General features: G+C 67.3%; 44 protein-coding genes, 1 tRNA gene and 2 pseudogenes. 24 read left to right on the forward strand and 23 right to left on the reverse strand.

Going from position 1 to position 48,641, the window contains the following annotated elements; translation table 11 throughout:
• From K8625_RS42535 to K8625_RS42550, 4 genes are all read left to right on the forward strand, one after another.
• The coding region (locus K8625_RS42535; protein ID WP_223785977.1) for a hypothetical protein at positions 1-105 on the forward strand (105 nt) is incomplete at its 5' end.
• Positions 106-257: 152 nt separating this feature from the next.
• On the forward strand, positions 258-2,594 hold the full coding sequence (locus K8625_RS42540) for a DUF1588 domain-containing protein (RefSeq protein ID WP_223785956.1): 2,337 nt from the start codon (positions 258-260) through the stop codon (positions 2,592-2,594).
• Between the two features lie 5 nt (positions 2,595-2,599).
• Entirely contained in the window at positions 2,600-4,000 is a 1,401-nt protein-coding gene (locus tag K8625_RS42545) for a DUF1552 domain-containing protein (RefSeq protein WP_223785957.1), read from the forward strand.
• A 301-nt stretch (positions 4,001-4,301) separates the two neighbouring features.
• The gene (locus tag K8625_RS42550; RefSeq protein WP_223750512.1) at positions 4,302-5,603 is read left to right on the forward strand and encodes a DUF2254 domain-containing protein; all 1,302 of its coding nucleotides are present in this window, start codon (positions 4,302-4,304) and stop codon (positions 5,601-5,603) included.
• 144 nt (positions 5,604-5,747) lie between these two features.
• Here K8625_RS42550 and K8625_RS42555 read toward each other — a convergent pair whose 3' ends face one another.
• Entirely contained in the window at positions 5,748-7,679 is a 1,932-nt protein-coding gene (locus K8625_RS42555; protein WP_223785958.1) for a hypothetical protein, read from the reverse strand.
• Positions 7,680-8,014: 335 nt separating this feature from the next.
• Here K8625_RS42555 and K8625_RS42565 point away from each other — a divergent pair, with 335 nt between their 5' ends.
• Positions 8,015-8,665 carry a TetR/AcrR family transcriptional regulator gene (locus K8625_RS42565; RefSeq protein WP_223750514.1) on the forward strand — a complete coding sequence of 217 codons (651 nt, stop codon included), beginning with the start codon at positions 8,015-8,017 and terminating at the stop codon, positions 8,663-8,665.
• Positions 8,666-8,695: 30 nt separating this feature from the next.
• Here the strand turns inward: K8625_RS42565 and K8625_RS42570 are convergent, their stop codons facing one another.
• Positions 8,696-9,025: a hypothetical protein gene (locus K8625_RS42570; RefSeq protein ID WP_141332079.1), complete on the reverse strand. Its 330-nt coding sequence runs from the start codon at positions 9,023-9,025 to the stop codon at positions 8,696-8,698.
• Between the two features lie 154 nt (positions 9,026-9,179).
• On the opposite strand from K8625_RS42570, the gene K8625_RS42575 reads away from it, so the two are divergent.
• From K8625_RS42575 to K8625_RS42585, 3 genes are all read left to right on the forward strand, one after another.
• Positions 9,180-10,370, forward strand: a complete 1,191-nt coding sequence (locus K8625_RS42575; protein ID WP_223785959.1) for a glycosyltransferase family 39 protein — start codon at positions 9,180-9,182, stop codon at positions 10,368-10,370.
• A 65-nt stretch (positions 10,371-10,435) separates the two neighbouring features.
• Complete coding sequence (locus tag K8625_RS42580; protein ID WP_223750516.1) at positions 10,436-10,651, forward strand: hypothetical protein; 216 nt, start codon at positions 10,436-10,438, stop codon at positions 10,649-10,651.
• 41 nt (positions 10,652-10,692) lie between these two features.
• Positions 10,693-11,178, forward strand: a complete 486-nt coding sequence (locus tag K8625_RS42585) for an SgcJ/EcaC family oxidoreductase (RefSeq protein ID WP_223785960.1) — start codon at positions 10,693-10,695, stop codon at positions 11,176-11,178.
• Here the strand turns inward: K8625_RS42585 and K8625_RS42590 are convergent.
• The gene (locus K8625_RS42590; protein WP_223785961.1) at positions 11,175-11,861 is read right to left on the reverse strand and encodes a hypothetical protein; all 687 of its coding nucleotides are present in this window, start codon (positions 11,859-11,861) and stop codon (positions 11,175-11,177) included. The genes K8625_RS42585 and K8625_RS42590 overlap by 4 nt on opposite strands.
• Before the next feature lie 17 nt (positions 11,862-11,878).
• Here K8625_RS42590 and K8625_RS42595 point away from each other — a divergent pair, with 17 nt between their 5' ends.
• Positions 11,879-12,916: an AraC family transcriptional regulator gene (locus K8625_RS42595; protein WP_223785962.1), complete on the forward strand. Its 1,038-nt coding sequence runs from the start codon at positions 11,879-11,881 to the stop codon at positions 12,914-12,916.
• A 108-nt stretch (positions 12,917-13,024) separates the two neighbouring features.
• Here K8625_RS42595 and K8625_RS42600 read toward each other — a convergent pair whose 3' ends face one another.
• The 6 genes from K8625_RS42600 to K8625_RS42625 form a co-directional block, all read right to left on the reverse strand.
• The gene (locus tag K8625_RS42600) at positions 13,025-13,717 is read right to left on the reverse strand and encodes a YafY family protein (protein ID WP_141332839.1); all 693 of its coding nucleotides are present in this window, start codon (positions 13,715-13,717) and stop codon (positions 13,025-13,027) included.
• Between the two features lie 13 nt (positions 13,718-13,730).
• Complete coding sequence (locus K8625_RS42605; protein ID WP_223785963.1) at positions 13,731-14,876, reverse strand: epoxide hydrolase family protein; 1,146 nt, start codon at positions 14,874-14,876, stop codon at positions 13,731-13,733.
• A gap of 123 nt (positions 14,877-14,999) precedes the next feature.
• Positions 15,000-16,424, reverse strand: coding sequence for a DUF1552 domain-containing protein (locus K8625_RS42610; RefSeq protein ID WP_223785964.1), 1,425 nt, complete (start codon positions 16,422-16,424; stop codon positions 15,000-15,002).
• Entirely contained in the window at positions 16,421-18,121 is a 1,701-nt protein-coding gene (locus tag K8625_RS42615; protein WP_223785965.1) for a DUF1592 domain-containing protein, read from the reverse strand. The genes K8625_RS42610 and K8625_RS42615 overlap by 4 nt, the downstream gene beginning before the upstream one ends.
• A 243-nt stretch (positions 18,122-18,364) precedes the next feature.
• The gene (locus K8625_RS42620; RefSeq protein ID WP_223785966.1) at positions 18,365-19,741 is read right to left on the reverse strand and encodes a hypothetical protein; all 1,377 of its coding nucleotides are present in this window, start codon (positions 19,739-19,741) and stop codon (positions 18,365-18,367) included.
• Between the two features lie 241 nt (positions 19,742-19,982).
• Positions 19,983-20,195, reverse strand: a complete 213-nt coding sequence (locus tag K8625_RS42625; RefSeq protein WP_223750522.1) for a hypothetical protein — start codon at positions 20,193-20,195, stop codon at positions 19,983-19,985.
• Positions 20,196-20,251: 56 nt separating this feature from the next.
• Between K8625_RS42625 and K8625_RS42630 the strand changes: the two genes are divergently transcribed.
• Together K8625_RS42630 and K8625_RS42635 are read left to right on the forward strand one after the other, a co-directional pair.
• On the forward strand, positions 20,252-21,676 hold the full coding sequence (locus K8625_RS42630) for a hypothetical protein (protein WP_223750523.1): 1,425 nt from the start codon (positions 20,252-20,254) through the stop codon (positions 21,674-21,676).
• Between the two features lie 106 nt (positions 21,677-21,782).
• Positions 21,783-22,337 carry a dihydrofolate reductase family protein gene (locus K8625_RS42635; RefSeq protein WP_046712093.1) on the forward strand — a complete coding sequence of 185 codons (555 nt, stop codon included), beginning with the start codon at positions 21,783-21,785 and terminating at the stop codon, positions 22,335-22,337.
• 32 nt (positions 22,338-22,369) lie between these two features.
• Here K8625_RS42635 and K8625_RS42640 read toward each other — a convergent pair whose 3' ends face one another.
• On the reverse strand, positions 22,370-23,110 hold the full coding sequence (locus K8625_RS42640; RefSeq protein WP_223750524.1) for an SDR family NAD(P)-dependent oxidoreductase: 741 nt from the start codon (positions 23,108-23,110) through the stop codon (positions 22,370-22,372).
• Positions 23,111-23,325: 215 nt separating this feature from the next.
• Here K8625_RS42640 and K8625_RS42645 point away from each other — a divergent pair, with 215 nt between their 5' ends.
• The 7 genes from K8625_RS42645 (at position 23,326) to K8625_RS42675 (ending at position 28,759) form a co-directional block, all read left to right on the forward strand.
• Complete coding sequence (locus K8625_RS42645; protein WP_223750525.1) at positions 23,326-23,721, forward strand: helix-turn-helix domain-containing protein; 396 nt, start codon at positions 23,326-23,328, stop codon at positions 23,719-23,721.
• A gap of 177 nt (positions 23,722-23,898) precedes the next feature.
• Positions 23,899-24,234 carry a putative quinol monooxygenase gene (locus tag K8625_RS42650; protein WP_223750526.1) on the forward strand — a complete coding sequence of 112 codons (336 nt, stop codon included), beginning with the start codon at positions 23,899-23,901 and terminating at the stop codon, positions 24,232-24,234.
• 722 nt (positions 24,235-24,956) lie between these two features.
• On the forward strand, positions 24,957-25,991 hold the full coding sequence (locus tag K8625_RS42655) for a DUF6345 domain-containing protein (protein WP_223785967.1): 1,035 nt from the start codon (positions 24,957-24,959) through the stop codon (positions 25,989-25,991).
• 38 nt (positions 25,992-26,029) lie between these two features.
• Complete coding sequence (locus tag K8625_RS42660; RefSeq protein WP_223785968.1) at positions 26,030-26,905, forward strand: hypothetical protein; 876 nt, start codon at positions 26,030-26,032, stop codon at positions 26,903-26,905.
• 335 nt (positions 26,906-27,240) lie between these two features.
• Positions 27,241-27,612 (forward strand): hypothetical protein, encoded by a 372-nt coding sequence (locus K8625_RS42665; protein WP_223785969.1) that lies wholly within the window; start codon positions 27,241-27,243, stop codon positions 27,610-27,612.
• 74 nt (positions 27,613-27,686) lie between these two features.
• Positions 27,687-28,244 carry a hypothetical protein gene (locus K8625_RS42670; protein ID WP_223785970.1) on the forward strand — a complete coding sequence of 186 codons (558 nt, stop codon included), beginning with the start codon at positions 27,687-27,689 and terminating at the stop codon, positions 28,242-28,244.
• The gene (locus tag K8625_RS42675) at positions 28,241-28,759 is read left to right on the forward strand and encodes a hypothetical protein (protein ID WP_223785971.1); all 519 of its coding nucleotides are present in this window, start codon (positions 28,241-28,243) and stop codon (positions 28,757-28,759) included. The genes K8625_RS42670 and K8625_RS42675 overlap by 4 nt, the downstream gene beginning before the upstream one ends.
• A gap of 185 nt (positions 28,760-28,944) precedes the next feature.
• Here the strand turns inward: K8625_RS42675 and K8625_RS42680 are convergent, their stop codons facing one another.
• On the reverse strand, positions 28,945-30,081 hold the full coding sequence (locus tag K8625_RS42680; protein ID WP_223750531.1) for a serine hydrolase: 1,137 nt from the start codon (positions 30,079-30,081) through the stop codon (positions 28,945-28,947).
• Between the two features lie 273 nt (positions 30,082-30,354).
• Here K8625_RS42680 and K8625_RS42685 point away from each other — a divergent pair, with 273 nt between their 5' ends.
• Positions 30,355-31,200: a helix-turn-helix transcriptional regulator gene (locus K8625_RS42685; protein ID WP_223785972.1), complete on the forward strand. Its 846-nt coding sequence runs from the start codon at positions 30,355-30,357 to the stop codon at positions 31,198-31,200.
• 114 nt (positions 31,201-31,314) lie between these two features.
• Positions 31,315-32,499, forward strand: coding sequence for a hypothetical protein (locus K8625_RS42690; protein ID WP_223785973.1), 1,185 nt, complete (start codon positions 31,315-31,317; stop codon positions 32,497-32,499).
• 69 nt (positions 32,500-32,568) lie between these two features.
• On the opposite strand, the gene K8625_RS42695 is transcribed toward K8625_RS42690, so the two are convergent.
• Positions 32,569-33,477 carry a PHB depolymerase family esterase gene (locus tag K8625_RS42695; RefSeq protein ID WP_223785974.1) on the reverse strand — a complete coding sequence of 303 codons (909 nt, stop codon included), beginning with the start codon at positions 33,475-33,477 and terminating at the stop codon, positions 32,569-32,571.
• Between the two features lie 211 nt (positions 33,478-33,688).
• The gene (locus tag K8625_RS42700) at positions 33,689-34,591 is read right to left on the reverse strand and encodes a LysR family transcriptional regulator (protein ID WP_223750535.1); all 903 of its coding nucleotides are present in this window, start codon (positions 34,589-34,591) and stop codon (positions 33,689-33,691) included.
• 86 nt (positions 34,592-34,677) lie between these two features.
• Between K8625_RS42700 and K8625_RS42705 the strand changes: the two genes are divergently transcribed.
• Together K8625_RS42705 and K8625_RS42710 are read left to right on the forward strand one after the other, a co-directional pair.
• Positions 34,678-34,983: a nuclear transport factor 2 family protein gene (locus K8625_RS42705; protein ID WP_223785975.1), complete on the forward strand. Its 306-nt coding sequence runs from the start codon at positions 34,678-34,680 to the stop codon at positions 34,981-34,983.
• Between the two features lie 41 nt (positions 34,984-35,024).
• A complete protein-coding gene (locus tag K8625_RS42710) occupies positions 35,025-35,771 on the forward strand; it encodes an SDR family oxidoreductase (RefSeq protein WP_223750638.1) in 747 nt (248 codons plus the stop codon).
• Positions 35,772-36,410: 639 nt separating this feature from the next.
• Here K8625_RS42710 and K8625_RS42715 read toward each other — a convergent pair.
• The 5 genes and pseudogenes from K8625_RS42715 to K8625_RS42735 all read right to left on the reverse strand — a co-directional run bounded on the left by K8625_RS42715 (position 36,411) and on the right by K8625_RS42735 (position 41,444).
• The gene (locus K8625_RS42715; protein ID WP_223785976.1) at positions 36,411-39,326 is read right to left on the reverse strand and encodes a cell wall anchor protein; all 2,916 of its coding nucleotides are present in this window, start codon (positions 39,324-39,326) and stop codon (positions 36,411-36,413) included.
• A 357-nt stretch (positions 39,327-39,683) separates the two neighbouring features.
• Positions 39,684-39,963, reverse strand: a pseudogene (locus tag K8625_RS42720) (DDE-type integrase/transposase/recombinase); the annotation flags it as partial.
• 148 nt (positions 39,964-40,111) lie between these two features.
• A complete protein-coding gene (locus K8625_RS42725) occupies positions 40,112-40,510 on the reverse strand; it encodes a hypothetical protein (protein WP_223750648.1) in 399 nt (132 codons plus the stop codon).
• Between the two features lie 174 nt (positions 40,511-40,684).
• A pseudogene (locus K8625_RS44735) lies at positions 40,685-40,873 on the reverse strand (twin-arginine translocation signal domain-containing protein); the annotation flags it as partial.
• 175 nt (positions 40,874-41,048) lie between these two features.
• Complete coding sequence (locus tag K8625_RS42735) at positions 41,049-41,444, reverse strand: hypothetical protein (RefSeq protein WP_223750538.1); 396 nt, start codon at positions 41,442-41,444, stop codon at positions 41,049-41,051.
• Between the two features lie 334 nt (positions 41,445-41,778).
• Between K8625_RS42735 and K8625_RS42740 the strand changes: the two genes are divergently transcribed.
• Complete coding sequence (locus tag K8625_RS42740) at positions 41,779-42,330, forward strand: transposase (RefSeq protein ID WP_370640420.1); 552 nt, start codon at positions 41,779-41,781, stop codon at positions 42,328-42,330.
• Between the two features lie 22 nt (positions 42,331-42,352).
• On the opposite strand, the gene K8625_RS42745 is transcribed toward K8625_RS42740, so the two are convergent.
• Together K8625_RS42745 and K8625_RS42750 are read right to left on the reverse strand one after the other, a co-directional pair.
• Positions 42,353-42,742, reverse strand: a complete 390-nt coding sequence (locus K8625_RS42745; RefSeq protein WP_223750539.1) for a hypothetical protein — start codon at positions 42,740-42,742, stop codon at positions 42,353-42,355.
• Between the two features lie 132 nt (positions 42,743-42,874).
• Positions 42,875-44,023, reverse strand: coding sequence for an RsmB/NOP family class I SAM-dependent RNA methyltransferase (locus K8625_RS42750; protein ID WP_370640421.1), 1,149 nt, complete (start codon positions 44,021-44,023; stop codon positions 42,875-42,877).
• Between the two features lie 193 nt (positions 44,024-44,216).
• On the opposite strand from K8625_RS42750, the gene K8625_RS42755 reads away from it, so the two are divergent.
• Positions 44,217-44,289, forward strand: a tRNA-Asn gene (locus K8625_RS42755).
• 716 nt (positions 44,290-45,005) lie between these two features.
• On the opposite strand, the gene K8625_RS42760 is transcribed toward K8625_RS42755, so the two are convergent.
• Genes K8625_RS42760 through K8625_RS42770 form a run of 3 tightly spaced genes read right to left on the reverse strand, consistent with a single transcriptional unit; the run spans position 45,006 to position 48,273 of the window.
• Positions 45,006-46,856 carry an AAA family ATPase gene (locus tag K8625_RS42760; RefSeq protein WP_223738463.1) on the reverse strand — a complete coding sequence of 617 codons (1,851 nt, stop codon included), beginning with the start codon at positions 46,854-46,856 and terminating at the stop codon, positions 45,006-45,008.
• Positions 46,853-47,362: an ABC-three component system middle component 2 gene (locus tag K8625_RS42765; protein WP_223738462.1), complete on the reverse strand. Its 510-nt coding sequence runs from the start codon at positions 47,360-47,362 to the stop codon at positions 46,853-46,855. Before K8625_RS42765 ends, K8625_RS42760 begins: the two co-directional genes overlap by 4 nt.
• The gene (locus K8625_RS42770) at positions 47,359-48,273 is read right to left on the reverse strand and encodes an ABC-three component system protein (RefSeq protein WP_223738461.1); all 915 of its coding nucleotides are present in this window, start codon (positions 48,271-48,273) and stop codon (positions 47,359-47,361) included. The genes K8625_RS42765 and K8625_RS42770 overlap by 4 nt, the downstream gene beginning before the upstream one ends.
• Positions 48,274-48,641: the final 368 nt, after the last annotated feature.

The following is a 48,641-nucleotide window of genomic DNA, read 5'->3' on the forward strand; positions in this document are numbered from 1 at the left end:
AACGACCAGGCCCTCACCCAGTACCTGGTGAGCACCTACTACTCCGCCGCCGTGCTCGTCCCCGACGCGCTGGGCGTGCTGGAGAACGTGGCGCTCGGCGCCTGAAGCACCTCGCCACATCGTGAAACATGACGGCGGGCCCGGTGCGTTTCCTCGCGCCGGGCCCGTCGCGTTGGACGCGAGCCGCTTCACGGAGCTGAGCCTGCTTTGCAGAGCTTGCTTGCTATCCCACCCGCCGTCCGTGCCAGTCTGGCCGCATGAACCGCGTCCTCTTGCTGGCCGGACTGTTGAGCCTCGTTGCGTGCAAGGGCTCTTCCAACGGGCCCAACGACACCCCCGACGCAGGCCCCCACAACCCAGGTGACCCTGATGGTGGGCCCGGAGGGAACCAGGCCGCCGCGTGCGTGGTGCAGACGGTGCTCGCCGAGCGCTGCGCCAGCTGTCACGGCGCGATGCCGAGCCAGGGGGCGACGATGCCGCTGCGCACCCTGCACGACATGCGGGTGAGCTCGTCGATGGACGGGCGGCTCAGCAACGCCGAACGAGCGCTCATTCGCATGCGTGACAACGCGTCTCCGATGCCGCCGGCGCCGCATGCGCGCGCGAGCACCGCCGAGCTCACCGCGCTCGAGACCTGGATAGGGGAGGGGATGCCTCTCTGCAATGGCACGGGGGGCCCGCCCGTGACGGAGGTGGCCGAGCCCAACCTGCTCGACCAGTCCACGCTCTTCAGCTGCACCGCGGGCGTGCGCTCGGATGCGCCGACGCGCATCCGCCGCATGAACCGGCGCGAGTTCACCCGCAACGTCGGTGGCTCGGTCGAGCGCAGCTGGACGGGGTTCAGCTTCTACGACAACCCGCTCGACCCCAGCGCCATCGAGCAGTACAGCTCCTGGGCCACGGACGAGACGCTGGACGAAGCCACGGTGGAGCTGTTCCTGCCGGTCGTCGGCGAGGCCGCCTCGCCGTGGACGATGAACTACCCGGACGGCAACCGGATGGAGCGCGTCTTCACCAACAGCCGCTTCAGCTGCATGTTCAACGACGCGAACCCGAGCGACACCTGCAAGCGCTTCCACCTGGGCCAGATGCTCGAGTTCGGCGTCTTCTTCCGCCCGCCCACCGAGGATGAGCTCACCCGCCTCACCGCCTTCGCGACCGAGGTCATCGCGCAGGAGCCGAGCAAGTCCGCGCAAATCCGGGCGGACTCCATCACGCGCATCTCCAACGCCGCGTGGATGATGACCGGCGCCCTGTTCCGCCGCGAGATGGGCGGCGAGCCGGTGGACGGCCGCGTGGAGCTGACCGGCCTCGAGCTGGGCTCTCAGCTGGCCTACGCCCTGGGAGGGCGCGCCCCCTCGGCCACGCCGAGCTTCGTGTGGCCGCACTACTCCGCGCCCCTGGAAGGGCACCTGGCGGACGTGGCCACGGCCGCGAAGGATGGCTCGCTCACGCAGGATGCGACGACCACCGCGCTCATCCAGAAGTACCTGGGCGGCGTCGACGCCAACCAGAACGGGACCCCGCGCTTCGACCTGGTGCAGGACTACAACGAGGAGCAGCGCGCCAAGCGTGGACAGTACTGGCTGGGGGACGGCGTCGCGGGCTTCTTCCGCGAGTGGCTCGGCTACGGGCACGTGGCGGGGGTGTTCAAGGAGTCCCCGGCGGCGACCTCGCGCTTCGAAATCGAGGGGCTCGGCTACATCAGCTCCGTCTCCTACGACAACCTGCTCACCAACTTCCATCCGCTGGAGCCGACCTTCATCCAGCAGTTCGACGACCTGATTGCCCGGGTGGTCGTCGAGGACAAGGACGTGCTGGCGAACCTGCTCACCACGCGCACCTTCTACGTGCCCTCCATGCAGAACGCGGCCTATGACTCGCACAAGGGCCTGTCGCATCCCTACAACGTCAGTGAGATCCTCCCGGCGACCGTCGCGGGCCGCTGGAAGACGCTGCCCGCCACCGAGCGCGCGGGCGTGCTGACCCACCCGGTGTGGCTGGCCGCGCACGGCGGCAACTTCGAGGACGACCCGTCCATCGTCCACCGCGGCAAGTGGGTGCGGGAGAACCTCCTGTGTGGCTTCGTCCCTCCGCTGAGCACCGTGCAGGTGGCGGCCCAGGTCGGCGCCCACGCTCCCGACAAGAACGCGCGCCGCCGCCTCCAGGAGGCGACCGCCGGCGCGCAGTGCCAGGGCTGTCACCGCCTGATGGAGCCGCTCGGCCTGCCGTTCGAAATCTACAACCACGCGGGCTTCCTGCGCGCGAGGGACCATTCGACGAGCGGAGGGTGGACGACGCCGGACGGCAGCTCGACGCTCACGTCGATGCCGGACCCCGCGCTGGACGGCCCGGTGCGCGACGCGGTGGAGCTGAGCGAGCGCTTGGCGACCTCGCGGCACGTGAAGCGCTGCTTCCTGCGACAGACCTTCCGCTACTTCATGGGGCGCCCGGAGAACCCGAGCGACGCCTGCACGCTGACGCAGATGGAGCAGGCCTATGACCAGAACAACGGCTCGTTCTCCAAGATGCTGACCACGCTGATGACCAGTGACACCTGGAAGACGCGGCGCGTGCCGCGGGCTGGAGAGTGACCGCCATGTTCTCGCGACGAACCGTCCTGAAGGGCATGGCCGCCGGCCTCTTCGCGCCCTACTTCCACGACGTCTACGCCCAGTCGTCGTCGAAGCCGCCGGCGCGCCTGGTGCTGGTGCTCGAGTGCAACGGCGTCTATCCCCGCGCGCTCCTGAGCGCGGGCACCCGCGCGGCGCTGGGGGGGCGCGCCAACACCACCGACCGCATCTTCTGGGACGCGTACAAGGACACGGCGCTGGTGCGTGAAGGCGACAATCTCGCCACCGCGACCTGTCTCGGACCGCTGGCGGCGTCCTCCGGCAACATTGATCTGGTAAACCGCTCCGCCGTGCTGCTGGGGCTCTCCAGCCTCATCGCGGGCGGCGGGCACTCCAGCGGGACGGGGGCGCTGAGCTGCGCGGTGAACGGCGCGGGCGCGACCTTCGACGCGGTGATCGCGCCTCGCCTGCGCCGGGGGGCCCCGTTCGACGTGCTGCGCCTGGGCACCAGCTCCGCGCGCGTGTCGATTGTGTACGAGACGTGCGCGCTGGGGCCTCGCAAGCCCGCGGGCATCATCGTGAACCCGTCGCTCGCGTTCGACAGCACCTTCGGCTCGCTGCTCGGTGGCTCGACGAACGGGCGGGACAGGAAGATGCTCTTCGACTTCGCGCTGGCCGACTCGCGCAAGGCGCTGGCGGAGTTCAAGGGCAACTCCAACGAGCGGCTGAAGCTGGAGCGCTACCTCTCCTCGCTCGAGTCGCTGCGCACGCGCGAGGACCAGCTCGCGGGCATGGCGGACCGCGTGCGGCCGTACCTGCCGCCGGCGCCGAAGGACAACCCGCTCATCACCGGCGCGGGCTCACCGCCCGACTCGCTGAAGTGGTTCGAGGCGCAGTTCCAGATCGCCACGGCGTCGCTGCTGGGTGGATTGACGAACACGGTGGTGCTGGCGACGGGAAGCTCGGGCTTCGACGTGGCCTACGGCGCGGACGTGGCCGACGTCGCGCGACACAGCCTGCAGCACGGCCTGGACGCGGGGCAGAACTGGGACCGCGTCGCCGAGGTCACCCGCCGCCACGTGCAGCTGGTGGCGAACCTGGCGAGGACGCTGGCCGCCACGCCGGAGATTGGCGCGAGCGGCTCGATGCTGGACCACACCGCCATCGTCTTCATGTCCGACAACGGCGAGCAGCACCACTCGACCTCGCGGGAGTGGCCCAAGCTCGTGGTCGGCGGCAACGCGCTGGGCCTGAAGACCGACGGGCGCACCGTCGTGTACCCGAAGTTCGACGCGGCCCGGAACCGGCAGGTCTCCAACCTCTTCAACACGCTCGGCCACGCGTTCGGGGACGCGGACTTCAACACCTTCGGGCAGGAGGGCAGTACGCGCATCGCGCCGGGGCCGCTGAGCGAGCTGTATGGCTGAGCCGTGGGCTCGGGCTGGGTTCTCGGGCCTGATGTATCAGCAGGTCAGCCTCTTCTGACCCCTCGGCGGGTCAAGGAGCGTTCCGCGGCTCAGGGGCACACCCGCGCCGACAGGCCTGACGCATGGTCGCCTGGCGGTCCCCCGACGGAGCCCTGTCTCCTCCTGTCTGGCCGTGCCGCGGTCCCTTCCGTCCGGATGCGGCGTGCCCAGTATTGCCTGAGTCGAGCAGGAAGGCCGAGCCTCCTCCCGCCAGCCGGGCTCGCGGCGCCGCGTCCGCGGCCCGGTGCTCGTCGCGACCATCATGACGCCTCGATTCGCGCGCCTCACCGAGCGGCTGAACATGAGCTATTGGCTGGTGCCCGCGCTGTGTGTCGTGGGAACCATCGGCCTCTCCTACCTCGCCCAGGCCATCGACTCGCGACTGGAGCAGACGGAGCACGCCTGGTACCTCTTTCGAGGCGGGCCGGAGGGCGCCCGCTCGGTCCTCACCGCGGTGGCCTCCTCGATGATGACGTTCGCGGGCCTCGTGTTCTCCGTCACCATCCTCGTCCTCCAGCAGGCCAGCAATCAGTTCTCTCCGCGCGTGATGCGCACCTTCCTGGGGGACCGGCGGAGTCAGCTCGCCCTCGGCATCTTCGTGGGGACGTTCGTCTACGCCCTGCTGACGCTGCGAGGCGTCCGAGGCGCGACGGAATGGCGGGGCAACGAGGGCTACGTGCCCTCGCTCTCGGTCTGGCTCGCCGTCGTCCTCGCGCTGCTCTGCGTGGCGACGTTCATCTACTTCATCCACCATGTCGCCCAGTCCATCCGCGCCGTGGTCATCCTCGAGCGCATCCGTCAGGAGACCTGCCGCACCCTGGAGCGGATGTACCCGGAGGGCATCGGCCAGGACGCGGAGGAGGGGCGCCTGGAGCGACCCGTGGCGCCCGCATCACTCCTCGTCCCCCATGACGGGCCGTCCGGGGTCCTCGTCGTCATCGACGAGTCACGTCTGCTGGCCTGTGCCCGGGAGGCCGACGTCCTGCTGGCCCTGCTGCCGATGATGGGTGACTTCATCCCCCACGGCGGCCCGCTCTTCGAGGTGTGGGGAGACGCCGCGAAGCTCGACGTGAAGGCCTTGACGGAGGCCGTGGTCGTCGGCCCCGAGCGGACGCTCCAGCAGGACACCGCGTTCGGCTTCCGCCAACTCGTCGACGTCGCGGAGCGGGCCCTCTCTCCGGGCATCAATGACCCCACCACGGCCGTGCAGGCCATCGACCAGCTCCATGACCTGCTGCGGCGCATGGTCCATCGGCGCTTTCCCGCCCCGTCACGCAAAGACGAGGAGGGCGCGCTCCGACTGCTCTGCCCGCGCCCGGACTGGAGCGCCTACCTCCGGCTCGCCATCGACGAGCTTCGCCAGTATGGCGAGCGCTCCGTCCAGGTCGTCCGGCGCCTGCGCTTCCTGCTGGAGGACCTGCTGCGCGTGGCGCCCCCCTTCCGGCGCGCCGAGCTGGAGCGACAGCTCTCGCTGCTGGACGCCAGCATCGAGCGTGCCTTCCCGGACGCGCGTGAAGCCGCCATGGCCCGTCGCGCCAGCCCCCAGGGGAGCGGCCCCTCCTGAGGCGCCACGACCATGGGCCTCGCCTTGGCCCGGACCCCTGAACGGATGCGCTCGCGGGGCCTCGAAGGGGAGCGCCGCGGGGGCCACTCCACGGAGCGTGCCGGAGCGTGGCGAGCGAATCCCCGCCACGCTCCAGCGGACGGCTCACAGCGTCTTCATGTACTCGATGAGCGCGGTGCGCTCCGCGTCCGTCAGCACGTCGGTGAACGTGTGGCCCGAGTTCGACTGGCTGAACATCCGGGTGTTGTAGATCTTCCGGTCCTCGATGTCCGAGTTCGTGAAGCTCGGGGCCACGATGCTGCCCAGGAGGTTCCAGGCCAGCGCGCCGTTGCCGTACAGCAGCGACAGCCCGCCCTCGATGAGCGGCGTCTCGTTCGGGTCCCACGGGTTGCAGTGGTTGAACGGCGAGAAGGTCAGGTAGCTGCACGGAATCGTGTCGTACTTCCACCCGACCTTGCCCTGGTCATAGCCCTTCGCCAGGTCGGTCTCGAAGCCCATCACCACGCCGAACCTCGCCGGCTTCGACTTGCGACGCCAGATGCGCGGTCGGTCCGACGACTTGAGCAGGCTCCAGAGGTCGGGCACCGAGCCGTTGTGGAAGTACGGGCCGGACGCCCAGATGCCGTAGAGCGGCTGCGCGAGATAGCCGATCATGTTGTACTTCTCGGCGCAGCCTTCCTGCCCGTTGTAGCCGAAGAAGCTGTACTTCGCCTGGGTCTCGACGGCGCCGTCGTTGGCGAGCATCCGGGCGTCATCGGTGTCGATGATGTCGATGGGCGTGACGTTGGCCGCCATGCCCTCGAACAACGGAGTGGCGAGGAAGCTCGGGTCGTTCACGTAGCGGGGCGCATAGGCGCCGTGGCAGCTCGCACACGAGCCGTTGCCGGCCTGCTGCGGCTTCGCGACCGGGTTGTTTCGGCTCGGCGCCCACAAGTCGAGCGTGTGGAACAGGACCGCCCCCTGCTGCGCGAGCGCCGTGTTGACCGGCAGCGGGTAGGCCGGCGACTTCAGCCCGAGCATCCAGGTGTTCGCCTGGTACTCATTCTCGAGGATCCACTCGTAGCCGCCCTGGTAGGTCGGCAGCGCGGCGCCCGGCATGTACCAGGAGAGCTCGATGCGCGTGGCGTCGCTGCTCATCCCGGCGTCGTAGAACTTCACCGGCCGGTGCCCGAGGTTCCACCAGTTCGGCGGGTCCTCCGTGCCCGTCGAGCCGGCCGCCCAGATGCTCGGATTGAGGATGACGCCGGGGATGGTCCCGTCGGGGTCGAAGATGGTGAGCAGGGCGAAGAGCTGGAAGTTGGTGATGTTGCCCGTGCCGCGGATGCGGTTCAGGGAGGCGATGGTGAAGGCGGGGTTGAGGCCTCCCAGCTCGCCCAGGAACAGCGTCGCGTCGGTGAGGCCGTTGGTCCCGTGCAGCGCCCCCAGGCCCGCGCCGTCGCTCGGCTTGCCAATCTGGCCGCTGTGGCAGACCGAGCACGTGACGCCAATCTGTCCGCTCCACGAGCCGTCGGCGTTGCGTGTCTGTGTCAGCGCCATGGGCAACTGGCCGGAGCCACCGTTCGTGCGGTTCGGGTCCTCGAAGGGGAGGGGATACGGATTGCGCTGCTGACTGAGCGGGACGCCGTAACGCTCGGCGACGAGGTTGTCGAAGTCGGAAGGGCGGAACGGCAGGCCCCACCTGAGCCACAGCGCGTTGTACTGGGCCGCGGACATCGACCAGAGACTCCACGCGGAGTGGCCGCTGAACTCCCAGCCGGCGTCGGGGTCTCCATTTCCCCCGAGCAGCCGCCCTCCCGCCGCGTTGACCGACCGCAGCTCGCCGCACGTCTGCGGCGTGCGGTTCATGCACGAGTTCCATCCCACGTTGAACACGACGTTCTTGTTCGACGTCGGCGTCACGAGTGAGCGTGGATCCGCCGGCAGGGGCGTCGCATCCGACTTGCCAGTACAGAACTCGAACCAATAGTGCCCGCCGCGCTTGCTGCCGAGCAGGTCGGATTGCGCTGCCGCCGGTGTACTGCCGGCAAATACGAAACACATCGCGACGAGACCGCTTCGAATCAGACGTGCCGCCATGACGTCCCTCCTCCTGTCTGCCTGTGGGTCGGTCGGATGGGGTCGCGGTCCGACCGGTGGGCATGCGCTCGAAGACGTCCGTTTCAGGGCGCACGCTCGGTGTGAGAATAGTTCACATTTGTCGCCAATAAGGGACATTTGTCGCGAAAGTGCCTTGGGCGACTTTTGCTGCTTATTGACGTTTTGGGGGACACCGGAGCCAGGTGGGGCCCGTGCGGGCATCCAGTCCGAGGCATGTCCTGGCCGCCACCGCTGGGTTGTCGAGCGAACCCCGGCGTGGAAGAACGCGCGGTGCCGACTTCGCGTCCGCGACGAACGCAATGGAGTCACGAGCCATGGCTGACGATGCGCGTCAATCCGCCCCCCACCCCGACTTCGTGGCGCGCAAGCCGCAGCAGCAGCGCGCCAAGGTCCGGGTCGATGCCGTGCTCCAGGCGGCGGAGGGGCTGCTGCTCGAATCAGGGCTCTCGGCGTTCTCGATTCCGACGCTGGCGGAGCGTCTGGAGTACCCGCGGTCGACCATCTACAAGTTCTTTCCGACCCCCCAGGCCCTGCTCAACGAGCTGGCGGAGCGCCAGCTGGCGGCGCTGGAGGCGCACCTGACGCGCTATGCCCAGAGCCTGCTGGGGGCCAAGGACTGGCAGGAGCCGATGACGCGCATGGTGCATGCGGCGGCGGACTTCTACCGCGCGCATCCGGCGGCGCAGGTGGTCCTGCTGAGCGGGCCGGTCTCGGATGTGAGCTTTCGCGCGTTCGAGTCCACCATCGCGCGGCTCGGCACGCTCGCGCGCAACCTGCTCGCGACGCACGGCATCGACATCCCGCGGGGGGCGCCGGACATCGCGGCGCTGGCGGTGGAGTTCGGCACCGCGAGCCTCCGGATGTCCTTCTACCTTCATGGCCGCATGACGGACGAGTACACCCAGGCCGCGGCCGACGTGATGCAGTCCTTCCTGGCCATGCGGCTGGGATTGCCGCTGCGCTGAGTCAGGCCCCCGCGAGGTCTTCCAAGGAGCTCACGGGGAGACGAACAGCCGGGTCACGGCGTAGTTGTACTTGCCTGCTTCCTTGAGGGTCACCGCCGAGGTGAGCACTTCCCCTTCGTAGGTGTAGGTGATGCCCCATTTGCCCGAGTGGATCAGCGCGTCGAGCATCTCCGGCGAGGTGCAGGTCTGGAAGTCGGGGAACAGCGCGTGGGGGATGTAGTACGTGCCCGTGGTGAGGTCGATGACGAGGGTGACGTCGACGGGGCCCACCAGGAAGCTGCCTGGGCGTTTCAGGCCCATCAGGCGGACGCGATGCCCGCGCGGAATCGGAGCGTAGAGGTCGAGGTCGGTGCTTCGCATCGCGCCAGGATAGCTCCTCCGATACTCGGGGAAGAGTCCATTTCGAGCCGTGTCTCAGGGCCCGAGGGAGCCGTCCTTCGTGCTCGCTTCAGACAGGTCCGTGAGTATCCTCCGGCCATCAATCATGGACGCACCTTCTCGATGGAGTCTCAAGATGCGTCGGTGGGATGGCTCGACGCCGCCGAAGCCCTCGACGTCCAGCGAGGGCTGGGCACTCGTGGCGCTCGTGGCGGGGGTCCTGCTGCTTCATCTGCTCATCATCGATCAGCCGACCCTGTCCTATGTCTTCGACGAGGCCCACTACGTACCGGCGGCCAGGTGTCTGATGGCCGGGACGGGATGCAACGAGGAGCACCCACCTCTGGCCAAGGTTCTCATCGCACTCAGCATCCAGGCGTTCGGTGACCGGGGATTCGGCTGGCGCCTGCCCTCCGTCTTCGCAGGCAGCTTCACGCTGGTGCTGCTCTACCTCCTCGCGCGGAGGCTCACGGACGGCCGTGTCGCGCTCCTCGCCGCCTTCCTGCTCGGCTTCGAGAACCTCTGGTTCGTCCACTCGTCGATCGCCATGCTCGACATCCCGGCGTTCTTCTTCGCGATGCTGGGCGTCTACTTGTTCACGGGACAGAGGTGGTGGCTCGCTGGACTCGCGCTCGGCGTTGGCATGCTGGCCAAGGGCGTGGTGGCGATGGTGTTCATCGCGCTGGTCCTCTACGCCTTGCTCAGCCAGGAGCGGTGGTACTCCAAGGCCGCGCTGGCGGTCACGACACGGGTCGGTCTCAGCGTCGGCATCCCCGCGGCCCTGACCTTTCTCGCGGGACTGGGGCTCTACGACCTCGTGTATCAAGCCTTTCCGAGCCCGCTGCATCACCTCGCCAGCATGGCGAGCTATCATCAGACCATCGGTTCGCCGGGAATGAGCGACAGCGTGCATCCGCTGCGTTGGTTCTCGGGTTTCCCGAACTCGCCGTATTTCGTCACGTCCATCCAGGCCGAGGACGGCAGCATCCCTCGAGATGTCCTGCAGTACATGGACCAGCCCAACCTGGTCATTCTGCTGTTCATCTGGCTCGCCATTCCGCTCGTGTGGCCGGACATCCGGGCGCGACAGCCGCTGGCGCTCCTCTCCTCGCTGCTGGTGGGGATCCCGTACCTGCTCTTCCTCCTGGTCGCGCACGTGCGCGTCACCTATCCGTTCTACATGCTGCTGTTTATGCCAGGCCAATGCATCCTGTCGGCGCTGGCGCTCTCGAAACTGCCGCGCGGGGCCACGCTGACATTCTGCGCAGGCGTCCTGGCGTGGTTCTTCTTCTGGTTCCCACGCAATCCGCTTGCGCCTTGGGAGTAGGTCTCGGACGGCTCCTCTCCTTGATTTCCCGGGTTCCACATGACACGCTGTCGACAGGAGGTCGTATGAAACAACTGGCAGGTGTCTTGTCTGTTCTTGCGGTCGTCGCGCTCTTCATGAAGGGCTTTGATTCGAATGGCGTGGTGTCGACGGCCGAGGCGGCGGCGGCCTCGAAGGCGACAACGATAGTCACGAAGACGTCGACGACGAAGGCGACGAAGGCGACGACAAAGACCGTGACGACGGTGAAGACGGCGACCAAGACGGTGGCGCCGAAGTAAGGGCGTCTCCCCAGCTCGACATCCACCGGTGCCCGAGGTCCATGAGCCGCTATCGTCTTCCCTGGGTCGTCCTTGGTTCGATGCTGGTGACCGAGCCCATCCTGGCTCAGAGCGCTCCTGCTCCCGCCGCGGCCGTGCGCCTCCCCGATGTCGCACTGCCACCTGCGTTGGACCGCGTGCTGCGCGACTATGAGCGTGCCTGGCGCGCGGGCGACGCGGCTGCGCTTGCCTCGCTGTTCGCGGAGGACGGGTTCGTACTGCAGAGCAATCGCCCGCCTGTCCGTGGTCGTGCGGCCATTCGAGCCGCCTATGAGGGGCAAGCCGGCGGGCCATTGCAACTGCGCGCGCTCGCGTTTGCCGCTGAAGAGACGAGTGGCTACATCATCGGCGCATACGGCTACGGCAACAAAGCCGACGACACGGGGAAGTTCACCCTCACCCTGCGTCGTGCACCCGGTGGGCCGTGGCTGATCGTCTCGGACATGGACAACGCGAACGCGCCGCCACGAAACCGGCAAGGGGGCTAGCGAAACGGCGCAAGATAGACATAGGTCACGTCAGCGTCCGTGGCACGGCCATCTCGCAGTGGAGGCACGCGTCCGCGATACGCTACGACCTGCTCGCCCGGACCCAGACGGAACTCTATCGGTGAGACCGCCAGCGCGACGAAGAAGCTCGTCGCACGCATCTGGACGGTGTCGCCGGTCAAGGTCAGCTCGAAGGCGTATTCGCTGCCTCGGTCCCAGAAGACCAGGGGGACGGCCTGCCCCGCACGCAGCTCACGCAGGTGGGTGCGCGCGAACCCGAACAGCGTTGGTCCGACGACGATGTTCGCATCCCCGCCCTCACCGCCCGCGAAGTGGTGTGCCTCGCCGCGTTGACCGTGGACCTCCTCGAAGGCAATCAGCCGACCGTTTTCGTCTTGTGTCGCCTGTTGCAGCACGACAGGCACGTCGTCCGCGAACGTGATGTGCGTCGAGACGCGCTCACCGTTCGCACGCTCGATGACGCGCCGCTCGTAGCGAAACGCGGGTGTGGGGCTCCCTTCGGGCGTCACTGTCCCGACGTAGATCAACTCACCGTGGTTCGCGGCCGGTGTCGCCAGCCGCGCCGCCTGAACGGGGGTGATGGATGCGTGCCCACAGCCCACGACTCCGCAAACAGCGAAGAGCAACGAATAGCGCCGGTTCATGTGAAGATGGTGCAGCACCCTGGGAGTCGCCAACAATGTCGCAGGCCGCCAAACCACTGTCCGAGGGCGACATCGCCGCGTGCAACGTCCTGCCCGCGTTCGAAGCGTCGCTCCGGTTCGGAGCCACCGAGGACGAACTGGCCGACCGGATTGGCTGGCGCCGGAAGGCGTTGCTCGAGCCTGACGCGCGGGTCAGCGGTGCGTCGACCTACCAGCACATGGCGCTGATGTACTCGAAGCCCCGCTATGCCGAGTTCGTCATCGCCGCGGTTCGAGCCTATGACGTCAAGAGCCTCGGCGTCGTGGGCCTCGCATGCAAGACCATGCCGAACATCGGCGTCGCCATGGCGTGTCATGCCCGATTCCAGAAGCTGACCAACCGCACCGCGACATACGCGACGGGGCTCCGAGACGACGCTCTGTACATCCGTGAGCAGCGAGAGGACCCGAGTCTCGGAAGTGAGCTCATCTCCGACTACACCCTGCTCGTGGCCATCCGCCTGCTCTCCCTGCTGAGCGACGCCCCCATCCCCGTGCGGGCGATGTACAGCCGCCGGGCGCGGATGCCAGCGAGGGAGCGCGCGCTCTATGAGGAGACACTCGGCGCGGCCGTGACGACGGGAGCCGCCCTCGCCGAGCTGGTCTTGGAGCCGGGGGTCCTGGCCCTTGGCGTGCGCAAGGCAGACGCGGAGATGGAGGGCTATTTTCGCGGGGTCCTCGAGGATGCCCTGCCAAGGCCAGACGAGGCACCTGAGCTGCTCGTCTCGGTACAGGCCGTCATTCGTGACCACCTCCAGCAGGGCGCGCCGACCCTGGGCCAGGTCGCCCGGGTCATGGGGCTCGGCGAGCGCACGCTGCAGCGCCGACTCAGCGAATTCGGAGTCGGCTTCCAAGCGTTGCTGGACGACACGCGCAAGACGCTGGCGGAAGGGTACCTGAAGCAGCCCGCGCTGACGCTGGCCGAGGTCGCATACCTGCTCGGCTTCGTCGAGCAGGCGTCCTTCTTCCGGGCATTCCGTCGCTGGTACGGCGTGACACCCCAGGCCTACCGGATGAGCATCGCGCCACGGTGACACCGCGCGACGGGCCGTGCTGGGCCGGCCGGGGAACCACACGAAGTGCGGGAGCGCCACCGGAACGGGTGACGCGCAAGGAACCGCGCCTCACGCAGGTGGCCGCGCTCAATCGGGATACAGGCGCTTCCATTCCTCCCGCCATTCCCGAGCCAGTGTGGACCGGGGGCGGCCGTAGCGGGCCTCCGTCGCCGAGGCCGCGGTGATGCGGTCGACGCGGAAGTGGCGGAAGGCCTGGCGCAGGCAGCACCAGGCGGCGACGAGCTGTTTGCCCTCGTGGAACGCGAGCTGTACGGGCCAGATGTCGCGCTGGCTCGGCTGGCCCTTCTCGTCGGCATACACGATGAGGAGCGCCTTCTCCTCGCGAATGGCCCGGCGCACCAGGCCGAGCACCGGGACGGGCGCGGCCCCGCCGCGCATCAGGATGGGCCAGAGCCCGGTGTCGTTCATCCGGTCGCGCAAGTCCTCGGGCGAGGCGGTGGCGATCTTGGCCAGGGCATTGCGCGCCGCCCCGGCGAGGCCGGCATCCGGCTGGGCCTCCACCCAGCGGGAGCCGAGCACCAGCGCCTCCAGCTCCTCGGCCGTGAACATCAGCGGCGGCAGGAAGAAGCCCGGCTTCAGCATGTAGCCCACGCCCGCCTCGCCCACGATGGGCGCGCCAAGACCGATGAGCGTCCGCACGTCGCGATAGAGCGTGCGCAGGGACACCCCCTGCTCCTCGGCCAGCGCCGCCGCGGTGACGGGGCGGCGGTGCCGGCGAAGTGCGTCCATGACTGCGAAGAGGCGTTCGGTCTTGTCCATGCGCGCCCGGGGCTCACCGGATGGTGCCATGGAACGCGCGGAGGTCGGCCGCGTAGTGCTCCGGAGCCTCGAGCGCCGGGAAGTGCCCGGCCAGCCGCGCCTCGGTCCAGTGGACGAGGTTCTGCAGGTGCCGCTCGCCCCAGGCGCGCGGCGCGGGGTTGTCGACGTCGGCGGGCACCAGGACGCCCTGCTTCACGTCATGGCGGGGCATCGGCGCCAGCAGCTCCTGGTCGGCGAAGGCCTCCTTGTACAGCCGGACCGATGAGCCAATCGTCTGGGTGAACCAGTAGACGGAGAGCAGGGTGCACAGGTCGTCGAGCGAGTAGACCGACTCGAGGCGGCCGTCCCGCAGGTGGCTGCAGCCGTGGAACTTCTCGAGGATCCACGACGCCAGGCCCGCGGGTGAGTCGTTGAGGCCGACGGCGAGCGTCTGCGGCTTGGTGCCGTGAATCATGACGTAGGCGCTCTGCGTGGCGGTCCACAGGTCGACGCGCCGGAAGTAGTCCACCTCCTCGGGCGTCGGCGCCGCCGGCCGCGGGTACCCCGAGAAGACGTTGAGGTAGTGCGCGCCCAGGAGTCGGCCGGGGTGGTTGCGGACCAGGCTGAAGCAGACCCCGGAGCCCAGGTCCGAGCACGCCACGAGGAACTTCTCGTAGCCCAGCCGGGTCATCAGCTCCGCCCAGAGATGACCCATGCGGCTCATGTTCATTCCCCGCTTCGTCGGCCGGCCCGAGAAGCCGAAGCCCTGCAGCGAGGGGATGATGACGTCGAACGACACCCCGTTGCGCTCGGCGGTGAGCAGCGGGATGAGCGGCAGGAACTCGACGAAGTTCGAGGGCCAGCCATTGGCCAGGACGATGGGGACGCGCGTCCCGCCCTGACCCGGTGCATGGACGAAGTGGACTCGCTCGCCGTCGACCTCCTCGATGAATTGAGGAACCGCGTTGAGGCGCTGCTCGGCGGCGCGCCAGTCGAACCGCTCCGCCCAGTGGGTGACGAACCGCCGGAGCAGCTCGGCATCGGTGCCATCGTCCCAGCCGACGCCTTCGACCGTCGCGGGGAAGCGGGTGGCCTTCAGCCGCGCGCGGAGGTCATCCAGCTCGGCGTCGGAAATGGAGAGAGTGAATGGGCGGGTCGTACGTCGCTTGGGTGCGTGCATCCCCAGGTTGTGCCCGAGGGGTGCTGACAGGGCGTGTCAGCAGTGTGCACCTGCCCCACTCCACGGACCGCGCTCGGGGACCTGCTCCCGGACGAGACACGGGAGCAGGCCGCCATCAACGCCTCATGCGATGAGCTCGGAGAGCACGCCCTTGGTGAGCGCCGGGTCGCCGAAGTCGTCCAGGTTCCCGCCGGCCGCGTTCCTCAACCCCACGGCGGTGCCAATCGTGTTCAGCATCCGGTTGTGGTTGGGATTGCCGCCGCCCGACGCCTCGACGTAGACGCCCTGCTTGAGGAAGCCGTTGCAGCTGCCCGCCAGCACGAACGGAACGTTGCGCGCCGAGTGGGCCGGCCCGTTGCCCAGGTCGTTGTACCAGACCGACACGCCGTGCTCGATGAGCCGCTTGCCGTCCGGCATCTGGTAGGCCGCCAGCTTGTCCAGCAGGTGCTTGAAGGTGCTCGCGAACTGCACGTCCACGTGGTGGTGCAGCAGGTCCGAGCCCGTGATGATGCCGCCGCTGGCGTCGTGCGACGTGCGCCGGTGGGACACGTAATGGAAGTTCTCCATCAACTGCCCCGTCTCCGGGTTGCGGTAGCGCGTGTCGCCGTCGTTGCCGTTGCCCACCTGGATGACGGCCGCGCGGTTGGTGCCGCACGCCATCGCCATCACCGCGATGTCCATGTGCAGCCGGGCGGTGGCGAGCACCTCGGTGCCGTCCGTGCTGTCATAGCCGGGCGCCTGCTGCTGGAGGATGAGCTCCTGGTCCGCGCGCATGCGGCAGCTCAGGGCGACCTCCAGGTCCCGGACGTTCGACAGGTGCAGGTCCACGCGCTCATGGTCGGACGCGCTCAGCTCGGGCCGCTGCTTGAGCGACTGGAGCTGGGCCTTCACCAAATCGTTCACGCTGCGCTGCCGGACGAGGAGCTGCTCGCGAGCCTCGGGCGTCAGTCCCCCCGGTCCGCCAATCATCGTCTGGTACGCATTCCACGGGTCATGCAGCGCGGCCCGGCGCACGTTGCTGCTCCGGTAGGACAGGCAGGGCCCCCCGAGCCAGCCGCCCCGCCGGCCCGCGTAGAAGACGAGCGAGTCACGCTGCTGCGGGTTGAGCTCGCGCCCGATGCGGTGGTCGATGGACTCGCCCGCGGACTCGGAGCCGCCGCCCGCGCCCTCCACCACGGGGCCCCGCGCGGTCAGCCCCTGCATGGCGCCGCGGGCGTGGCCGTCCCCGTAGTTGTAGTCCCGCATGTTGACGTTGCGCACGAGCAGCAGGTGCGCGCGGTGGGCCTCGAGCACGCCCACGGCCCGCCCGGCCATGCTGTCCGCGGTGAGCGCCCCCAGGGTGCGCGGCCAGAAGCGCTCCGGCTCCGCGCCCAGCTCCGACGTCGTCTGGGCCGAGGCGACGCCGTTGGCCTGGCGGAAGAAGATGGCGTACGGCCGCACCACCGGGTCCGCCGCGAGGGCGGTCCTCGGCATCAACCCCTCGAGGAACGGCAGGCTCAGCATCGTCCCGCCCAGGCCCTTCAACACCATCCGGCGACTCAGCTTCATGGCAGCTCCTCCGGGTGGCGATTCACGAAGCCCTCGCTGGTGACGACCTCCACCACGAGGTCGACGATGGACAGGTTGCCCGCCTTCGACAGCTTCCCGAGCCGCTCCACCAGCGGCGCGTCCTCGTGGGCGGACGGGCGCCCGTGGAGGTACTCCACCCAGTGCTTCGCGTAGCACGCGTGCACCGACTCATTGGCCGCGAGCGCGTCCGCCAAATCCAGCGCGTCGCGCACCGGCACCGTCTCCCCGTTGATGTTGGGCGTCGAGCTGGCGTCCACCGGATGCCCGTTGTCCGTGGTGCGGAAGCCGCCGATGGCGTCGAAGTTCTCGAACGGGAAGCCGAGCGGGTTGATGAGGTGCGAGTGGCAGCTGGCGCACGCGCTCCCCGGCGCCTCGGTGTGCGAGGCGACGACCTCGCGATTGGTGCGGCCCTGCGGGGCGGGGAGCGGCGGGATGTTGGCCGGCGGCGCGCCAATCTTCCGGCAGATGATGCGCTCGGAGACGAAGACGCCGCGGTGGATGGGGTCCGGGTCCACCGACGTCGCGTGCGAGGCCAGGAAGCCCACCTGGGTGAGCACGCCCTTGCGCTCGCGCGAGTCGAGCGTCACGGGGACGAAGTCGGCGGTGAACGCGCCGCTCAGCCCGTAGACGCGCGCCAGCTCGTCGTTGACGAAGGTGGACGGCGAGGTGAGCAGGTCGCTGTAGCCGCCCTTGCGGGAGAAGACGACGTCCTGGACGAAGAGGCTCGTCTCCCGGGCCGCGTACTCGCCGAGCCGCTCGGTCACCTGGGGATAGCGCGTGAGCGAAGGCCGGATGGCGGCATAGCGGGGCACGTCGAAGAGGGTGCGGTGGAAGGCCTCCACCACCTTGTTCGAGCGCGCGTCCTGGAGCATGCGCCTGGCCTGGGTGGCGACGCCCTCGCGCGAGTGCAGGGTGCCCTCGCTCGCGGCGGCGAACAGGGCGTCGTCCGGCATGGCGTTCCACAGGCCATAGCTCAGCCGCGAGGCCACCTCGTAGTCGTCGAGCGGCACCCGGTCCTGCACGGCCTGGGTGCTGCGCTCCACGCGGTAGAGGAAGTGGGGCGATTGGAGGAAGGCCTCGATGACCAGCCGGAGGCCCCCCTCGAAGGCCGCCATGTCCGCGTAGGCCTGGGGCCCCTTGCGGTACAGCTCGAGGTAGCTCTCCACCTCATCGGGCGTCAGCGGGCGCCGGTGCGCGCGCAGGCCGAAGGACTCCACGAAGGCGCGGGCGCGCGCTTCGCCGGTGGCGGTCGACGCGGGCACCAGGCGCCCGAGCTTCGCCGCGTCCGTCGTCACCTGTCCGGCGAGCTCCGCGGCGGCGCGCTGGTAGGCGCCCCAGAGGGCCTCGTCGACGGAGAGGGCGCGCGCATCGTTGTCGAAGAGGAAGCCGCTCTGGGCGGGGTCCGCGCGGAAGGTGCCCGCGAGCGTCGTGGGCGGCGCGTCCAGGCGGAGCAGCTCCTGCACGCTGTGGGTCCACTGCACGTGCGTCAGGCGCGCCATCCGCACGGAAGGGGCGGGCTTCTCGACGGCGGGGGGCGGGGGATTGCCGGGACCGGGTCCTCCACCGGGGCCCTCCGGGTTGGAGAGGGTTCCTTCGCAGCCAGCAGCCCCGCTCAAGAGCAACCCGAGCACCACCGGGCGCCACCACCGTCCCCGCTCCGCTGGCTCTCGTGACAACCGTTGTGACCGCATCCTCGGCACGAGCGCCTCCATCATTGGGAGACATACCAATCGGCTGGATGACGCGGTCCTGTCAATGTAGCCGCGACGCGCACGCATCGGTCGGATGGCCCGGTGACACGGATACTGAAAAACTCGTGTCACGCATGCATGCGCGTTTCATCTTCCATGCGGGCCTCGGGCGAAAGTGTGGAGGAGGCGCCACAGGCGTGGGGGACAGACCCCCTCAATGCGCGGGTGCTACAGCCTGACGTACAGGCCGAGCTGGCCGCTGAAGTACAGGTCCTTGGCGCCGCCGGCGAAGACCGGGGTGCCCTCCGCGGCGCCGGCGGTGAAGGAGTAGCTGCGCACCTCTCCGCCCACGCGCAGACCGAGGACGCGCGTGAGGGCGAACTCCACGGCGAGCTCGCCATCGATGCCGGAGCCGCTCAGCTCGGGGAGGTAGTCGTCCGAGGACAGCTCGCCGCCGCTCAGCACGTGCTGGTAGCCCACGCGCGCGGCGATGGCCCAGCGCTCGTTGAGCGCCTTGCGCAGGCCCAGCTCCACGTGCGCGAAGCGGTAGTCCACGTCGGGCAGGGCGAAGGTGCTCTCCGGCGGGAGCTCCACCGCGAAGGAGTGGGTGCCGTACAGCGCGCCCACGGAGAGCTCCAGCCACCGCAGCGGCAGCCGGAAGCGCAGGCCGCCCTCGATGAGCTGCGCGGTGGTGGGGTGACTGGAGCCATCCGGGAGCCGCGTGGACAGCCCGAAGGAGCGTGAGCCCCGCGCGACGAGCCCCAGGTTGTGCACCATCCCATCCGTGAAGTGGGAGAGGGGGAAGTAGCTCACCGCGAGGCTCGCCGCCGCGGCGCTGTTGAGGCTGTAGTCGGGCAGCTGGCTGGCGTTGCTGCCGGAGAAGTTGAAGCGACGGAAGAGGCCCTGGCCGGAGAGCAGCGCCTCCAGGGTGGGGCCGTCCAGGTCGCGAGGGCCGGCGGCCTTGGGCTCGGGCTGCGCGGGCGGCTCCTCCTTCTTCGTCACCGTGGGCGGAGGAGGCTTCACGACCGCCTGGCGAGGTGCCTCCGCGATGGGGGCCGGGGGCGCGACCTCCGGCTCGGAGACGACAGGCGTCGGAGGCGTGACGGCGGTGGGCGGGAGGCTCTGCGGCGGGCCTTCCTTCAGGGCCGCGCCCAGCTTGGGCTCGAGCTCGCGCCGCACGTCGGGGAAGGCGCGGTTCGTGCGGACGTCCCACGCTTCCTCCGCGATGAGGGAGCCGTCCTGGCCGGAGTAGGCGCGGACCTGCACGTCCCAGCGCTTCGTGCCCTTGACCGAGGAGAGGATGAGGATGTCCGCGCCGAGCTTCTTCGCCAGCGCCTGCCGCTGCTCATCCGTCTTCGGCCCGCCGCGGAGGAGCTTCACCTGGGCATCCACCTTCTTCGCGGGCAGCACCACGCGCCCGCGGCCCTTCTTGCCCAGCTCCGCGGCCAGCACCTTGCGCAGGGCCTCCGCCTGGCTGCCCTCGGGGCGCAGCACCGCCACCGTGGTCTTCTTCGCTGGAGCCTTCTTCGCCTGCGCGGCCTCGGCCGGGTGGTACGACACGACCAGCGCCAGCATCAGCACCACCCATCCCGCGACGCGGCTCACGGGGCCACCTCCTGGGAGCGGACAGACGAGGTGGAAGCGGCGGGGAGGGCGGGGACGAAGTGACGGGAACGCATGGGGGCTCGGCTTCCAGTGTCGAGTCGGGGGCTGCTCGGCCCTAAGCAATCGAGGGGCCAACATCCCGGAGCTTATCTCGGCGGGCGCGCGTGGAACCAGATGATGATGCCGAGCGCGAAGGCGGTCTTCGCGGACTCACGCGAAGGGATATCCCTCGAGCGTCGAATCAGGATGCGCTCGGCTTGTCGTGCTTCGCATCCTCGTCCGTGCGGTTCTGCTGCTGCTCGATGCATGCGTTCTTGCAGGCCGCTTGGATTTCGTTGGGATGGTTCCAGACGGAGTCCGCCCTGCGTCCGCGGTCGGGGGCGACGAAGCGCTCGAGGCGGATGCGCTTGACCTTCCCCAGGACGGGGAGCTTGTTCTTGTCGTGGCCCCCCACGGCGGGGCGGAGAGCCCTCCCGCGGGGTATGTGGAGAGGGTGGAGGCAGGCACACCGTGAAGCAGGACAGACACCTTCGCAGGTCGAGCAAGAGACTCGAGGGCCACTCCACACCCATCCTCGCCGCGGACTGGCTCCCGGACTCGTCCCGGCTCGTCTCGGCGGCGGAGGGAGACTCCACGGTTCGCGTGTGGGACGTCGCGGCCCCGCGGACCGTGTCGACGCTCACGGTCGCCGAGGGGCTCAACAAGGTCCGGCTGTTCCCGACCGGTGACGTGCTGGCCGCGACCTTCGAGGACCAGGTCGCCCGGGTGTATGCGCTGGGTTCCGGCAGGATGCTGGAGAGCGCTCCCCTTGCGACGCGTCCCAGGGCGCTGGTGGTCTCCGCGGATGGCGCCGTGTACTGGGCGGGCCACGCTTCCCAGGGCGACAGGGTCTGGTCGTGGACGCCGGGCTCGACCCCGAAGCCGCTCCTGAAGGACATCCACACCTTCGCGCCCACCTGTGGCCTGGCGCTCTCCGACGACGGGACGAAGCTGTGGTGCTTCTTCGAGTGGGACCTCGTGGTGCTCGATGCGCGGACAGGGCAGGAACTCTCCCGGTTCAAGGGCGCGCGGGACGAGGCCATCGGGCCGGGCTTCGTGTTGCCGACCGGGCCTCGCGTGGTGGGCGTGAAGTCACGCCTCAACCGGGATGACGACGCGGTCCGGCCGCGCCTCTACAGGTGGGACCACGAGACCGGTGGGGCGGACTGGAGTTCGGAGATCCTGGGGTATGGGCATGGGCAGGAAACGCTGCTGGCGATGGCCCGGAGCACGCGCTGGCTCGCGGCCTGCGGCCCGGAGGGCGTGACCCTCATTTCGAGTCGCAGCGGGCGGGTGCTCGGGGTGCTGCCATGCGAGATGTCCCCGTGGGACGTCACGTGCCTGAGTGTGTCTCCGAATGACCGCTTCGTCGCGGTGGGCACCTCGAAGGGTGAGCTGGTCGTCCACGACCTCGGCGACACGGACCTCGAAAGTGATTTGGCGGTGCCGGACATTCCCAAGCGCTCACGCAGCGGCAGTCCGCTCCTGCTGCGGCTGCAGAAGCGGCCCGGACTGTGGCTCCGGGTGCATGCGAATGGCGACCTGGAAACGGCTGAAGGCGATGCCCGCACGGACTCGGTCATCATGCCCCTGGGCGCTCAGGCAGGAGGTGCGGCCGCCCACCCGTCCTTCCTCGCATGGGAGCTCAGCAGGCGCCTCTGGTCGTACGACCTCACCCAGCCTTTGCCCTCGAAGAGGGCCCATGCCGTGCAGGTCTTCAACGGAACCGACCTGGTCGTCGAGGGCTGTATCGGCATCGAGGGCTCCGAGCGCGACCTCGGCTTCGACAGTGAGCCCGACAGTGTCGGGGAGCGGGTCGAAGGCGCGCTCAGCGCGTGGAGCATCCTCGATGGCCTCAAGGGCCTGTTGTCGTCGCGGCCGGGCGGCGGGGATTGATGCATGTCGCGACCTCGGGTGGCGGTGGGGCCCGCCGGAGATGGGGCATTGCGTCGATGGCGAGGTGTGCTGCGCACGGGGGGCGCTTCTCGTAGAGTCCCGCGCCATGGGCCTCCTCACCTTCGGTCTCAATGTGACGCTGGACGGGTGCATCGACCACACCCAGGGAATCGCGGACGACGAGCTGCACGACTATTGGAGGGAGCGCATGGAGCAGAGCGGGGCGATGCTCTTCGGGCGCAACACCTACGAGCTGATGGAGGGCGCCTGGCCCGCGGTGGCGCGCGACGAGAATGCGCCGCGCGCGATGCGCGAGTGGGCGCAGAAGCTCGAGGCGAAGGTGAAGTACGTCGTGTCGAACTCGCGGAGCGACTTCCCATGGCAGAACACGGTCAGGGTGGAGGGTGAACTTCGCGAGGCCATCTCGGCGCTGAAGGCGAAGACCGAGCAGGGTGTCCTGGTCGGAGCGCCCAAGCTCGCGGCGTCGCTCGAGGAGTGGGGGCTCATCGACGAGTACCGCATCGTCGTTCATCCCATCATCAGCGGCCACGGGCCGACGTTGTTTCAGGGCCTGTCGAGTCCGCGGCAGCTCGAACTCCTCTCGACGCAGCGGTTCAAGTCCGGCGCGCAGGCGCTCCACTTCCGCCGCAAAGCGGGCTGAGCGCGGTATCGCCATCGGGGGGGGGCGGCTGGCTAGACCGCCATGATGCCTCCATCCACGAAGAACTCGACGCCCGCGACGAAGCTGCTCTCGTTGGCTGCGAGGAACAACACCGCGTTCGCGACGTCCTCCGCCTGACCGATTCGCCCGAGCGGCGTCATCTGCTTCAGCACGTCCTCGAACCCCGCGTTGTTCTGGAGGTACGTCTGCATCGCGGGCGTTTCAATCATCCCCGGTGAAATCACATTGACGCGAATGCCTCGGCTCTTCAGGTCCGTCGTCCAGGTTCGAGCGAGTGAGCGAATCGCGGCCTTGGTCGCGTTGTAGACCGAGAGCCCGGGGAACCCTTTGCTGCCGCTGGCCGAGCCCGCGAGGATGACCGTACCTCCGCGGGTCATGAGCGGCAGCGCCTTCTGCACGCTGAAGACCATGCCCTTGACGTTCGTGCCGAACACGCGGTCGAAGTGCGCCTCGTCAATCTCACCCAGCGCCGACGTTTCGGAGATACCCGCGTTGGCGAACACGACATCGACCCTCCCGTGGTCGCGCTGGATCCGCGCGTAGAGGCGGTCGAGGTCGGAGAGATTGCCAACGTCTCCCTGGATGCCGACGGTGGCGCCGCCAATCTCGCGCACCGCCGCGTCGAGCCTCTCCTGCCTGCGCCCGGTGACGTAGACGTTGGCGCCCTCGGCGGCAAAGGCCTTGGCCGTCGCGAGCCCGATACCCTCACTTGCACCGGTGATGACCACGACCTTGTCCTTGAAACGATTCATACGTTTTCTCTCCTACATGGGCAGTTCATGTCGTGACGAGTCGCTGGCCAGGGATTGCTGTCCGGCCAGAGTCACGCTTCCTTCGCTCGAACGGGCTGCTCGCCTGAGTGGCCGCAGACCCAGCGCCGCTCGCTGTGGCGAGAGGCGAAGTCGTCACGTCACGAAGGTATATGTTGCATACCTAGGGTCAAGAACGTACCTGGAGCATCCTTGGTATGCCGAGAGATACTGAAGACGAGCCCATCTACCGAGCTGACTGTCCCACCCGCACCATCCTCGACCAGATTGGCGACAAGTGGTCGATGATGGTGCTTGCCGTGCTGCGGGCCTCGCCGAAGCGGTTCAATGGCATCAAGCGACAGCTCGAGGGCATCACCCAGCGCGTGCTGACGCAGACGCTGCGAAAGCTTGAACGCAATGGGATGGTTGTCCGACGCGTCATCGGCGGCTCACCGCCGGGCGTCGAGTACTCCATCACCCCTCTTGGCAGGTCGCTCCAGGAGCCGTTCGCGGCCCTGTACGATTGGACCCTCGAGCACATCGACACGATCCACAAGCACCAGGAGTCCTACGACCGCGATGCGCAGACCACGACCCGCCGTCCCGACTGAGCCCGCGTCACGGTTCGGCGTGCCCGGAGGGGAAGCGCGAGGAGTACCTGCTTGGGCGTGCCGCATCTCGCGCTCGCACATGACCTGGTTCCACCCTGCGTTCGTTGACGACTTCGAGCCGGTCGGATGGTACGACGAGCGCCATCCCTCGAACCGCAGCCTGTGCAGGAGCGTCGAATGAGCCTTCTGGTGATTTGTGAGTTCAAGACACGGACCGGAGGGGAGACGGAGTTCCTCCGAGCGGCGCGGGCATTGGCCACCGTCGCCGCGACCGAGCCGGGGACGCTGCGCTACCAGTGGTTCACCACGCAGAAGCCCGGTCACTATTCGATCATCGAGGAGTACGTGGACGCTGACGCGGCCGAAACGCATAACAACCACGTGGGCGCGCTGCTCCGGGAGCTCTTCGCGGTGTCAGACCTGGTGTCGATATCGTTCTTCGGGGAGCTCAACGCGTACTTGCGCGAGTGGGCGACCGGGCGCGAGGGTGTCGCGGTCAACGTCGCGTTGTGAGGTTGCTGGGGGCCGGCCTGCTCCGCTGAGGCCCGGATGAAGTCGACGAACCCTCGGAGCGGCGCTCCTCCACGACAGGCCGTTCTCGGCGCCGTCGACGAGGTCCAGGGGCGCTGCGTGAGGGGCTGGACCACGCGCTCCTCTTGGGGGTGCGGGGCTCCCAGCGACGGAGCACTCGAGCAACGGATGCCCGTCATTGCCTGTCCCCAGTCGCGGGGCGGATGCGGGCGAAGCTGCGCTCGTAGGGCAGGGCTTCTGTGAAAGAGCAGACACCCGCGCTCCCTGAGGCGCGATACCTGTTTATTGAGTCCGAATGTTAGTGTTTGGACCTGCTTGTCTATCGGTCTTGGGATTTCCGGCCCGTCCACGGCTCCAGACAAATGCTTGCGGGCGCGGGCCCTCGTTGCCGCGACGCTCGTGTGTCTGGGATGCACGCGTGACAAGGAGACCAGGCCGGAGCCCCTCGAGACGGCTCCGGCGCGAACGATGTGTGTGATCTCCAGCCCGAAGGGGTCGTGGGACCACTACCAGCTGCGTGATTTGCCGCACGGCCCGTGCTCGACCCGGGCCGCGTGCACGGTGTGGACGAAGGATTCTTGTCCGGGGACGGCCTCTCCCGGTCCGGCGATCCGGTGGACGTGTGTCTGTGATGGCGGGACATGGCGCTGTGACGAGCAAGAGAGAACCAAGACCGCCTGTATCAACCCAAGAGGAGGATGACCATGAGGTTGCCGAGAACCACCGTCGGACGATTCATTGTTGCCGCTACCCTGTGCCTCAGTCTCTTTTCCGCCCACGCGCAGACGGGGATCACCATCGAGGCGGTCAATCGATACTCGTGCGGAACACTCTTCAACAACATCGCGAACGTCGACAACTTTCGCAACCGGATGCTGTCGATACCGGGTTACACGGCCGGCCTCCGGTACACGGATGGCCTGGTATGGCCCACCGACTTCACCGACCCACAACGCGTGAGCGGAGGGTCCGACACCCTCTACTTCGACCGTTCCGGTGACGCCATCTCCTATTTCAGCGGGCACGGCACCTGCGACGATCACAGCAACACCCCTTGCACCTCGAGAGCGTCCTGCCCGGATGTCGCGGGGACCGACAAGCGTTGCCTGCGGTTCTCCGAGAACCCGCTGGCCGGGCGCTGTGTGTATTCGCGCCCGCGAAGCATCGTCGTCGACCGGACTGGTAGTGCCTGCCAGTCCGTCAACTACTCCAGTGGCCCGGTGGCCTGGGGCGAGAGCCCCACGGCGGGTGGATGGGCCGGCGCCGGCACGAATGGAGGAATCAACCTCGCCGTCATCGACAACAGTTGTGGCATCACGCCGGACCTGTTCTTCCCCAATGTGCTGGGGTCCTTCGCGGGAGTCTCCACGGTTGCGCTCATCATGCCGACGCGCGTTGGAGACGACACCGCCGACGTGGCCAATCGCGGCCAGGCCTTCGCCGACCGCTACGTCGCGAATCCCAACTCGGCTGTCGCCCCGTCCTGGGCCGAATCCATCAACTCGGTGGCGGGCGGGACCAGCTGTGCGTTTGGCGGAGGCGGCCACGGCATCGTCGGCTGCGGCGCCAACATCGCCCTCTCGGTTGAAATCAACCAGGCACGGGCGGAATGGGCGAACCGGACCGAGAACTGGGGACAGCTCCGGGACCCCGGGAACGACAGCTTCGGAAACCAATGGATGGCTTGGATCTTCACCTGCAATTACGACTGCAACAGCCACCCCTTCATTCTCCCGTAGCGAGGTCTGCCATGAATCCGCGAACGATGAGTCTTGGTTTGTTCCTGGTCCTGGCTGCCTGCTCCTCGGAGCAGGAGCCGTCCTTGGCGAAGCAACCGCAGTCGGTGGCGCCAACGGTCAACGAGGAGGGCGCAGGTTATCAGCACGCGCTCGCGAGGTCCCGCTTCGACGCGGGAGCCGGTGTGCGGCGTGAGGCCGGAGGCAGCTACGAGCGGGTTGTCGGAGGCAGGGGCGTCTTCTTCGTCGATACGGTCACCCGCGCGACGATGGTCGTTCCGACGTTCGGGGCCCCGGGGCTCCCGAAGGGGACACTGGGCGTCGAGTACCCTCGGCCGCTGACCGAGAATCCGGCGGAGCACTCGGCGGTGGTCAAGGCGTACTTCCTGGAGGCGGGAGTCCCGGTGGCCCAGGTGAGTGGCACCCACGTGACGACCACGATGGCGGGGAGCGGTCCGGTGAGCGGCGGCGTGTCGCCAGCCCAATCAAAGCTCCTCTGGTACACGACCCATCTGGAGCGCTCGGTGGGAGGCATCCCGGTGGAGGGCTCCTTCGCCTATGCCGCGCTGGACAATGCGCGCCGGGTGATCAGCGAGGGCGTCTACTGGCCGGATATTCCCGTGGACGTGGTGCGGGGAGCCCAGACACTCCAACGCCGATTGGCCTCGCCGAACGACCGCGCCGAATTCCTGGCGCGTGTGGGGGCCGGCGAAGCCGGCGTGCGAGAGGCTGCGGGTGAGGTCAAGATCGTCCACACCTCGGCCGGGTACCACGGTGGTTTCGAGGTGAAGGCGGTGTACTCCGTGGCGGTGCGTGGCCCGAACGGGGGGAAGTTCCGCATCCTCCGATTCGATGACACGGGCGCCGCTGTGACGATGTCCGAAGAGCGGGCGACGACCACCGATTCGCTGAAGTGACGAGGCAAAGGCCGCGAGCCGTGAGGTGCCACGAGTGAAGATGCTCGTGGTGCTCGGCCTGTGGGGCTTCGAGGTACGGCTCGCCGCGGGGAGCCACCTGTTCCCAGGCAGGCGTCGGGGCGGGTTCGGGGACCATGCCCCTTCTGTCCAACCCTGACTTTCGTCAGGTGCTGTCAGGGCATCCTCGCGGAGCAGAGCCTGGAGAAGGCCGTGGCGCGCTCACTCGCACTGACGCACAGCTGCTCGGGACGCAGCGGCTGAGGTTGGGGTGGCACGGGTCGGAAAGAAGTGCATCGGAGTGTCGGGAAGCGGTCTCGCTCGCATATGCTTGCTTGATGGGCCTCTTCAATCGTCTCTTCGGTCGCGTGGGCAGGCCGGCAGCCTCCTCGCCCGAGGCTGTGCGCGACCTCCTCCTCGAGGCTGTGCAATCACAGGATGACGCCGCGCTCATCCGGCTCTGTGCCGAGCACGAAGCCCTGGTCCTCGAGCACTTCCCAGCGTGGTTGACGGTTCCCGAGAGCGTCCGCAAGGAGCCCACACAACTCCAGCGCTATGGCCAGGGGCTCATCGGCATCGCTCAGTGCCTCGCGCAGACGCGGAACCGGCCCGAACTGCTCCAGCGGATGATGGGGGCTGCCGCCGACAACCTGGCTGGAACAGAGCGTTCGTTTGCGACATCTTCCCGGCAGGTACGTTCGATGTCGTGAGGACGTGACCCCGGGCGAGTCGGGAGCGATGCCTCTGGGCGTTCCGGGGCTGGATACATCACGAGGAAGCGTTGATGAGCGTCAGTCGCAGCTGGCTCGCAGCGAAGGGAATCTCCACCCGAAAGCTGCTCGAGGAACTGGGGTTGTCGTTGAGTGGTATGTCCTGGGAACTCGACACCCAGGAGGCCGGCATCACCGCCGCGCGACTCGATTACGGGTGGTTCATCATCTACTTCCGGAACCACCCTTACCAGGTCTCGGACGAGGAGATACTGGCGGAGGCCTCCTCGCATGCGGAACTCGTCGTGAGCTGCTTCGTCGAAGAGCACACGATGTACTCGCAGGCTTGGGGCTTCTCCGGAGGCGAGCAGCTCTGGACCCTCTGGCACGACCCTTCCGAAGGTCGTGAGCACCTCGAGGTGGACGGTACTCCCCCGGAGTGCCTCCCGGCCATTCTCCGGGCGAACCTCGAGAAGCTCCAGGCCTACCATCGCCAGAACTCGTTCGATGTGGACACGGTCTTCTCCGTCCCCATCGAGGTCTGCGAGGCCCTCTCGGGCTTCAGCTACAACATGATCCCTGAGCTTATCGATCCATGCCTCACCCTCTTTCCCACGAGGAGGAAGTCATGACGGAGAGCCCTGGCTGGATCGCCGCGAAGGGCATCCACCCTCGGGAGTTGATGAAGAAGCTGCGGGTGGGCCCGGGGCGCGCGGACTGGGAGGCCATTGACGCATTTGACATCTCATGCGCGAGGCTCCCATCCGGGTGGTACCTCGTCATCATCGTGCATGACGTGGTATTCCCTACGAACGAGGAATGGTTCGCCGAGCTCTCCTCCGAGGGTGACGTCGTGAGATTCCTTGTCTCGGCTGAGGGGGGCTTTCCCCTGGCCCAGGGATTCCATGCGGGCACGAAGCGCTGGGAGCTCCGGCCTGACTCCGACGAAGATGTCCGGGTCAGTGGAACACCGCCGGAGTGCCTCGCGGCCATCCGCCAGAATCGACTCGCCGCCCAGCCCCCCGACGATGATTCCAACCCCATCAGTTTCGAGATCCTCGTCGATGTCTGTGAGTCCCTCACGGGGTTCCGTTACGACAGGCTCGAAACGCTCACCGAGCCGTTCATTCATCACAACATCAACTAATGAGTGCACGCGACATCGGGCACGTTGCAAGCCAGTGGTAACCGTCCGGCGAGCGACGTGGCGGGAGACATTGTCGGGCTGTGTTGGCTGTGGGCTTGGCCACGCGCTTCATGCTCTCCGACGACTTGTCGAACGGAGAGACGTCTGCGGGGGCTCGACGCGCACTCCCCCTGTTGTTCGCCGTGCTAGCGACCCTGCATGGATTCGACCCTGTCGAAGAGGGGCGCCAGCGCGCGTTCCATGGCGTTGGCGGTCGCATCGCCGCTCTGGTTGGTGATGATGAACACCCCCAGCTGATACTTCGGCACGAGGTAGAGGTAGCATTGCGCGCGAGGCACGCCGCCATGATGCACGTAGTGGGTGCCCAACTGGCTGCTCTGGCCGATGTTCCAGAAATAGCCGATGCTGAAGTCCTCCGCGAAGCGCACCAGCGGCTTGTGTGACTCCGTCACCGCGGGAAGGCTGCTCAGCTGCAATCGCAGGTACTTGACCATCTCCGGCATCGTCGCCTTCAAGGCCCCCGCCGCGCCCCAGGGCAGCTGCGGCATCGGCGTGGTGCCGACCGGGTTGTCGCTGTGGTAGCCAGGCGCCAGACGGCGGGCGTCCTGGGCACGCAGCCGCAGCCACGTGTCGTGCATGCCGGCTTCCCGCGCCAGGAACTCCGCGAGCAACGACTCGTAGGGCGCCCCGTAGATCTTCTCGAGGGTGTGCGCGACCAGCTCGGTGCCGGCGCTCGAGTAGGCATAGTCCTTTCCGAGCGGCCCCTTGATGCTGACGGTGTGCAGGTCCTGCCAGAACCGCGGCTGCCCGTAGTCCTCATAGGCGGCATTGAGCTTTGCCGGGGTGGCATGCGCGGTGAAGTCCCGCAATACGTCATTCACTTGCAGTGGCAGCATCCCCGGCATGCCGCTGGTGTGGGTGACCAGATGGCGCAGACGGATGGGCTCGCCGTCTGACTGCAGGTTCGGATAGGCGGACGGCAGATACTTTTGTATCGGGTCGTCGAGGGTCGCCTTGCCTTCGAGGACAGCGTTCGCCAGCAGCAGGCCGGCGAAGGTCTTGCTCACCGAGCCGATCTCATAGAGGGTCGAATCATCGGGCGGATTGGACTTGCCGGTCTCCAGCTCACCCCGATGCAGGATGAACTCCTCGCCGCGATAGACCACCGCGATCGACGTTGCGTGCAGCAGTCGCGACTGCAGCAGGGTCGTCGCGGCCTGGTTCATTGCCGTGGGGATATCGCGGGCGGGTGCAGGGCCCGTCGTCTTGCAAGCGGCCAGCACCCACATCATTCCAGCAATGGCTACGGAGAGTTTGTTCATCAGGCGCATCGTCAAGAGGGGGTGGGCACTCTCGCATGCCCCCCGGGGTGGAGCCAGCTGGCCGGGGGAGGGGACTTGAACGAGCCGCTGGGCAAGCGGGGACACGGACTGGAGGACCGCCGGCCGGGCCCACGTCCGCGGCCTCTCATGGCGTTGTCGGGCCTGCCGCACCAGGTTGTCGCCCGAAAGCAGGTTCGCGCGGCGCGCTGGAACTGGGCTCCTGGAGGAAGCCTGGCGATTGCAATCGACTCGCGGGCTGTACATAGGGACTTCGTGTCCTCCGCACCCGTCCTTGGATTTGGTCGCTATCTCGGCACACCGCTCCAGCGCCTGGAGGTGGCAGGGCTCGTCCTGACGGAGAGCACCTATGCTCCCGACGTCGTCCTTCCCCTCCACCGGCACCGTCACGCGGGCTTCCGGCTCACGCTGGAAGGCGGCTTCACCGACGTGTTGGAAGGACGTGCCCGGGAATGTCCTCCCAGGTCGGTGGCCTTCCAGGAACCCGAGGTCGCCCACGAGCAGCGCATCGCCGGTCGACTCACCCGCACCTTCAACGTCGACTTCTCCGAGTCGGTCTGGCGGTCGCGCTACCCCCTCGTCTCCCGGCTGGACGGACGGAGGGAGCTGGCGTCGGCGCGACTGTTCTCGTTGACCGCGCGCCTCTACCAGGAGTTCCGCTGCGGGGATGACCTGGCGGCGCTGGCCATCGAAGGGCTGGCGCTGGAGCTGCTGGCCGAGGCCGTGCGCGCCACGATGCCCCCGAAGGCGTCGGCCCCTCCCGCGTGGCTCGTCCGCGTGCGGGAGTTGCTGGATGCGGTCCGGGGGCCGCCTCCCACGCTCGCGCAGCTGGCTCGCGAGGCGGGGGTGAGCCCCACGCAGTTGGGCCGAGGCTTCCGCCAGTTCTTCCAGTGCACTCCCGCCGACCACCTGCGCCGCTCCCGACTGGAGCGCGCCAGTCGGGCACTGCGAGAGACGGCGCGGCCCCTCAGCGTCGTCGCGCTGGAGGCGGGCTACTGCGACCAGAGTCACATGACGCGCGAATTCAGCCGCCGCCTCCACCTGACCCCGGCCGAGTACCGGCGGTTGCCCGGGGGCCGCTCGTTTCGTCCAACGAAATGAGTTCTGTCCAAGACGTCCTCGCGCGGACGGGGCAGCTTCAGCGCCATGATTCCGGACCCGCTCGCTTCCCCCGTTCCCTCCCCGGCCGCGGACTCCAGACGAGGACTGCCCGCCGTGGCCCTCGTCGCCACGCTGTGGCTGGCCTCATCCGGCTGCGCATCACGGCAGGTGGTCCCGACAGCTCCCGCGCCGGCCGTCACCCGCGTGGAGGCCGGACGCACGCACTGGGTGCTGCGTCCCTCCGAGGCCTACGACGCCCTCTGCCTGCTGAACCTGCTCCGTGGTGACGCGTTCTACACGCGGTTCTACGCCGAGGAGTTTCAGCGCTTCTCCGCCCTGCTCGAGCCCGGGGAGAAGGCCGCGCTCGCGCACCTCACCGAGCGGATGGGAAAGCAGGCCGGGAAGATGGTGGGGCCCTACCTGACGCTCGTCTTCTCCGTCACGGGCGCCACCACCGTGGAAGACCTGGCCAGGACGGTGTCGGACGATGCCGCCTGGACGGCGATGCGCCGGGGCTTCGAGGCGACGAGCTACGCCGAGGACTCCGACTTCACCGAGATGGAGGACGTGCGCCAGGACCTGGGCGTGCTGTTCGCCTTTCTCCAGCGCATCGGCTTCTCGCGCATCTGGCGCGCGGAATACCTGCCCCAGGTCGAGCAGGCCATCGCGCGCCTCGGCGTCCAGGTGGCGCCCCATGACGTGGTGGGCTGGGACGAAGACGTCCTCGGCCGGGCGCTCCACGTGGAGGAGCTCAACGCCCACGTGCTGAAGTTCGCCAAGCCCCACGGCATCCGGGTGACGGGCTGGAACTTCCTCACCGACCTGACCTACCCGCTGAGCGTCACGGTGAAGACCGCCGTCCACGAACTGCTCCACCCGCCGTTCAAGCGCGAGGGCGCCATCGACGCGCGGTTGACGGCCCTGGAGGCGGACCCCTACTTCCAGCGACTGGTGCGCGAGCACGACCCCGCGTTCGGCTACACCACCGCCAAGGGGCTGACGGAGGAGGACTGCGCCGAGGCCATCGACGTCTTCGTCAGCGAGCGCCAGGGCCTGCTCCGCGCGAAGGATGGCAAGCCGCTCACGGGCGCGGCCTTCTTCCGCGACCACGACGATGGAATGCACGTGCTGGCCTACGTGCTCTACGAGGAACTCCGGCGCGCGGACTTCTCCCAGTGGACGACGTACGAGGACTTCCTGCTGAAGCTGTTCGACACGGGCGTGCTCGTGCCCGGGAAGCTGGAGCAGCGATTCCGTTCCTACATCGGCAGCTATCCCGTGAAGGCGTTGAAGGAATAGGCCCTCGGGCGCGCGCCGCGATGAGACAGGCGCGCAGCCGACTCATCCCGGCGGGAACTGCGCCCCGCGTCAACGATGCTGCGCGAGCAGCCAGTCCCAGAACGCGTAGTTGTCATACTGCTGGGTCCAGCAGTCGTGCGCGGTGCCGGGCAGCACGGTGAAGCGCGCGATGGCGTTCCCGGTGGCCACCACGCCGGGCTGTGACGTCCAAGCGGGGCTGCTGGCGCCCGGGAAGAGGTACGTCACTGTCTGTGACGGCGCTGGCACCTGGAGCGATTGACTCAGCCCGTAGTTCTTGGTCACGCCCGTCAACCAGGAGCGGTCGGCGGTGTACGAGAGGCTGTCCCCGTACGAATGCACCGCCCACACCGGCACGTTCTTCAGTTGGGTGATGGTGGGGCCCGGCGCGCCGATGCTGGTGGCCATGGGCGCCAGCGCGGCCAGCCGGCTGCCGTAGGTATACGCGTACCGCCAGGCCCCGTGGCCTCCGGCGCTGATGCCCGTCAGATAGATGCGCGTCGTGTCCACGCGGTAGTTGGCCACGAGGAAGTTGATGAACGCCTCGATGTCCGCCGCCGGCCAGCTCGTCGGGGCGCGCGGCGTGAAGACCATCACCTGTCGCTGCCCGAAGTACGCCTTGCCCTGGCTCGTGAAGTGGATGTTCCTCAGCGCCCCGTGTCGGGTCACCACGTTCAGCAGGTCCGCCTCCGTCGTCGAGGTCCCGAACTCCCCCATCCCGTTCAGGTGGACGATGACCGGGTAGTTCGTGGTGGACGTCAGGTAGCCGGGCGGCAGGTATTCTCCATAGGCGAAGACCGCCCCGGTGCTCGCGGGCAGTCGGGCCACCACCTGGTCCTCGGTGGTGGGGGTGAGCCCCGCCTTGGCTTCACCCCACGCCTGGGCGTCTGTCTCCTCGAAACCGCCCCCGCAGGCGATGGCGCCCAGCACGAGGGTCAACGCAATCCATTGTGTCCGCATGGTGTCCTCCCGGTCCGTGGTTGATTCACCGAGAGTCTGCGTTTTCCTGTGAAAATAGGAAAGTCGAGCTAAGCGTGAGGCCGGTGTAGCTCCACTGCACGACCATCGACGCAGCGGTTCAAGTCCGGCGTGCAGGCGCTCCACCTTCGTCGCGAAGCGGGACGAGCGTGGACGGACCCGAGCGCTTCGCCAGCGGCCGCCATCGCGGCGCTCATTTGCGAGCTGCCGTGACTTCGCGGGCCAGTGCGACGAACGCCGTGTGCGCGGCCGAGGCGTTGCGTCGGCCAGGATAGTAGAGGCAGAGCGGAGCGAGCTCCGGTGTCCAGTCCTCGAGCACGCGAACGAGGCGTCCCGCTTCGATGTCGCCGCGCACGTCCGGCTCCATGAAGAAGCCGAGTCCGATGCCCTCCAGGACCGCGATCCGCGAGAGGCTGGCCTCGTCCAGCGTGATGGGCCCCGTCACATCGATCAGGGCCGTCTGCCCCCGCTTACGGAGCTCCCACCGGAAGAGGCTGCCGTTCGGCAAGCGCACCCGGATACACCGATGACGGAAGAGGTCCGATGGGACGCGTGGCCGACCGTGCTTCTTCACATACGCCGGCGAAGCGACGATGGCGTGGCGTTGGGGCTCTCCCAGCGGAATGGCAATCATGTCGGTGGGCACGAGGTTCGCCATCCGCACGCCGAAGTCGAACCCTTCGGCGACGACGTCGACCAGCCGGCCTTCGGTCACGACGTCGACATGCACGTCTGGATGGCGGCGGAGGTACTCCAGCACCAGGGGCGCGAGGAGCTCACGCGCCGCGGTCGCAAAGGTGTTGATGCGCAGCATGCCGGACGGCTTTGCCTGCTGGGAGCGAGCCGCGTCCATCGCGCCGCGGATGTCCGCGAGTCCCGGAGCCACCTGTTCGACGAAGGCCCTGCCGGCGTCGGTCAGTGAGACGCTGCGCGTCGTGCGGTTGAAGAGGCGCACGCCAAGATGGGCTTCGAGCTTCGCGATCGCGCTGCTCATCGCCGTCGTCGACATCCCGAGATCGAGCGCCGCGCCGCGAAACGAGCTCCTGCGAGCGACGGCGAGGACGGCATCGAGATCATTCAGTCCGGGTTGATACATCGATAGTCCTGTGTTTCGGGATGCCGCATCCTATTTTGTCCCCATTGAGTGGGCAATCGTGCGGGCTTACTTCTTGGGTCATGACCATGCACCCATCCATTCGAGCCTATTTCGACGCGGGCAGTGCCACGCCGCTCCACGCCTTCGCGCCCGATGCCGTTGTCGAGGATGAGGGACATCGGCATGTCGGGCATGCGGCCATCGACGAATGGTGGCGTGACTCCCAGGCGAAGTATCAGGCCGTCGCGCAGCCGCTCGAGGTGAACGCGAAGGACGATGCCTGCGAGGTCCGCGCGAGAGTGACGGGCCGGTTTCCCGGCAGTCCCATCACGCTCACCTTTGCGTTCCGGATGAAGGACGAGCGGATTGTGTCTTTGAGCATCGGCGCGTGAGCCGTGATGCCCATTTCAACCCAGTGGAAGGAGATGACGTGATGAGAGGGCTAGAGGGTAGGCGTGCGCTCGTGACGGGCGGAACGAAGGGCATCGGCAAGGCGGTGGTCGCATGGCTGCGCGAGGCCGGCGCGACGGTGCTGACGACCGCGCGGGAGGGAGCGGGCGAGGGCTTCATCGCCGCCGATGTCTCCACGGCGGAGGGCTGCGCGCGCGTCGTGAAGGCCGCCGGAGCCGTGGACATCCTGGTCCACGTCGTGGGGGGAACGTCGGCGCCGGCGGGAGGCTTCTCCGTCCTCGACGACGACGCGTGGCAGAAGACGATCGACCTGAACCTGATGGCGGCGGTGCGTCTCGACCGGGCCTTGGTCCCCGGAATGCGCGAGCGCCGGACCGGCGCGGTCGTGCACGTGACGTCGATCCAGCGGCAGCTGCCGCTTCATGAAGCGACGACCGCGTACGCCTCGGCCAAGGCCGCGCTCTCGAACTACAGCAAGGCGCTCTCGAAGGAGGTCGCGCCGCAGGGCGTGCGCGTGAATCGAGTGTCACCGGGCTGGGTCGAGACCGAGGCCTCCGTCGGGTTCATGAGCGAGATCGCGGCGAAGAACGGCACCGACGAAGCGGGCGCGAGGGAGCTCGTGATGCGCTCGCTCGGCGGAATTCCTCTCGGGCGCCCCGCGCGTCCGGCCGAGGTCGCCGAGCTGATCGGGTTTCTCGTCTCGGACCGAGCGAGCGCGATCACCGGGGCGGAGTACGTCATCGACGGCGGGACGGTGCCCGTGAGCTAGCAGGCTGCTGGATGCCTCCGGTGCGGGGACGACCTCTCGCACCGGAGCAGGGTCTCCTGACCCGGTGAATCAGGAGCCTCGGGACGACAAGGGCAACTCCACCGTCGACTTCCACGGCGAGAAGAGAAGCAACGCCGCGCATGCCTCAACGACCGACCCGGAGTCGAGGCTGGCGCGCAGAGGATGCCGGGGATGACGTGCAGTGCTTCGTGGACTGGTACAACACCGGGCACGGACACTCCGCCAGTCGCTTCGGCACGCCCGACGACAGGCACTCTGGTCGCGAGGCTGCACTCCTTGCTCGACGCCACCGGGTATACCCGAGAGCCCGAGCCCGTCATCCCCAAACGATGGAGCCGCGTCACGCGCAACTGGACGCCGGCAGGCCTCGTCCGTCTCGGCCCCGCTCCGAACCTCACCTCGACCGTGCAGGAGATGAAGCGCATCAGATGAGCCTTCTCACGCGACATCTGCCTTGATGCGCACCGCTCATGCTCCGGTCCGCAGGTGGGTCTGGGCTTCAGGAGGGATGCCGTGTGAACGGCGGCGCCGAGCGCGAGCTCCCAGCTCGGAACAACAAGGCCGGCCATGGGGGCGAGCCCCACGACCGGCCTTGTTTCCTCGGCGTTCGACGCGGTCCTACCGCAGGGGCACGCGCTTGAGCCTGAAGGGCGAGGGGCTCTCGCTCATCGTGAAGTAGCTCGCGCCGTTGGCCTCGTACTCCATCGCCTCACCCTGGCCCTCGGCGGTGTCGGTCAGCGTGACGGGCGTCGCGAAGATGGCCGACTCGAAGCCAAGTCCCGGCGTCGCACGGAACTCGTAGACGGTGCGGTAGGTGCGAAGGAGGAAGCGATCCGCGCAGGGGTGGATCGCCGCCGCGGTCGCGGCCGAGAAGTTGGCGTCTCCGTTCAGCGGCAGCTGGATCGTGTGGACGTGGATCAGCGTGGCCTGCACGCCCGGCGTCAGCGGCCGGGGGAACTTGTACACGCCGCTCTTCCCCGTGCCCCCGTCCTTGGTCACGACGTAGATGTCTCCGGTGGTGGGGTGCACCATCAGCGACTCCGCGTCCTTCGCGCCGTCCGGATAGACGAACGGGAAGGCCTCGGCGACGAGCCCCCCCGAGGTCTGGCCGTTGGCGAGATCCGGCTCGGGCACGCGGTAGATGGTGAACGACGTGGGGCTGCCACCCGGAGGGAAGTTGGCGCTCCACTTCCCGATGTCACCGATGAAGATGCACGAGCCGCTCGGGCAGGGCCCGGTCGCGAGGTCCTCCCAGTCGGCCGGCGTCACGTTGGTCACGTTGAACGTGCCGAGGGTGCTCGCGTTGAGGGTGTTGATCGCGACGATGGCGGTGGTGTCCTCGTTGTGCACGTAGAGCGCGTTGCCGACCAGGCGGCTCGCGGCCAGGCCCGAGGGCTCCACGATCTCCGGCGCGGTCACGGTGCCCTGGAGCGTGAAGGTGGTCGCGTACGTGTCGCCGACCACGCAGGTGGGGGCGTTGGCGGCGCGCAGGACGACGACGTGCGCGGTGTTGGTCTGCACGAACGCGGAGCTGCCGGAGAGGCCCGTCTGGAGGCCCGGCGCGGTGAGCGACCGGTAGGCCGCATTGAAGAGCAGTCCGTTGGCGTGACCCAGGCACGCGTCGAAGGCCTCGGTGAAGCCGAGCGGCGGCTCGATGCCGGTGGCGGGGCAGGTGGCGTCCGGCCAGACCTGTGAGCCGTACCAGACGGCGAGCCCACCCGCGCTGCCGGTCACCACGTCGGGCACGGTGAACGACGCGGAGTCGCCGTTCTTCTGGCCCGCGTGCACGTCGATGGGCTGGACCGGGTCGACGCCGCTGAAGGCCTCCACGCTCCCCGCCATGTGGGTGGTCGCGTCCAGTCCGAACGTGTAGCTCGTGGGCTCGGAGGCGCCCGCGACGCGGTAGAAGATCCAGGTGCGGATGGCAAAGGCGCTCTGCTCCGAGCGCAGGAACGTCCAGCCGGCGGGCGGCGTGACGGTCGCGGAGATGTTGTTGCGCACAATCACCCGCGCGATGAGCGCGTCGTTGGCTTGGGTCCCCGACGGCTTGGGAATCGACAGCGAGGCGAGCGACAGGCCGCTGTTGCGCGAGCTCCCACGCAACGCGACCCCCGAGGACGGCGCGACCTCGGCGCGGCGAAGGGCGACGACCTGCGCGACGTTGGTCTCGGCGAACGTCGAGCTCCCGTTGAACGGTCCCTGGAGGCCGGCACCGGCGAGGGGCATGAAGGCGGCGTTGAAGACGAGGCCCTGGGACGAGGACACCAGGCAGGTGTCGTAGGTCTCGGTGAAGCCCGCGGGGGGCTCGATCGCCGAGGTCGGACACGCGGCGCCGGTCCACGCCTGCGCGCCGAACCAGACGGCGGCCCCGCCCGCGGTCGAGGTGCTCAGCTGCGGCGTCGTGAAGGTCGTCGAGCCGCTGTTGCTCTTGCCGGCGTGTGTGTCGATCGGGTTGGTCGGATTGACGCCGGCATACGCCACGATGCTGCCGACGAGGTAGCTCGCGATGGAGCTCTGGAACGTGTGGCTCGCGGGCTCGCTGGCGGTGGCGACGCGGACGAAGACCCAGCCGCGGATGCTCCAGCTGCTCATGTCGGTGCGCACCAGCGTCCAACCCGCGGGAGGGGTGAGCTCGGCGCCGATCTGGTTACGGTTCGCAAGGTGCGCCAGCAGCACGTGACCGGCGGCGACGCCCGTGGGGGTCGAGAGGGTCAAGCTGGTGACCGTCTTGCCGCTTGCGTGCGCGGTGCCGACGAGGGTGATCTCCGCAGTGGCCGGCGGCTGGAGGGGACGCAGCACCACCGCGTGCGTGATGTTGGTGTTGGGGAGCGTGGAGCTGCCGGTGAAGGCGGGCTGGGCACCGGCGGCCCCGAGCTGCGAGGTGGCGGCGCTGTGCAGCACGCCGCGCGTCGACGAGACGAGGCAGGTGTCGAGCTGCTCGGTGAAGCCCGTCGGAGGGGTGTGGACCGCGGGGCACGCGGTGCCTCCCCAGACCTGGGCCGAGAACCACACCGCGAGGCCGTTCGCGGACGACGTGGTGGCGACGGGCAGCGCGAGGCTCGCGCTGTTGCCATTCTTCTGGCCGACGTGCACGTCGATCGGCTGGAGCGGATCCGCGCCCGACACCGCGACCAGGGTGGCCGCCATGGCGCTGGCGACGTCGAGGGTGAAGGTGTGACTGCTCGGCTCGGCCGCGCTGGCCACGCGGAGGAAGAGCCAGGACTTGATGGCCGAGGCGCTTTGCTCGGAGCGCAGCAGCGTCCAGCCAGCGGGTGGGGTGGCGACGGCGGTGACGGCCTCGCGATTGCTCAACTGCACCACCAGCACATCTCCGGCGGCCGTCCCGACGGGGGTGGGGATGGAGAGGGTGGCGGTGGCCAGGCCGCTCGCGCTGGTGGTTCCTCGCACGGAGAGCGTGGAGAGGTCCTGGGCCGTCGTCGCATCCTGGACGTCGTCGGGCTGCGCGAGCTCAGTCGTTTCGCAGGCGGCCATCAGCAGGGCGGCCGCGAGCCACAGACTTCGGAATGGAGTCATGGTGTTTCAATCGGGGTGTCGACGCACCGGACTGGAGGTCCGGGAATCGGCCATGTGAAGGACCCTGAAGTGCGAAGCGCAATCGACTGTCATGACACGGGAAAATTGCCGTGAAATGGTCGGGATTGTCGGGTGTCATCGAAAGAAGGTGGCAGTTCTGTCCATGTGGTCACGCTGAGTCCTTGGAGAACGAGAAGCCCAGGGATATCTGCGCGCGGTGCCAAGGGATGAAGGGCGGTCAGCACCCCGAAGGGTGGGCCTTGAGGCAAGCCTCGTGAGCGTGGCTGTGACAGGCTCGTGACGTCAGCAGAACGGTGGAGTTACACCGGTCTCGTTGAGTCCCGGCGACTTGGTGGGTCAAGCCGCGGTTCGGTACCTCTTCTCATCGTTGGCGGGAGACTGGTCGCCGAGGGCGGAGTGCCTCCGGCGCAGGTTGTACCAGCCGTCGATGTACTGGACGACAGCCATCCTGGCCTCTGCGTGAGTCATGATGGATGACGTCTCGGGGCTGGCGCTGGGCGACGGCCATGTCCAGCGCGGCGATGACCCACTCCGACTTCAGGTGGGTGGCCATGGCCCAGCCCACCACCTTGCGACTCCACACGTCGATGACGACAGCCAGGTAGAGAAAGCCCGCTCCTCGGCCAGGCTGCTCGTCGTCCGTCCCGCCTTCGCCAACTCGACGATTCGCGCTCGGAGCTCCGGCGGGTATGGAAGTTGTTGAGCGGACTCAACGAACCCGCCGCAGCTCCATGGATTGTCGCGGGATGCCCGGTGGTGCGCCATCACCGGCTCAGGGTGATGACAACGTCGGACGAGAAGGTCCGCGCCCTCATCCCGACCCTTCGGTCGCCAAACAGGCATTGTTCCTTGCAGTGGTCGAAAGCGCTCCCGTCCCCGGGGATACAAGCGGTGAGCGCGTCCCCGCCCCAGCCTGCTCCATCATCGGCCTCGGCCATGAAGTAGACCCACGATTCCTGCGTCGTGAGGACATGGACCTCCTGATTCAGGCCGATTCCCCACCACCCGCGTGTCAGGTGCCCCCCCAGCGAGCCCCCACAGGCGGCGGTGGCGGGGAACGCGATGCAAATCCAGATGAATGAACCGTAGGTGTTGCGGAAACGCACCTGCCGGTTGCTTGCCTTGGTTTCGCCATCCAACGACCCAAGCAGCGGCTGGGTCATCAAGTCTGGGCTCGCCGTAGGAACGCCCTGGATGATGCCTGGGGGCTCGTATGCGGTGTTGAACCGATTGGGACCAATCCGTGGGCGCGTCTGATAGCCGCGCCCGGGCGAGGGGGGGACACCGTAGGGCCCGGTTGGGGCCGGGAGGTCACTCCCCTCTGCGGCCCATGCCTTGGACGGCAGCACGGGGAGCACCCCGCCGGCGCCCATGCCTAACACCGCGCCCGCGCGAAGAAAGCTCCGCCTGTTCATTGAAGGCCTGTTTGATTGATGCATACCAGTCCTCTCCGACTCGACGAGGCCTTGTCGGAAATGGCCGCCTCGTGCCTGAACTGACTTCATGCAAAGCAGCGTGCCTCGCATGCCGTTCCGACCGTCGGCATGTAAAGGATTTGCATCTTAATGAATGGCACGTCCGGGCCTTGGGCCTCCCCATGGCGTCTGTCTGGAACCCGACAGGCGTGTCCTTCCGAGGCAGTGATTGTGCCAACAGGGGGGCTGACTCAAGAGTGTGCGGCGTCGCCCTTGGCGGTGTGCCTCAAGCGGAGCCGCGGAGCTGCTCCACGTAGGCCTGGGCGGCGGAGGCCTCCACGCCATGCAGTCGCGCCATGTCGCGCGCGATGGCGGAGGGGTCATCTCCCATGCGCAGATGCATGCGGATGTTGTGCTCGAAGGGCTGGAGGATTCGCAGCGCGTCCGCGCCTCGGGCTTCCTTGACGACGGGCGCCGCGCGCCGGCGCGAGCGGCCCATCTCCGCGCGGGCCTGCACGTAGGTGACGATGTTGGACAGCAGGTAGTACCAGGTCACGAAGAAGGAAATCGTGCCCCACCAGCCCAGGGTGACGTTGCGCAGCGTGTGGTGCCAGAACGCCCTGCCCAGACACCCTCGGCACAGGTCGGCGGCCGTCGTATGGGAGCGCCGCGCGAACAACATGCCTACGTTGTGGTGCAGCTCAACAAAGACCGTCGTCTCGGACCGGGAACAGTGGTCGCATCGCATGGCGGCGCACCCTAATGGGTTCCTCGCCCGCGTTCGAGTCCACGGACTCAAGCCCGAAGACCCGGGCGACCCGCGCAACTCCAAGGGACATGGGAGAGCACCTGGAACACAGGCCGGCGGGGCCTTCACACGGCGTCCCGGTTTCAGTGGGTCCTCCACCATCAGAGGTGTGGCTCCGGAATATCCGAGTCCAGCGAGAAGTGCGCCTCAGCGAACGCGTCATTGCGTGCGCAGTCCTGATTCGAGCCAGGACGAGGGACGCTTTCCCATGGTGCCCACGTTGACGGCCGCCCTGGGACTGAAGGGCGAGCGCCCCCTCAGCGGCACCCGCGATTGCAAAGACGTGGTGCATACCATTGCCTCCGTCAACACCGTGACGGGCGAAATCACCAGCCGGTTGTATGGCAGCCGCACCCGGACGCGCCGGAAGGACGGGCTGTCCAAGACGAAGCGGATGCAGGTGGCATTTGCCCACCACCTGCTCGACGTGGCGCGGACCTACCCGGCCGACGTGTACGCAGCAGTCGTCATCATCATCGACAATGCGCCTTGGCACCGAGGACGTCCGGTGGACTGGGCCCTGCAACGCTACCCGCACCAGACGTTGTACCGGCTGCCGTCCTACAGCCCTCAGCTTCAGTCCATTGAGCGGCTGTGGCGACCTCTTCGCCAGTTCGCCACGCACAACGTCCTCTTCGACGAGTTGACGCAGTTGCTGCACGCTCTGCGCTCGGGGCTCGGCTATTTCCGCGCCCGGCCCCAAGCCGTGCTCCGTCTCCTCGGCTCTCGCTGGAGCCCGAGTCAATCAGCCGAGGCGTGAATCAGGGCGGTGGCTGGCCTCCCTACCAAAGCAACTCGACCTTGGCTTTTCGCAGTTTCATGAATCTTGAGAGCTCCGTCCGTGAGGCGAACTGCAGCTTGTTGCAAGAGACCTCCGCGCCGCTTTCAAGAATCTCATTCCAGGTGGCTTTGCCGGTGGGCGAGGGCAGGACGTCAACAACGGCTCGAACGCCGCGAAACTCGATGTTGGCGTCTGTCTTGCTTTGTCGGGCGTGAAACCGACCCATGCTGGCGGCCTGTCGTTTGGCTGCGGCCGCGTTCACCGCCTTGATGAGGACGATGTTCTCCCAGACATCCACGGCCGCCCGATTGGCACGCGCCTTCGGCATGATCACCAAGACGATGTGGGCCGAAAACCACTTCTCTCGCGCACGCTTAGCCACGGTGACCACGACAGTTCTCCTTACATGCCCCGGCCAGTACCGTCATGACTTCAATCCACGGAGTGATTCTGTTCGTCACGGCGTTTCCAAGGCAAGACCCCATGAGGCTTTGTCAGACAGTTCAGGTTCGGTGAGGTGCGTCTACTTCCCGGTCGAGCGCTGCAGGACCGCCGCGAAGAAGGCGTCCGTGCCGTGCAGGTGGGGCGTGACGACGAGGAAGTCATCGCGAATGCACTCGTCGGGGAGCCAGCCCTCGCCAGGGCGCAGGCGTTGGAAATCAGGGCGTGAGGTCAGGAAGGCCGTAACGACATCCTGGTTCTCGGCACGATTGACGGTGCAGGTGGCATAGACCAACTGGCCTCCTGGGCGGAGCAGCGCCGCGGCTTGGTGGAGCAGTTCAAGCTGGAGCGGTGGGAAGCGCGTGAGGACGTTCGCGGTGGCGCGGAAGCGTTGATCCGGCCCGCGGCGAAGAGGTCCGAGCTCGGAGCAGGGGGCGTCCACGAGTACGCGGTCGGCGTCGAGGCCCGGGGAGGGTGGCGCCCTGAGGACCTGGACGCGCGTGAGCCCCGCTCGGGAGACACGTTGGAGGAGCCGGTCCAGTCGCTCGGGGTCTGGGTCATGGGCGAGGAGCCGACCGGAGTCGCGCATCTGTGCGCCGAGCAGGAGCGTCTTGCCTCCGGCCCCCGCGCACAGGTCGAGGACGGTCTCTCCGGGGCGGGCATCCAGGAGGAGTCCCAGGAGCTGACTGCCCTCGTCCTGGACCTCGAATCGGCCCTCTCGGAGGGAGGGCAACGCATAGAGGTTGGGACGGGGCCCGTCGACATGGAGGGCCAGTGGACTCCAGGCTCCAGGGCGAGTGGGAAGGCCCTCGGCGCGCAAGCGGATGGCCAGGTCTTCCCGGGAGTCGCGGAGCGGATTCACACGCAGGGTGATGGGGCCTGGGACGTTGAGGTGGGCGCAGAAGTCGTCTGCCTCCGGGCCCAGCTCCCGCGCGAAGTGGTCGGCGAGCCAATCCGGAAGGGAGTGCCGGAGGGCGAGCGAAGGGGGCTGGGCCGGATTCAGCGGCGGAATCTGGTCGGGCTCGATTCCAGCCAGGGCGGCTGCCTCGGACGCTGGGCGCCGGGCGAGGCCCTGGAGGAATGCGAAGAGCAGGCGCGACGGGGGCGCGTTGGCGTGGCCCAGGAGGAAGTCGAGGCGGCGGCGCCAGAGGGCGACGTTGTAGATGACCTCCTTGAGCGCCTGGCGTTGGGGACTGGAGAGGGTGCGATGGGTCCGGAGCGTGCGGTCCACGACTCGCTCGGCCGGAGAGCCAGCGAGCACGAGGGAGATGGCCTCCGAGGAAATCGAGGCAAGCCCCGCCAGCGCGGACCAGGGTTGGACCTGGAGCCGGGAGAGCGGATCAAACGGGACTGTTGACAGGGGCGGCTCCGTTCTCTAGAAAGCGCGTCATCGCTGCGGCGCGGTTACCACGGCGAGGACATATTCCCTGATAGCTCAGCCGGTAGAGCGGGTGACTGTTAATCACTAGGTCCGTGGTTCGAGTCCACGTCAGGGAGCTACTTGAAAGGCCCTACCAACTGGTAGGGCCTTTTTTGTTTAACAAGGGCCTCGCGATGACATCGCGGGGCCTTCGTGCTTAAGCCGCTGAATCCCAAGGGATTTTGGCTCGCGGTGCTGAAGAGGGCGCTCTCGGCTCTCTACCCCGCAGAGCGAGATGCCCCCTCTTCTCCGCCGCCAACTGGGCTCTCTGGAGCGCTCTTTCGCCCGTTTTGGGGAGAGAGAGGCCGAGAGTGGTTAACAGTTTTGTTAACCACCGCGGGCTCTCGACTCTGACAATCCCTGGCTTTCGATGTCGTACCTTCCAGGGTTGCGCCATTTCCCTCTTTCAGAAGGCCAAAAAAGGCCACCTGTTAACCGAGAGAGCGAAATGCGGCTGGCAGTTACTGGGTACTCACGAATTCGTCGCGCGGCGCAGACTCTCCGAGACGGCTCTCAGACTCTCTTGGCCGAATCCTCGGCCACCACAGCCCCCTGCTCCGCCTCACTGCCCCTGCCCACTCGGGCCTTCTGGGCAGGGAACAGCGTCGAGGGTACGCCCCCCTGGGCCCTCCAGCGCCCGCGCAGAAGTCCGGCGGGCAGGGGTAGGCCAACAAGGAGCCGCAAAGACGCCTACGTTTGGTGCGCAGCGTGGCGAACGGGCCGTACCGGACGGCTGGGTGCCTCGCAGTCCGAACGTGCCACTGGGCGCCGTCCCGCGAAGTCACGCCGGAACTCATTTAGCGGCCCCCGCCTGCGGGATGAAACCTCGGCGTCCCTGATCGTTCCCGGTGAACAGCACGACATTCGCGTCGCCGATGGCGCCATCGTTTGGAAGCTGCTTGCTGTTCTCGATGATGAGGACTTGGGCCTCAGCGAAGGACGACTTCACGCTCTCCCAGAAGTGCTTCTTGACGTCCTGTGGGAACGAGGCCTCGTCTGCATCAGGCTCTTCATAGACGATCAATGGCGAATCGATGAGGACGAAGTTGGGGAACGGACGCTCGTCCTTCACGCAGAGGTGCAAGAGCGCGAGGTTGAATGCAGCCCTGGTGATTGCACGAACGCCCTTACCGCGACTCTTCCGTGCGCGCCCTGAAATGACGATGTCTTGGGCTTTCTCGCTGAAGGAGACCCGCTCAGCGGCCGGAAAGTGCCAGGCCTGAAGGAGTGCTTCGACCTCTCGGCTGAAGGGGTCGGCCTGCGCGGTGCTTACCGCCGAACTCGGCCCCTCAGCTCGTTCCTTCTTCTTCGGCGTGCTCGCCTCCTCAAGGAGCGCTTCCAACTCCAGGACACGCTCGAGCAGCTCGAGTGCCTTGCGAGAGGTGCTCTCATGTGCTCGCAATTCATCGACCTTCTTCGTGGCGACGTCTACGTGTCGCTCCAGTAGAGCCTTCAACTCCGCTGCAATCGCGTCGAACTCTTGTTGCCGTACCGCACGCACACTTCGGAGCTGCTCTGTCTCGGCGGCGGTCGCTGCGCGCGTCGCCTGCAGGTCCTGAAGGAGCTTGAAGGTCTTGGAAGACTCCGCCTTGCACGCCTGGGACACGTCTGTAGGAGAGAGCCGCACTTCTCTATGGCCGTTCTCGTGGTGCTCCGCGAGAGCACCGCACATTGGGCAGCGCTCTTCCTTAAGCTGGTCGAGGCGCACTCCCGCCTCGGCAATCGCTTCCAACCTTCGAAGGTCGGAAGAGTACTGCTCCTGCAGGAGGTCGAACCGCGTCTGCAACTCGGCCATGACTGCGAGCTTCGAGTCGACCACGCGCAGTGCAGTCCACGCTCCATGCCGCTTCGCCTCCAACGGTGCTACGCTTACCTGTGCGGCATTTCGTTCGGAGATCGCCGTCTCCAGCGCAGCCTCGATGCGCGCGAGGCGGTCGCGTTCGTCGGTGAGGATTCCCACGTCGCCCAAGTCAGCTAATCGCTCGCGAGCATTCATCAGCAGACTCTCGAGGAGCTCGGCTTTCCCCGCTTGGCGCCCCTTTGTAACCTTCGGGTCCTCATTCGCGATCACCGTTGAATCGTCGGTGCCCGTCAGGAGGAGCCGGAAGATACCACTCTCGGCAGTCTTGGCTGCGAACTGTCCGCTCAGGACAGGAGAGGTCTTCTTGATGACCGTCTCTTCGTCGATGATAACGAGCCGAGCGATGTCGCGGAAGCTTAACGGGCGGGTCTTGCCGCCCTCGTTGATGCGAACCTTCTTGCTGCCCAACCCTGACAGGTCGAGAAGGAATTGCGAGACCGTGTCCTCTTTGCCTCCTCGGTGCTTGGCCGCGAGGATGCGGTCCGATTGGCCTTCCGTTGTGCAGCGCACCTCGCCGCCGCGCAGACTTCGCTCAAGTTTGTAGGTCCGATGGTCTGGGTTCGACTCGATCTCGAGGAGAACAGTCGTATAGCCCTCTGCCTCTGGGATATCCTTCGGCTCCTCACCACCCCCGAGGGCGTAATCGACACACTGGGCGATGAAGCTTTTTCCAGTTTCCGAGGGCCCAGCGATGACGTTCAGGCCGCGAGTGAATACCACCTCGGCAGGCAGTTTGCCGGGGCCGGTCAATGAGAGTCGACGAAGCGCGAAGCCGAACTTCACGATGCCTCCTCTGCCCATAGGACAGACTCCATCGCAAACTCCGCCCCCCATGTGCCGATGCTCTCGCGAATCATCGCGTCAAGCTCTGTACCATCCAGCAGCCCGAAGCTATCAACAACCCAGTCAGCTCGCGAACGAAGCCCCTTGAGATACTCGCTGCTGAGCGTATCGAGGAAGCCTCCAGACCTATCGGTTGCCGAGAAGAAGATTCCGCCCTCCTGGTAGGCGCGAAGGATGAGCCCCCGACTCTCGTAGAGCGAGAGCCCATCCTGCAGCACGCCGCGACGCACAAGGATCTCGCCTCCGCGATGAGGCGTCCGCGGATGTAGGCCGGCGGGACCACCAGGCACGTCATCGGAGTGGACCAGCAGGTAGTCGAAAACCACGAGCCGCTGAAGTGCGTACGAAGTCGGGTACGCCGCCGTAAGAACGCAAAGCGCGCGAAGACCAATCTCCACCGGCCCATTGAACGGCGTGAAGAAATGGCTCGGGATCTCTCCTGTCATTTGACCCACCGAACCTTCCCGTTGTTAGCAAGCTGATGGCAAATCCCCCCACGATCTCGATTGTGGATGCGGCTGATCAGCGGGTGGCTGGTGAGCTGCAGGGTGCGTGCGGTCTTCACTACGGCCACGGCGCGCCGGTAGCCATCCGCGTGATCGCCCCGCAGGTCGTCCTTGATTCCCGAGTGGACTTCGTCTTGGAGCTTCTCGAACTCACCTGGTGGCAGCGTGTCGCGCGAGAACGTTCGCAAGCCCTCAGCACTGTAGAATTCGATGCGAGCGTCGGCGAAGTGATCCCGAAGGTCATCGCGTCCCACGAGGTCTTTCTCAATGTCGTTCACGTCCTTCTTCATGTGATCGGCGTACGCGCGACGTAGCTCACCGACGAAGACCGTCTCGTTGCCCACCGGCGCGGCCGGGGGCGTAAGCGGCTCGGGGCGAAGGGGCAGCCCACCTCCGAACTGCGCTACGTACCAACGCGTCTTTGCATGGGCTTCGATGATCCGCAGAACTGGCGTGGCCTCAAAAATGGAGAAGTCGAGGCTCTCGATGTGCGCCTTCATGGCAGCATCGCACTCCACCAACTCTGTCTTCGTGATTCCCTCACGACAGTAGTCGTTCCACTGCTTAAACAGCTCGCTCCGCAGTTCCTCCGGCTTCTTCAGGAGGTTCGATAGCTTTGTGCCTGCGCCTCTAGGCGCGATGAAGTAGTAGCGGTGCGGGTACGAGTAATCACCGCGCTTCGTGTAGTACGCGAGCTTCCCCAATTCGGTCCAAATGTCGGTGGGCGCCAACGCAGCCTTGTAGTGCTTGCACTGGTAGTTGACCCACGCGCCACTGCCCCCTTTCATCGTCGCAATGACGTCGCGCCCCATGTCCCCTGAGCCGCCGCATCGTTCGACAAGTTCGTACATGTCACGAAGCGAGTCGACCCACTCTTGGACGAAGCGCTCCCATTGCTCCGCGCTAAATAGCTTAATCCGGTCCTCGGGGTGAACCGGCAGACCCGACGCTACGACATCCGCAGCCAGTCCAGGCAGGGTCGCTGGCACCTGGGGGATTGGAACTGTTGTCGGAAACGGAGGCGGTTGAGAAGGAGATGCCTGACTCATGCCGGGATGATGACGCCTTCCCGGTCAAGTCCCGAATCGTGTGTAGTTGGTTCGGAGGGAGGCAGGGGAGGAATGCTCCTTGGCGGTGTCAATCAGCGGCAGTGTCTGGGGTTGAGTTGAGCAGGGCCATGTCGAGGTAGCGGCGGTCGTCCCAGATACCAGTCACTTCG

This window comes from Myxococcus sp. AS-1-15, assembly GCF_020037055.1.
GTDB classification, from domain to species: Bacteria; Myxococcota; Myxococcia; order Myxococcales; family Myxococcaceae; genus Myxococcus; species Myxococcus fulvus.

What these genes read in the sequence shown, in the direction of transcription:
- K8625_RS42555 (WP_223785958.1), bottom strand. Translation starts at nt 7,679, where the DNA reads ATGGCGGCACGTCTGATTCGAAGCGGTCTCGTCGCGATGTGTTTCGTA.
- K8625_RS42575 (WP_223785959.1), top strand. Translation starts at nt 9,180, where the DNA reads ATGCGTCGGTGGGATGGCTCGACGCCGCCGAAGCCCTCGACGTCCAGC.
- K8625_RS42695 (WP_223785974.1), bottom strand. Translation starts at nt 33,477, where the DNA reads ATGCGGACACAATGGATTGCGTTGACCCTCGTGCTGGGCGCCATCGCC.
- K8625_RS42680 (WP_223750531.1), bottom strand. Translation starts at nt 30,081, where the DNA reads ATGAACAAACTCTCCGTAGCCATTGCTGGAATGATGTGGGTGCTGGCC.
- K8625_RS42765 (WP_223738462.1), bottom strand. Translation starts at nt 47,362, where the DNA reads ATGACAGGAGAGATCCCGAGCCATTTCTTCACGCCGTTCAATGGGCCG.
- K8625_RS42710 (WP_223750638.1), top strand. Translation starts at nt 35,025, where the DNA reads ATGAGAGGGCTAGAGGGTAGGCGTGCGCTCGTGACGGGCGGAACGAAG.
- K8625_RS42705 (WP_223785975.1), top strand. Translation starts at nt 34,678, where the DNA reads ATGCACCCATCCATTCGAGCCTATTTCGACGCGGGCAGTGCCACGCCG.
- K8625_RS42640 (WP_223750524.1), bottom strand. Translation starts at nt 23,110, where the DNA reads ATGAATCGTTTCAAGGACAAGGTCGTGGTCATCACCGGTGCAAGTGAG.
- K8625_RS42700 (WP_223750535.1), bottom strand. Translation starts at nt 34,591, where the DNA reads ATGTATCAACCCGGACTGAATGATCTCGATGCCGTCCTCGCCGTCGCT.
- K8625_RS42550 (WP_223750512.1), top strand. Translation starts at nt 4,302, where the DNA reads ATGACGCCTCGATTCGCGCGCCTCACCGAGCGGCTGAACATGAGCTAT.
- K8625_RS42645 (WP_223750525.1), top strand. Translation starts at nt 23,326, where the DNA reads ATGCCGAGAGATACTGAAGACGAGCCCATCTACCGAGCTGACTGTCCC.
- K8625_RS42735 (WP_223750538.1), bottom strand. Translation starts at nt 41,444, where the DNA reads ATGTTGTTCGCGCGGCGCTCCCATACGACGGCCGCCGACCTGTGCCGA.
- K8625_RS42595 (WP_223785962.1), top strand. Translation starts at nt 11,879, where the DNA reads ATGTCGCAGGCCGCCAAACCACTGTCCGAGGGCGACATCGCCGCGTGC.
- K8625_RS42675 (WP_223785971.1), top strand. Translation starts at nt 28,241, where the DNA reads ATGACGGAGAGCCCTGGCTGGATCGCCGCGAAGGGCATCCACCCTCGG.
- K8625_RS42650 (WP_223750526.1), top strand. Translation starts at nt 23,899, where the DNA reads ATGAGCCTTCTGGTGATTTGTGAGTTCAAGACACGGACCGGAGGGGAG.
- K8625_RS42670 (WP_223785970.1), top strand. Translation starts at nt 27,687, where the DNA reads ATGAGCGTCAGTCGCAGCTGGCTCGCAGCGAAGGGAATCTCCACCCGA.
- K8625_RS42545 (WP_223785957.1), top strand. Translation starts at nt 2,600, where the DNA reads ATGTTCTCGCGACGAACCGTCCTGAAGGGCATGGCCGCCGGCCTCTTC.
- K8625_RS42580 (WP_223750516.1), top strand. Translation starts at nt 10,436, where the DNA reads ATGAAACAACTGGCAGGTGTCTTGTCTGTTCTTGCGGTCGTCGCGCTC.
- K8625_RS42610 (WP_223785964.1), bottom strand. Translation starts at nt 16,424, where the DNA reads ATGAAGCTGAGTCGCCGGATGGTGTTGAAGGGCCTGGGCGGGACGATG.
- K8625_RS42740 (WP_370640420.1), top strand. Translation starts at nt 41,779, where the DNA reads ATGGTGCCCACGTTGACGGCCGCCCTGGGACTGAAGGGCGAGCGCCCC.
- K8625_RS42725 (WP_223750648.1), bottom strand. Translation starts at nt 40,510, where the DNA reads ATGACCCAGCCGCTGCTTGGGTCGTTGGATGGCGAAACCAAGGCAAGC.
- K8625_RS42635 (WP_046712093.1), top strand. Translation starts at nt 21,783, where the DNA reads ATGGGCCTCCTCACCTTCGGTCTCAATGTGACGCTGGACGGGTGCATC.
- K8625_RS42715 (WP_223785976.1), bottom strand. Translation starts at nt 39,326, where the DNA reads ATGACTCCATTCCGAAGTCTGTGGCTCGCGGCCGCCCTGCTGATGGCC.
- K8625_RS42570 (WP_141332079.1), bottom strand. Translation starts at nt 9,025, where the DNA reads ATGCGAAGCACCGACCTCGACCTCTACGCTCCGATTCCGCGCGGGCAT.
- K8625_RS42540 (WP_223785956.1), top strand. Translation starts at nt 258, where the DNA reads ATGAACCGCGTCCTCTTGCTGGCCGGACTGTTGAGCCTCGTTGCGTGC.
- K8625_RS42605 (WP_223785963.1), bottom strand. Translation starts at nt 14,876, where the DNA reads ATGCACGCACCCAAGCGACGTACGACCCGCCCATTCACTCTCTCCATT.
- K8625_RS42585 (WP_223785960.1), top strand. Translation starts at nt 10,693, where the DNA reads ATGAGCCGCTATCGTCTTCCCTGGGTCGTCCTTGGTTCGATGCTGGTG.
- K8625_RS42770 (WP_223738461.1), bottom strand. Translation starts at nt 48,273, where the DNA reads ATGTACGAACTTGTCGAACGATGCGGCGGCTCAGGGGACATGGGGCGC.
- K8625_RS42565 (WP_223750514.1), top strand. Translation starts at nt 8,015, where the DNA reads ATGGCTGACGATGCGCGTCAATCCGCCCCCCACCCCGACTTCGTGGCG.
- K8625_RS42600 (WP_141332839.1), bottom strand. Translation starts at nt 13,717, where the DNA reads ATGGACAAGACCGAACGCCTCTTCGCAGTCATGGACGCACTTCGCCGG.
- K8625_RS42665 (WP_223785969.1), top strand. Translation starts at nt 27,241, where the DNA reads ATGGGCCTCTTCAATCGTCTCTTCGGTCGCGTGGGCAGGCCGGCAGCC.
- K8625_RS42655 (WP_223785967.1), top strand. Translation starts at nt 24,957, where the DNA reads ATGAGGTTGCCGAGAACCACCGTCGGACGATTCATTGTTGCCGCTACC.